43 protein-coding genes and 1 pseudogene (2 of these 44 running past the window's edge) are annotated in these 57,671 nt (G+C 40.9%); 32 read left to right on the top strand and 12 right to left on the bottom strand.

Translation table 11 applies throughout. The features are described 5' to 3' along the window. From H539_RS0100770 to H539_RS0100760, 3 genes are all read right to left on the bottom strand, one after another. Positions 1-404: the 5' portion of an amino acid ABC transporter ATP-binding protein gene (locus H539_RS0100770; RefSeq protein ID WP_051348384.1), read on the bottom strand. The gene continues 325 nt to the left of window position 1, outside the view; only the first 404 of its 729 coding nucleotides appear in the window; it begins with the start codon at positions 402-404; its stop codon lies off the left edge, out of view. Positions 405-490: 86 nt separating this feature from the next. Next, positions 491-1,147, bottom strand: a complete 657-nt coding sequence (locus H539_RS0100765) for an amino acid ABC transporter permease (protein WP_026691924.1) — start codon at positions 1,145-1,147, stop codon at positions 491-493. 27 nt (positions 1,148-1,174) lie between these two features. Further along, a complete protein-coding gene (locus tag H539_RS0100760) occupies positions 1,175-2,002 on the bottom strand; it encodes a transporter substrate-binding domain-containing protein (protein WP_026691923.1) in 828 nt (275 codons plus the stop codon). 580 nt (positions 2,003-2,582) lie between these two features. On the opposite strand from H539_RS0100760, the gene H539_RS0100755 reads away from it, so the two are divergent. Next, positions 2,583-2,822 (top strand): hypothetical protein, encoded by a 240-nt coding sequence (locus H539_RS0100755; protein WP_026691922.1) that lies wholly within the window; start codon positions 2,583-2,585, stop codon positions 2,820-2,822. A gap of 192 nt (positions 2,823-3,014) precedes the next feature. On the opposite strand, the gene H539_RS0100750 is transcribed toward H539_RS0100755, so the two are convergent. Next, complete coding sequence (locus H539_RS0100750; protein ID WP_026691921.1) at positions 3,015-3,578, bottom strand: GNAT family N-acetyltransferase; 564 nt, start codon at positions 3,576-3,578, stop codon at positions 3,015-3,017. A gap of 288 nt (positions 3,579-3,866) precedes the next feature. Here H539_RS0100750 and H539_RS0100745 point away from each other — a divergent pair, with 288 nt between their 5' ends. Both H539_RS0100745 and H539_RS27440 read left to right on the top strand, forming a co-directional pair. Continuing rightward, positions 3,867-4,304: a VOC family protein gene (locus tag H539_RS0100745; protein ID WP_026691920.1), complete on the top strand. Its 438-nt coding sequence runs from the start codon at positions 3,867-3,869 to the stop codon at positions 4,302-4,304. A 409-nt stretch (positions 4,305-4,713) separates the two neighbouring features. Beyond that, positions 4,714-7,671: an OmpL47-type beta-barrel domain-containing protein gene (locus tag H539_RS27440; RefSeq protein ID WP_051348383.1), complete on the top strand. Its 2,958-nt coding sequence runs from the start codon at positions 4,714-4,716 to the stop codon at positions 7,669-7,671. A 155-nt stretch (positions 7,672-7,826) separates the two neighbouring features. On the opposite strand, the gene H539_RS0100735 is transcribed toward H539_RS27440, so the two are convergent. Then, complete coding sequence (locus H539_RS0100735; RefSeq protein WP_051348382.1) at positions 7,827-9,431, bottom strand: bifunctional metallophosphatase/5'-nucleotidase; 1,605 nt, start codon at positions 9,429-9,431, stop codon at positions 7,827-7,829. 750 nt (positions 9,432-10,181) lie between these two features. Here H539_RS0100735 and H539_RS27435 point away from each other — a divergent pair. Then, positions 10,182-10,532, top strand: coding sequence for a VOC family protein (locus tag H539_RS27435; protein ID WP_051348381.1), 351 nt, complete (start codon positions 10,182-10,184; stop codon positions 10,530-10,532). A 457-nt stretch (positions 10,533-10,989) separates the two neighbouring features. On the opposite strand, the gene H539_RS0100720 is transcribed toward H539_RS27435, so the two are convergent. Continuing rightward, positions 10,990-11,256 (bottom strand): hypothetical protein, encoded by a 267-nt coding sequence (locus H539_RS0100720; protein ID WP_026691917.1) that lies wholly within the window; start codon positions 11,254-11,256, stop codon positions 10,990-10,992. Positions 11,257-11,484: 228 nt separating this feature from the next. Beyond that, a complete protein-coding gene (locus tag H539_RS0100715; protein ID WP_026691916.1) occupies positions 11,485-11,976 on the bottom strand; it encodes a DinB family protein in 492 nt (163 codons plus the stop codon). A 329-nt stretch (positions 11,977-12,305) separates the two neighbouring features. Between H539_RS0100715 and H539_RS0100710 the strand changes: the two genes are divergently transcribed. The 4 genes from H539_RS0100710 to H539_RS0100695 all read left to right on the top strand — a co-directional run bounded on the left by H539_RS0100710 (position 12,306) and on the right by H539_RS0100695 (position 16,426). Then, on the top strand, positions 12,306-12,851 hold the full coding sequence (locus H539_RS0100710; protein WP_026691915.1) for a GNAT family N-acetyltransferase: 546 nt from the start codon (positions 12,306-12,308) through the stop codon (positions 12,849-12,851). A 454-nt stretch (positions 12,852-13,305) separates the two neighbouring features. Continuing rightward, complete coding sequence (locus H539_RS31230) at positions 13,306-13,452, top strand: hypothetical protein (protein WP_155889907.1); 147 nt, start codon at positions 13,306-13,308, stop codon at positions 13,450-13,452. 139 nt (positions 13,453-13,591) lie between these two features. Next, a complete protein-coding gene (locus H539_RS0100700; protein ID WP_245602105.1) occupies positions 13,592-14,524 on the top strand; it encodes a phytanoyl-CoA dioxygenase family protein in 933 nt (310 codons plus the stop codon). A 942-nt stretch (positions 14,525-15,466) separates the two neighbouring features. Then, entirely contained in the window at positions 15,467-16,426 is a 960-nt protein-coding gene (locus H539_RS0100695) for a LacI family DNA-binding transcriptional regulator (RefSeq protein ID WP_026691913.1), read from the top strand. Between the two features lie 95 nt (positions 16,427-16,521). Here H539_RS0100695 and H539_RS0100690 read toward each other — a convergent pair whose 3' ends face one another. Beyond that, positions 16,522-17,655 carry a GntR family transcriptional regulator gene (locus tag H539_RS0100690; protein ID WP_026691912.1) on the bottom strand — a complete coding sequence of 378 codons (1,134 nt, stop codon included), beginning with the start codon at positions 17,653-17,655 and terminating at the stop codon, positions 16,522-16,524. A 302-nt stretch (positions 17,656-17,957) separates the two neighbouring features. Here H539_RS0100690 and H539_RS0100685 point away from each other — a divergent pair, with 302 nt between their 5' ends. The 8 genes from H539_RS0100685 (at position 17,958) to H539_RS0100650 (ending at position 28,692) form a co-directional block, all read left to right on the top strand. After that, entirely contained in the window at positions 17,958-19,331 is a 1,374-nt protein-coding gene (locus H539_RS0100685) for an extracellular solute-binding protein (protein ID WP_026691911.1), read from the top strand. A gap of 62 nt (positions 19,332-19,393) precedes the next feature. Beyond that, positions 19,394-20,314, top strand: coding sequence for a carbohydrate ABC transporter permease (locus H539_RS0100680; RefSeq protein WP_081415737.1), 921 nt, complete (start codon positions 19,394-19,396; stop codon positions 20,312-20,314). A gap of 12 nt (positions 20,315-20,326) precedes the next feature. Then, positions 20,327-21,151: a carbohydrate ABC transporter permease gene (locus H539_RS0100675; RefSeq protein WP_026691909.1), complete on the top strand. Its 825-nt coding sequence runs from the start codon at positions 20,327-20,329 to the stop codon at positions 21,149-21,151. 25 nt (positions 21,152-21,176) lie between these two features. Further along, entirely contained in the window at positions 21,177-24,287 is a 3,111-nt protein-coding gene (locus tag H539_RS0100670; protein WP_026691908.1) for an alpha-mannosidase, read from the top strand. A 21-nt stretch (positions 24,288-24,308) separates the two neighbouring features. After that, a complete protein-coding gene (locus H539_RS0100665) occupies positions 24,309-25,001 on the top strand; it encodes a hypothetical protein (protein WP_026691907.1) in 693 nt (230 codons plus the stop codon). A 106-nt stretch (positions 25,002-25,107) separates the two neighbouring features. After that, positions 25,108-26,244, top strand: coding sequence for a glycoside hydrolase family 76 protein (locus tag H539_RS27430; RefSeq protein WP_035321698.1), 1,137 nt, complete (start codon positions 25,108-25,110; stop codon positions 26,242-26,244). Between the two features lie 457 nt (positions 26,245-26,701). Continuing rightward, positions 26,702-27,469: an IclR family transcriptional regulator gene (locus H539_RS0100655; RefSeq protein WP_026691906.1), complete on the top strand. Its 768-nt coding sequence runs from the start codon at positions 26,702-26,704 to the stop codon at positions 27,467-27,469. Between the two features lie 320 nt (positions 27,470-27,789). Next, positions 27,790-28,692 carry a dihydrodipicolinate synthase family protein gene (locus H539_RS0100650; RefSeq protein WP_051348379.1) on the top strand — a complete coding sequence of 301 codons (903 nt, stop codon included), beginning with the start codon at positions 27,790-27,792 and terminating at the stop codon, positions 28,690-28,692. Positions 28,693-29,488: 796 nt separating this feature from the next. Here H539_RS0100650 and H539_RS0100640 read toward each other — a convergent pair. Beyond that, a complete protein-coding gene (locus H539_RS0100640; protein ID WP_026691903.1) occupies positions 29,489-31,333 on the bottom strand; it encodes a M6 family metalloprotease domain-containing protein in 1,845 nt (614 codons plus the stop codon). A gap of 342 nt (positions 31,334-31,675) precedes the next feature. Continuing rightward, positions 31,676-31,954, bottom strand: a complete 279-nt coding sequence (locus H539_RS0100635; protein ID WP_026691902.1) for a hypothetical protein — start codon at positions 31,952-31,954, stop codon at positions 31,676-31,678. 611 nt (positions 31,955-32,565) lie between these two features. On the opposite strand from H539_RS0100635, the pseudogene H539_RS32695 reads away from it, so the two are divergent. Continuing rightward, positions 32,566-32,955, top strand: a pseudogene (locus tag H539_RS32695) (electron transfer flavoprotein subunit beta/FixA family protein). A gap of 220 nt (positions 32,956-33,175) precedes the next feature. Beyond that, a complete protein-coding gene (locus H539_RS27425) occupies positions 33,176-34,498 on the top strand; it encodes an MFS transporter (protein ID WP_245602104.1) in 1,323 nt (440 codons plus the stop codon). Between the two features lie 84 nt (positions 34,499-34,582). On the opposite strand, the gene H539_RS0100625 is transcribed toward H539_RS27425, so the two are convergent. Further along, entirely contained in the window at positions 34,583-35,236 is a 654-nt protein-coding gene (locus tag H539_RS0100625; RefSeq protein ID WP_026691901.1) for a GntR family transcriptional regulator, read from the bottom strand. A gap of 253 nt (positions 35,237-35,489) precedes the next feature. Here H539_RS0100625 and H539_RS0100620 point away from each other — a divergent pair, with 253 nt between their 5' ends. The 12 genes from H539_RS0100620 to H539_RS0100565 all read left to right on the top strand — a co-directional run bounded on the left by H539_RS0100620 (position 35,490) and on the right by H539_RS0100565 (position 50,627). After that, positions 35,490-36,131: a GntR family transcriptional regulator gene (locus H539_RS0100620; protein ID WP_026691900.1), complete on the top strand. Its 642-nt coding sequence runs from the start codon at positions 35,490-35,492 to the stop codon at positions 36,129-36,131. Positions 36,132-36,265: 134 nt separating this feature from the next. Further along, positions 36,266-37,435, top strand: coding sequence for an iron-containing alcohol dehydrogenase (locus H539_RS0100615; protein ID WP_035321696.1), 1,170 nt, complete (start codon positions 36,266-36,268; stop codon positions 37,433-37,435). 21 nt (positions 37,436-37,456) lie between these two features. Then, entirely contained in the window at positions 37,457-38,914 is a 1,458-nt protein-coding gene (locus H539_RS0100610; protein ID WP_026691898.1) for an aldehyde dehydrogenase family protein, read from the top strand. An 18-nt stretch (positions 38,915-38,932) separates the two neighbouring features. Beyond that, entirely contained in the window at positions 38,933-40,072 is a 1,140-nt protein-coding gene (locus tag H539_RS0100605; RefSeq protein WP_026691897.1) for an acyl-CoA dehydrogenase family protein, read from the top strand. Between the two features lie 123 nt (positions 40,073-40,195). Further along, positions 40,196-41,749 (top strand): acyl CoA:acetate/3-ketoacid CoA transferase, encoded by a 1,554-nt coding sequence (locus H539_RS0100600; protein WP_026691896.1) that lies wholly within the window; start codon positions 40,196-40,198, stop codon positions 41,747-41,749. A gap of 24 nt (positions 41,750-41,773) precedes the next feature. Continuing rightward, entirely contained in the window at positions 41,774-43,519 is a 1,746-nt protein-coding gene (locus H539_RS0100595; protein ID WP_026691895.1) for an FAD-binding protein, read from the top strand. Between the two features lie 3 nt (positions 43,520-43,522). Further along, a complete protein-coding gene (locus H539_RS0100590; protein WP_026691894.1) occupies positions 43,523-44,290 on the top strand; it encodes an enoyl-CoA hydratase/isomerase family protein in 768 nt (255 codons plus the stop codon). Positions 44,291-44,358: 68 nt separating this feature from the next. Then, positions 44,359-45,072: an RraA family protein gene (locus tag H539_RS27420; protein ID WP_051348376.1), complete on the top strand. Its 714-nt coding sequence runs from the start codon at positions 44,359-44,361 to the stop codon at positions 45,070-45,072. Between the two features lie 82 nt (positions 45,073-45,154). Next, a complete protein-coding gene (locus tag H539_RS0100580; RefSeq protein ID WP_026691893.1) occupies positions 45,155-46,114 on the top strand; it encodes a D-2-hydroxyacid dehydrogenase in 960 nt (319 codons plus the stop codon). Between the two features lie 262 nt (positions 46,115-46,376). Continuing rightward, positions 46,377-46,703: a nucleoside triphosphate pyrophosphohydrolase gene (locus H539_RS0100575; protein ID WP_026691892.1), complete on the top strand. Its 327-nt coding sequence runs from the start codon at positions 46,377-46,379 to the stop codon at positions 46,701-46,703. Continuing rightward, the gene (locus H539_RS0100570) at positions 46,696-49,119 is read left to right on the top strand and encodes a DEAD/DEAH box helicase family protein (protein ID WP_026691891.1); all 2,424 of its coding nucleotides are present in this window, start codon (positions 46,696-46,698) and stop codon (positions 49,117-49,119) included. The genes H539_RS0100575 and H539_RS0100570 overlap by 8 nt, the downstream gene beginning before the upstream one ends. Positions 49,120-49,205: 86 nt before the next feature. After that, positions 49,206-50,627 carry a restriction endonuclease gene (locus H539_RS0100565; protein WP_026691890.1) on the top strand — a complete coding sequence of 474 codons (1,422 nt, stop codon included), beginning with the start codon at positions 49,206-49,208 and terminating at the stop codon, positions 50,625-50,627. Positions 50,628-51,036: 409 nt separating this feature from the next. On the opposite strand, the gene H539_RS0100560 is transcribed toward H539_RS0100565, so the two are convergent. Continuing rightward, entirely contained in the window at positions 51,037-51,990 is a 954-nt protein-coding gene (locus H539_RS0100560; RefSeq protein ID WP_026691889.1) for a DUF6236 family protein, read from the bottom strand. Between the two features lie 1,444 nt (positions 51,991-53,434). Here H539_RS0100560 and H539_RS0100555 point away from each other — a divergent pair. Next, complete coding sequence (locus H539_RS0100555; RefSeq protein WP_026691888.1) at positions 53,435-54,904, top strand: ATP-binding protein; 1,470 nt, start codon at positions 53,435-53,437, stop codon at positions 54,902-54,904. Next, positions 54,897-57,671, top strand: partial view of a Z1 domain-containing protein gene (locus H539_RS0100550; protein ID WP_026691887.1) — the 5' portion only. It continues 66 nt past the right edge of the window; only the first 2,775 of its 2,841 coding nucleotides appear in the window; the start codon lies at positions 54,897-54,899; the stop codon falls past the right edge of the window. Before H539_RS0100555 ends, H539_RS0100550 begins: the two co-directional genes overlap by 8 nt.

The raw sequence follows: 57,671 nt of genomic DNA, 5'->3' as shown, positions 1-57,671 counted from the left end.
GAGGGGTAGGAATCAAATTTATCTCCCAGTCCTAATGAGGCGAGTAATTCTTTCCCTCGTTCTATTGCTGTTGCTTTTTTGACTTTTTTGACCTGGATCGGTGCTATCGTTACATTTTCCAGTGCTGTTAGAAAAGGATATAAGTTAAAGGATTGAAAAACGAACCCAATATCTGTACGCACTTTGTTAATATCCGTTTTCTTACTATGGATTGACATACCGTCTACCATGATTTCACCACTATCAATCTCTTCCAGAGCATTGATAGTGCGAATCAGTGTGCTTTTTCCTGCCCCACTGGGGCCGATAACCGCGTAAACGCTGGATTTCGGCACTACTAAGTTAATATTTTGGAGGACCTTAGTCTCGCCAAAACTTTTATTCACATCTGTTATTCTTATCAATTTTTGTACACCTCTTTTAATTCACACAAATTAAGTATAATCGACATTATGTGCAAAAGATTTATAGCTTCATACTACGAGTCAAGTTATTCGCGAAGCTTATATTTACGTTCAAAAATACGAATAATTTGTGATAGAGTAAAAGTGATAATAAAGTATAGAATTGCAACAGCCGTCCATACTTCTAAAGAACGGAAGGAGGTTGCCACAATATTCTTGGCGACGAGAGTTAAATCAACAACCGATATAACAGATACTAGTGAAGAATCTTTAATTAAAATAATAAATTGAGAAGCGAGTGGGGGAAGCATTTTCCGGAACGCCTGAGGAAGGATGATTAACCGCATTGCTTGTGTGTAGGACATTCCTGACGAGCGTGCTGATTCCATTTGTCCTTTTGGAACTGATTCGATACCAGCTCTTACAATTTCAGCTACAAATGCACCTGAAAAAGCGGCTAAACCAAGTACAGCTGACCAATAAGACCCTAGCTGCATGAACCTGCCAAGAACAAAAAATATCCAGAATAACAGAACCAGCAAAGGCACACCACGTATAAATTCTATGTAAGCTGTAGACAGAAAAGAGACTAATTTATTCTTTGAAATCCTGCAAAGTCCAAGAAATATTCCAAATGGAATACTAATTATTAATGCAAGTGCTGAGATTTGAAGTGTCAGCAATACCCCATTAAGCAGAAGATGCATATTTTGAGGAATTACACTCCAGTCTGCTTGATACATTGATAGATTCCTCCAATTACATGTCTATTATTTTTTTGTCTCTACCTTATCAATCCAATCAGCTTTTTTGAACCAATTCTCACGGGATTTGAGTTCTGCCGGACTTTCAATATAAGATGCTAAAAATGAGTTAATCCATTGAATGGAGCGTAAATCATCTTTGCGTACAGCAATACCTAAATTTTCGGAGGAAATCAAATCATAAACTCCTCTTACACTATTAGGATTCATAAGTTCATATGTATGGACACCAGGCTCGTCATAAATGATTCCATCGGCCTGCCCCTGGATCATTGCCATTGAAGCAGAAGGGAAATCTTCAAAATCTTGGACTTTGGCATTTTTAAAAAGTTGTTTGGCCAACAGAGCACCTGTGGTTCCTAGAGAAACGGCAATTTTTTTGCCAGGTTTATCAAGGTCTTCCCACCTTTTTGTGGTACTATCCTTTTTAGGCAGCATTAATACTTGCCCCGTTTTAAAGTAAGAATTTGCAAAGCTTACAGATAATGCACGATCTCCTCTAATTGTCATCCCAGCAATAACCATATCGATGTCACCTGTTTGCAGAGCAGGAATTAAACCATCAAAACCGAACTGCTTAAATTCCACTTTCACATTTAGAGCTTTCCCGATAGCGTTAGCCGTATCAATATCATAACCAATAAATTGCCCCTTTTTGTCCTTCATTTCAAACGGAAAATATCCAGGGGCCGTGCCTATTACCAGCTTCTTTTTATCTTTAACACTGTCTATTGTTGAAGGGCTGCCGGCGGAGTCGTCACTCACATTTTTTGTACAGCCAGCTGCAATTAATGTAAAAAGCAATACCATTACAAATACAAGTCTTTTTTTCATCGTTCGAGCTCCTTTTCTATTATATTAATTTTATCCCTTGAAAGCTGACATGCAGCGCCTTGCACGTACCCCTACCGAACTCAAATAGCTTCATTAAATGAACTTCTGCAAACCGCGAAATAAGCCTTGTATATTGAAGCGGGGCGCTATGTGTTCTGACATGTAGATCCAATGCCTGATAGTCCTCTGAAGCTGGCCCTAAAAAACCAACGTGCTGCCGATCTTTATCATCTAGTTCATATTTTCACCTTCCTTATAAAATATTTGGAAATAACTATTTTCTGTGTGAGATGACAAAAGTGAGTTAAGATAATTATTATGGAATATTCAAATAAAAACAAGTTAATTTATCCAATTTTCCGACAATTAAAACTATTTTGAGAAAACCTTTTGAATAAATGCTCAATTTCTCAGTTTTGCAATTGCAAGTCAAAGGGCCGGAATAATAAAAATGGAAGAAATGCATGGTTTGAGACACGACATAACTTTTTTGGTGAAGGCATCCTTTAGGCCGTTTCCTTCTTCAGACATCCCTATATAAGGTCTACAGCGGCACGAAAATATTGAGATTATATTGGGGATGGAGGGGGAAGAACTTACCCTCATTAACTTGAAAAACGCTTCAGGAGGAGCCAATGTTTCTTTTGAAAATGGTAAGATTAAAGCAACCATGGACGGGGATTCGGACGGCAAATTTCCACTTGAAGATTTAGCAATAAACACATTTAGTCACTTGTCTGATGAATTATTATTCTATGAGGGATGGGTAGCACTAACTGTTACTTTCACGAACGTGGGTACCATGAGCCGTAATGAATAATATGTCGATGGGGAAAACCTTTAAAACCATCACCATCATTCAATCCATTGTAGGATTTGTAGGATTGGTGATGGCGCTCTTACTGAATTTGCTGTCTCATTTCTAAGCTGTAATGGAGAATTAAATATATACGTAAAAAAGGAATGAGGCTAACCGCTCATTCCTTTTTTGGTATTTTAGCCATTAAAGACTCTACTTAATGATCGAATAAACACAAGTATCAGTCAGCCTGCTGCCGTCCGCAGACAGATCTTCATTTCTTAAGATACCTTCCAATTCAAAACCAAGCTTCTCTGGGATGGAGCGGCTTTTCAGGTTTGTCGATTCACACCTTATTTCAATCCTTCTGAAATTGAAGTGATTGAATCCAAAGTGAACGAGCTCTTTTACCGCCTCTGACATATATCCCTTACCGCTGAACCTTGTATTGATCCAGTATCCGATTTCACATTTTGGAATGTCCCAGTCAATCCCTTGAAGACCGGTTGTCCCAATAAATTCTTTCGTATCTTTATGAAAAAGAAGAAAACGAAAGCTTTCCCGTTTTAAAAAGTTTACATGAGCATTTCTCAGGTTAATCTCTGTTTCTTCAACAGCAGGAATCTCCTGTGCAAAAGGCAGCCAAGGCTGCAGCTCCTGAAAGGAATCTCTGATGGCCTGGTTTACAAAAGTTCCGTCACCAGCTGGGAGGGGGGCGCGGAGAATGAGTCTCTCTGTTTCTAACTGTAAAGGAACATCAAATAATATAGGATCCATAATTATTACCTCGTTGTTTTTTAATGAATAATAGAACTCTCTAATGTTATTTCGGCATAAGAAGGAAAAACCCTTTAAATTCTTGAAGGAAAACTCGGAGAGGATAGTATTCTTTGGCTTATTAAGATAGCATATATAAACAATATTTTTCATTGTTGTTTTACAAATGGCATCTTTATTTCTCCCAAAAGGGTCAGTTGGTTGAATAAAGAGGAAATTGAAGCCACCGGGAAGAAATCTATAGCAGACATACGGAATAAAACCTAGGAACATAGGAGGAAGGACGATATGAAAATCCATAGAATCGATCATGTGGGTGTAATCGTAAATGATCTCTCAGCGGCTAAAAAGTTTTTTCTTGATCTTGGACTTACATTGCTAGGGGAAGCAGAAGTGAAAGGAGAGTGGGCAGAACGGATCCTTGGGCTTAATGACGTTAGAGAGACGGTTGTATGGTTAGGAACGCCGGACGGCCATGCAAAATTGGAGCTGGTCAAATTCCGTACTCCATCAGCTGAAAAAAGTATTCAGCAATCTTCTGCGAACACCTTGGGTATCCAGCATATTGCATTTGCTGTTGAAAATATTGAAGCTATTGCTGCTAAATTGAGAAAGGGAGGCGCAGAGCTTTTTGGTGAGATACAAAACTATGAAAACACTTATAAATTATGCTACGTCCGTGGTCCGGAAGGGATTATTTTAGAGTTGGCAGAGGAAATCAAATAAATCAATCTCATACTTGGTATTCAAACTGATTATTAAGGAAAAAACACCTTTTCTGCTTTAACAACAATCATATTGTCGGTATCCATTTAAAAGGTGCTGCAGAGCCAAGAAACGGGTGTGTTTAACAGGGAGAAATTACTCTTTGTGTAATCCAGTAGTCCAGTGGGTCAATTAGGTAAGTAAGAGAATCTTTTTGTGATCAACCGCAGCTTCCAAAGATTAATAGATGCAAAACATGCATCCACCAGTTTCAGGTGAGTCTCCTAAAGGGATCCAGTATTAAGTACATAGCCCTAATCCTCCACCAATTGATTGAATCTTTTGTATCATTCAAAAACATAAGTTCTATGGGATACTATAGTTAGTTTTTCCTTTATATGTATATTATTAACTATTAGGAGGTTAGGGATTGGAAAACCGGGTTATTTTAAAAGGTTTAAGGCTGATGCTGCTTACAGTATTAGTTCTGACAGGTGCTATTGCTGGTAATCTAGGGAATGTTTTTGCTGCATCCGCCACACCAGCCACTGTATTGCCTGATGGCACTGGAAAGAAGGTGCTGTTTGATAATACACACGGCCAGACTGCAGGCGCAGCAGACTGGGTGATAGATGGAGCGTTTTCCGATTTTGCGAATGGCTTAAAAAGCGCCGGATTCAGTGTGGAGGAACTATCACGGCAGATTCCTTATACATTCGGCGAGCAGGCCGTCTCGTATGAAAAGTTAAAAGGTTATGATGTGTTTATTATCGGGGAAGCAAACATTCCCTATAAAAAGTCTGAACAAGAAGCTATGGAACAATACGTCCGCGAAGGCGGGAGCATTTTCTTTATCGCCGACCATTATAATGCAGACCGCAACAAGAATCGATGGGATGCTTCGGAAGTGATGAACGGGTACCGCCGCGGTGCATTTGCGAACCCGGCAAAAGGAATGACAACAGAAGAAGCAGGTTCTCCTGCCATGCAGGGGGTTGAAAGCTCAGACTGGCTGGGCAGTAAATTCGGCATTCGTTTCCGCTATAATGCAATCGGAGATGTAACCGCTACGGATATTGCGGCACCTTCCCAATCCTTTGGAATCACTGAAGGTGTGAATTCAGTTGCCATGCATGCAGGATCAACACTTGCCATTGTGGATCCTTCGAAAGCAAAAGGAATAGTGTATCTGCCAAAAACGACTGCAAGATGGAGCAGCGCAGTAGATAAGGGTGTATACAACGGCGGGGGCCGTGAAGAAGGTCCTTATGCGGCGATTTCAAAATTAGGAAATGGTAAAGCTGCATTCATCGGCGACTCTTCTGCGGTAGAAGATGCCTCACCAAAATATCTCCGGGAAGAGAATGGTTCCAAAAAAACAACCTATGATGGCTATAAAGAGCAGGACGATGGCAAATTCCTCGTACAAACCGTTAAATGGCTGGCGGATAAAGAAAGCTATACCAGCTTTGACCAGGTTCCCGGGATGCAGCTTGATCAGCCGACAAAGCTGATATTGGATCCAGCTCAAAAGGAAAATGAAGACCCGGCAACATCAGTGGAACCACAAGCTGAACCTTGGGCAGCTCCTGCAGCAGGCTATAAATGGTATGATCCGAAAACCTTCAGACCTGGTTCTTACGGGGCCGTCGGCGGAACACAGCCTCCGCCTGCAGGACAACCCTCGTATAAATTGGTTCATCAAAATGTCCTGCCTAACAGCCAGCAATTCCAGGTACGTGTAGAGGTGGATGGAATCGCTGCCGGCAGTACAGTATCCAACTTAAATCTTGGTGTGTACCTGACTGGCGGAACACAGGTCGCCAAAGTCCAGAATGCGGATGGAACCTGGCCTTCAGTCTATGGCTATAGCAGCAATTTTTCCATGACTGCGGACGCAAAAGGCCATGCGTCTAAAACACTCACCGTTCAAATAAAGCCAGGTACATCTGGAACGGCGAACATGAGAATCAGACAGGGCAGTAGTACGAATATCCAAACCGAATCAGTTACGATTGGTGATGTTCCGGCAGAGCCGCTTCCGGATGAAAGTGCCGCGCCAGAAGTGATTTCCATTCAGGATGCCAGAAAGATGACAGACGGAACACTCGTAACGGTTGAAGGTACCATTACCTCAAATCCGGGTGTCTTTGGAGGGCAGGGATTTTATCTTCAGCAAGGGTCATCCGGCATATATGTATATCAAAATACGGATGGATTTGAAGCGGGCGATTTTATCCGTATAACTGCTGTAAAAAAGACATTTAACACAGAAGTGGAATTGACGGATGTGGTAAATGCAGAGAAAATCGGATCAGAAGAAATTCCTCCGCCTTTGGTTCAAAGTTCGGTTAACGAAGAAAACCAGGGTACTCTCATTAAGCTTGAAAATGTACAAATTAAGAACCTCTCTGAAGCGGGCACTGCTGGAACGTTTGAATTCGATGCTGTCAATGAGCAGGGTACGACAAGGGTCAGGGTCGACAGCCGCACAGGTATTTCTTTCGCTGAATGGAGTAAAACGTTCCAGGAAGGAAGCGTCGTGAATATCACGGGAATCGCTTCGGTTTTTAAAGGGGTATATCAGCTCAAGCCTCTGAGTATGGATCACTTTGAACAATCCGATCACACAGCACCGATTACCACTGCAGTCGCCGATGGAAATACTGGTGAAAAATATAATAAGGTAGACGTTACTGTCAGCTTTAGTTCAGATGATGGCAATGGAGCAGGGATCGACAAAACTGAATACCGCCTGAATGATGGGGAATGGGTGACAGTCACTGGACCTGTTGTCATAACAGAAGAAGGAAAAAATGTGATCGATTATCGCAGTATCGATAAGGCCGGTAATGCAGAAGAAGCTAAGTCTCTTCAGATATGGATCGATAAAACAGCTCCGGTCATCCGTATGAATGGAAATCTTACATTCTATCAAACCGATTCTAAAATAGATGCCAGCATTACGGCTGATGACAATCTGAGTGGTCTCGAAAGTGTGGAGTATATCCTTGATGGTAAAGCGATTTCTTCATTAGACGAAATCAAACCGCTGGCTTTATCTCTGGGCGAACACACTTTTACCGTCACAGCAAAAGATCAGGCAGGCAACATGGCCTCGAAAGATTTCAAACTCTCAAACTTAATGGATATAGACCATCTTGATGAACTCATTGCCTTAGGCGAAAAAAATCATGCCTTCACTAAGAAAGGAATCGTAAACAGCCTTGATGCTCATGTAAAAGCCGTACAAAAGAACAGAACAGCCAGAGAGCTATTTTCATTACTTGGTTATACCCAGGCACAAAAAGGGAAAGGAATCACCCAAGAGTTTGCTGAAGTGATGGAAGAGAGTATCAAGTATTTAATCGATCTTGAATTAAATTAATAGAGAGGAGTGACGGTTTCTTCCGTCACTCTTTTTTCATTCAGTAACTAGGTGCTGCGATTTCTGCTAGAGCTGCCAGATTGGAAGCGAAAGACCTTAGCTCCTATAAAAAATAACCTTAACTATTTTAAGAGTTAAGGTTAAAGGGAAGTTCTTTATTTTATTTTTTGAATTCGATTGCCTGTTGTCACATTTATCGGAGCTGTCTGCTTTTGTACATAGTCGACTAAGGCATCCAAATCTACCTGCCCTGTAACTGGATTTTGTCCGGAAGCAAACACGGTAAATCCATCTCCGCCACTGGCTAAGAATGAATTCATTGTAACGGAGTAGGTTTGGTTTGGTTCGATTGGTGTACCGTCTTCAAGCGTTAATGAAACGATTTTGTCTGTTCCTAACGTGCTGTCCCAAGTATATTTCATGCCGGACATTTGAAGCATACGGCCTGTAGCCCATTGCTGGTTCAATGCCTGACGAATTTGGTCTCCAGTCAAGTTCATGGTGATTAATTGATTGTTAAATGGCTGAACCGTGAATAATTCACCCCATGTAATCTCTCCGCTGTTAATATTTGCGCGGATACCGCCAGGATTCGTAATGGCAATTTGAGCATTTGTGGAAGCGCGCTGGGCATCTGTAATAAAATCACCAAGATTGGATTCACCGCTTGCATTCTGATCCTGTGTTAATGCTGTGGCTGCGCTGCCTACGACTTTATTAATTAAAGGGGCGACTTTTGCCTCATCCTCATCTATCATCTGTTTCACCTGAGGATCTGGCTGAATGGCATCCTGATAGGTATTAACAATTTTCGCCTCACTTTTTACTACATCCTTTGTTTTTGGATCAATCCAAAGATGAACCTCATCAAAGGCGGTACCAAAGGAGTAGGCTTGAACCACTAATTTTCCGTTTACCTTTGTGTTCATGTAGGCATGGTTATGGCCGCCAAAAATTACATCCACTTCAGGGTCTGTATGCTGAGCAATATCATAGACACGGCCGTTTGCGTTTGAACCGTCCGCTGCAGAAGTTCCCGGGTCATGTGCCAGTACAACAATCGTTTGAACGCCCTGTTTCTTTAACTCCTTCGCATATTTATTAATAGCTTCTGTTTCATCTGTAAATTCGATGTTTTTTACATTCGAAGGCATCGTAATAGTAGGAGTTTCAGTTGTTACCACTCCGATAAAACCAATTTTCGCCCCGTGGACTTTTTTAATCAAATAAGGAGGCAGAATAGGCTTTTTAGTCTTGGTGGTAACAACATTTGCGCAGATGTAGGGATAATTGGCACCCTTGAAAAATTCACCGGTATTTGGGTTTCTTCCACCATAAATTTGACGAATCATTTCATTTACACCGTGGTCAAATTCGTGGTTCCCAATTGTACTAACATCGAAATGAAGGGTATTGAAAATGTTGATCGTCGGTTCATCCTGCATAAGAGCAGATACAGGGGCAGAAGCACCCACATTGTCGCCTACAGCAAGCAATAACGTATCTTTAACTTTAGCCTTTTGCTGTTTTAAATAAGCCGCAAGATAATCAGCCCGTCCAACTGAACGGCCATTTACCTTACGAGTGACGTCCAATTGGCCGTGAAAATCATTTACGCCTAACAGCTGAACCTCAAAAGGATGCGGAGTCGCTTTGGTCGTCGCAGCATGATTCGTTTCTGCATGGGTAGTACTAGTGAATGGAAAAGTTAATAATACAGCTAAGCCTGCTGATAAAACCACGTTTCTTCTCTTACGCAAATGAATCCTCTCCCGATAACATAATAGTTTACGAGACTAATTATATTATACGAACGATGATAATATCAATAGTATAATAGTTCGCGTTTTTGGTAATTTTGGGGTCTGCACACTCGAAATTCCTTTGATTAAATGTAAATCGCACGTTTTTGTTTTCGAACCATGCTCTTTAAATCATTTGTTTTTGATAAATAAGGTCAATATAAAGTAAAAATAGATCCTGAAATTACGGAAACAGAAGAAAAGGAGGAAGGTCTTTCGATAATGAGAGTCCCGGTGCGTTCCCACAGGCGAGATTTTTGCTCTAAATGGATTCAAGAGGCAGGTTTTTATCCTTCCTAGGAAGCGGACTTGCCCTAAGTCCAACTATCTTTTATTAGGAAACAGATTGAAAAAGGCAAGCCACTCTTGGCTTTTCTTATTTTCTTTAAAGCTTCATCGTACCTCGTATTTTTTTAATTGATATCGATTATTTCTCATAAGAAGGAGAATCCTTTCAAGTTCTTGAATAAAGACCCATAGAGATAGCATTGATCCATACCAAACTAAAGAAAAAAGGCTGGAAGACGAACTAAAAAAAGCAAAAGAAGGGAATAGGTTCATTTTTTAAAGTCTTTTTACAACGTTTTTTTCTACACTGTTCTTTCTATTTATCCTTATTTTATTGATGGGAAAATAATCCTAACATTTGATCACTATGAAACTATGCAGTCCCATAAAATGTACTTAAGCGAGTTAGGAGAGAAAAGAATGAAAAATCATACAGGCGTGACATTCCAGGTTCGCGTGGAGAATTTTGATGAGGGATTGAGATGGTACAAGAATCTCTTTAACCGCCATCCTGATTTCATCCCACATGAAGATTTCGCTGAGTGGGAGATTGTAAAGGGAGCGTGGCTGCAGGTGGCAAAAGGAGAGCCCGCAGTAGGAAATGGCCCGCTGCGGATAGGCGTCCTGGATATCCATTCAGAGCGCGGGCGTTTGATGCAGGCACTTCATATGGAGATAGAGGAAGTCCAAACTCGAGAAGGCGTGCCTGCAGCTTGGTGTTCCTTTCAGGACCCTGATGGCAATCGGATTGGGCTGTTTCAGGAGTTATAGCTAAAATTAAGGGAACCAGCTTTAGCAGGATCCCCCATTAATCCTACCTTGAATTATTAAGGGAAATCAGGGACCAAATATCAAAGTTCCGAACATTATATAAGTGAATAGAAATAAGGCTAAGTTTACAGAGAAAGCATAACTGGTTCCTGCGCTTTTTTGAATTTTGTGTGCTTTTAAAGCAAAAAACAAACCGATCGGACAGAATACTATAGGGAAAAATATAGGCAGTCCTTGTATTTTTTCTAAGGGAATAATAGTAAACAGGAAATTCACTATGAATATCAGTGGAACAAGACATAAAGTACAGGATCCGATTAACCAGTTTCTTAGCATAAAGTTTTACTCCTGTCTCTGTGATTAATCAGATTTTACATATCAACTACGCTCAAGATTTTTCAGCTGCCTGGTTATGATTTTTGTTGTGTAATCTCTATCACTCTCTTTCAAACCTTTTTCATCCCATCATATGCGCGAGAAAGTAGCTGAATCCCATGGTTCCAAGAGTCCAAATGCTTAAGGACAGAACAGCTATAGATAAATTTACATTATAACTGGTTTCTTTTCTCATCCTGATCAAGGTAAGGAGGGAAATTCCTATACCTAAAGCTATAGGGAAAAGCCAGATCGCATGCCACAAAAATGCGGATACTCCTTTGATAAGAAACAAGGCAAGATAGCTAAGGTTCAAGAGAATGAGAATCATCAATAAGGGTTTTTTCATTCCAGTCTCCTGTAAAAATTTTCTAAAACCATGTTAACATATTCTCTAATAGAAGTGAACGATTGAAAATCGATTTAGGTCGCAAAGGCAGGCCTGAAGCTTGGTGTTTCTTACTTTCACCATCTTGCTGGCCCTAGGATTGGCCAGTTTAATAAATAAAAGGGGACTTTCTATTTAAGAAAGTCCCCCTTTATCATTCAATTCGGAACAGAAGAAGCTAATGGGCTTTTAAAATCTGCGTTTCTCTGCCCAAGCTCCCTGCATTTTACTTAGGAATACGATTTGCCCAATATGATAAGCATCGTGCATGGCAAGACTCTTCAGTTCATGCACTAATGAATGATCTTCTCGTGGGATCACTCTATACAAATCTTCTTGATCTGAATGTGCCAGTGTTTTTTCAAGTTCCCGATGAACATAAAAGTATTCTTGAATTGTTTCCATCCAATTTTCTGACGTCAATGTTGGTAATCGAAATGTAGATTCATTATTCTCAGCCTGTGGTTCATTCGCTGTTTCACCAAGAAATCGCATCAGAATTCTCTTTTCATAAAAAAGTAAATGACAAACTAACTCCCAAATGGAATGTGCACCCTCCATGGGTTTCCAAATTGCCTGTTCAAATGTAATATCCTCGAGCACGTTTTCAAGCGGCGGAAACCAGTCTTCTTTATCTAAGCAGCTTGTCCATTGTTGTAATAAAAGCGTCCTTACTTCCATTTTCTATTACCTCCAATTCATTAACGGCGTGTTGTCGATCGTTATTAAACTAAGTTTAGCTGAATATGCTTTTAGTTCCGAATATTCTAATAATTTTAGTTTATCATATTTTGTCTTAACTGCCTCGTAATATCCTAATCCCAACAGATACTTGTTTTTTATGTAACTAAACCATCTTTATTCCTGTATTTATTTAAAGTAACGAATACTATAGACTGAATAGTATTGGAACTTGCAGTTACTTACTTCCTTAATGGAATAGGTATTGCACCGTACGGAGGGCAGTAGTTAGGCTGCTTGGATAAAATGTGAAAGGTAGGTGTGGAAAAATGAATATGGAAGGTAAATTCATTATTTCTCCTTTAAAAGATGAATTAATTAAAGATATCAACCAAACAAATGATTATTTTAAAGTGTTTGGCAGAGTTGTCCCTAGTTTACAATCCGGAAAATGGTCATATGAAGAAATTCTATTTGATGAAACCAGGGAAATTCGATTTCCAGATGATCATCTTGATTGGAGCCAATATATAAACCTCGAAGATAAAATGTTGTTTTTAGCGTTTATTGATCATACTTGCATAGGACAAATAAGAATAGTTAAGGAGTGGAATCGCTTCTGTTATATCGAAAATATTGCTATAAAAAAAGAATATAGAAGATATGGAATTGGAAAGCTGCTCTTATCGGAAGCAGAAGAGTGGGCAAAACAAAGTAGACTTATAGGAATGTCCCTGGAAGCCCAGGATGATAATCTTGGCGCATGCAGATTTTATGTGAAACAAGGTTTTGTTCTAGGCGGAGTTGACACATTAAAGCAGTCATATAATTCGAATATTGGAACTACCTTATATTGGTATAAGGTTTTCGAGTAACAAGAAACTGCTAATCTTATTAAAGATTTGGATGTCTTTGTTTTAGGTAGCTGTTTACGACAGGTTTTATTCAGGCTGGTCAATATCCCAGTCTGCTATCATAAAAGGAATAGTCACAGAGATCAGGAGAAACAAATTGAAAAATAAGTTTAAGCAAGTGAAATGATATGAATATCTAATCATCGCCTACATTGTATTTTATTCGATCCCACACATCATTTATCTTATCCTAAATGGAAATCAGGTTGATAGATATCCGGGATATTTAATCCAAATGATTGTGATTGTTATTTGCCTTTGGTTCATTATTTGAACTAGAAAATCAAAACTATGCATGTAAAAAGGAATTAGCCCATGCGCTCATTCCTTTTTCATGCTTCTTTAGACCGTAATCTCCTCCACAAGCTTGAACTCTATCATTTCTTAACAGGCTCGGATTCCCCGTTGATTTGTTTTGAAAGACCGCAATTCCGGCTTCACCCTGCTTGATATGTATGAAGATCATATCGTTACAAAACCAGCGGGGATGGTCGAAGCAGGGGATGAAGGCGGTCACATGAGAAATTACCTCGATGAACTTAAACATTTGGAGCCGGACTGATGGCAATCTTACTCTAGTAAATTTTTAAAAAAATAAAAAATTCGATTGACCTGAAACTGGTTTCATAAATTATGGTTATTCCACAAAGGTTGTAAGCCTTTTCAAAAGCAAAAATATGAGTGAGAAAGGAAGTAGAAATATGAGTATGGAAGTTAAAAACAAGGGGAATCATGATTCATTAAAAATTAGTCAGCCGCTAAACACGCGGCCGAACAATGAGCCATTACGCGTTTTAAGCGAAGAGGACTGGAAATTCTGGAGGGAGAATGGATACGTCATTATCCGGAACGCCATTCCTAAGGAAAACATTGAAAGGTTAAAGAGCCTGATATGGGAGTTTGAGGAAAAGGATCCGAGTGATCCATCCACCTGGTATACCTCTCCACGGACAGAAATGAAAATGAAAGAACTTGAGGGAACAGGAATGGTAGAGCTGTATAATCATCAATATTTATGGGATAACCGAATGTATGCGCGAGTGTATGATGCGTTTGTGGACATCTGGGGAATTGAAGAGTTATGGACCAGTATTGATCGCTGTAACTTAAATATGCCCAAAAAAGATAAACATTCACATGGAGGATTTATTCATTGGGATGTTGATACCAGCCAGACTCCACTTCCACAAAATGTCCAGGGAGTTTTATCGCTAGTGGATACCTCCGAAGAAATGGGAGGGTTCCAATGTATTCCTGAATTGTACCGTGATTTTCCGGAATGGGTGAAATCGCAGCCTGAGGATCGAGATCCGTATCACCCAGACACGACTGGGTATGAGCCAACTAGAATCGTACAAAAAGCTGGGGATTTGTTAATCTTTAATTCCATGCAGCCCCATGGAATACGTCCGAATTATTCTGAAAGCCCACGAATCGCACAATATATTTCCATGTTTCCCGCTCAGGAGGATAATGAAGACCTTCGTGAAGAACGAATAGCTTCATGGAGGGAGCGTATACCACCAAAAGGCGATGCTTTCCCAGGAGATCCACGGAACTTGGAACAATTGAAATATACAAGAGCCGAGCTGACCGAATTAGGTGAGAAGCTGCTTGGACTGAAGAAATGGTAATATGAGTATTCTGTAAGACAGGCAGCCCGGGTCTCTTACCGAGAATTACTCCCTATCGGTAGGAGACCGTAACCAAAACAGAAAATAGTCCTTTCGATGTGAGGGGGATTTTTATTGATCGTCGTCTGTAAGAACCATATAAAGCAAGGTGTAAGCCTGCTAAACGTTCCTCATATTCAAAAGCTGCCACAAAAATAGTGGGAGCATACCTGTGCATTTTGTCAGGTACCTGCTCACTATAAATGATTTTATAGTATCCCCATTATCGAAAAGAGCCTGTTGAAAAATGGTTAATTATTCTTTAATCTCCTCTAATTTCTCTACAAATGAAGGCTGCAGCAGCATTCTTTTATTGTTTCCATTAAACCGCCATAGTGTTAACGAGTCCGCCATATTATTGTCGGGCTGGCATCGCCCTGCGCTACATCACATTCTTAGTATCACTGCGTGATGAAATCAGTTTCAACAGTAAGCTGCATTACACAACCAATCGATTTTGTGTTTGACATGAAACGCGTTTCATAAATTACACTCAGAAAAAATAATGAAGAGAGAGTGATTGGTATGTTTGAATTGTTATTTCTTTGCCTTGTTATTTATTTTGCCGCTTACGTTTGTTTAAACGCATCTGAGCAAAAAATAGAAGTTCATTCAATCGATTTCTTTGATGATTTTTTTTCTACTAAATCCGACTGCCGGAAAACTATTCAACCAAAATAAATAGGATGAAAGAAACCGGTTGACAGGATTCTTATCATTTGGCACTGTGGATGTATAGGAATTAAGATTTTAGCGGAAGGATTCAAATAGTGAACTTATAGTAGATTACTAAATAGCAGGGTGATTGTGCCTCTACTATAGGATATGGATAAAGAGCAGTATGGGCTGTTTCTTAATTGTTAAGATCAACTTTCGTTTGTGAGTTATTATAAAGGTGAGAACATGACAAATATTAAAGACTTGGCAAAGATGGCTGGGGTCTCTGTAACGACTGTTTCAAGAGTTTTAAATCATCACCCCTATGTCAGTGAGGAAAAAAAGAATGCGGTTTTAGAGGCTGTCAGAGCCACTAATTATAATAAAAATCTAAATGCCGTTCACTTAAGTACAGGGAAAACCCAGTTGATGGGTGTGGCCATTCCGTTTTCAGATCATCCGTATTTTGCTTTATTATTAAAGGGAATTGCCAGTCAAGCTCTGCAATATAACTATAAATTGGTATTGATACAGACTGATTATAGCGAAAGCAGGGAAATGGAAGCATTGCAAATGCTCAAGCAAAAGCAGATTGATTCGTTAATTATTTGTTCTAGAACCAGTGACTTATCCACCATTCAAGGGCATTTGCACTACGGCTCTATCGTATTATGCGAAAGCGCTGAAGGAATGAAGATATCTAAAACTTTTGTCAACCATTATAAGATCTTTTTTGAAGCCCTCGAGTATTTATATCAAAAGGGGCATAGGAAAATTGGATATTGTATTGGCAGAAGATCGGGGACAAACAGTGAGAATCGAAGCCTGGCCTATAAGGATTTCCATAAGAAATACAGGCTTCCCTATCATCCTGAATATATTATCGATAATTGTTTGTATTTTGAGGATGGTGAGAAGGTTGTCAATGAAATAAAAGAAATGGATTCACCGCCATCAGCCCTATTGGTTACGAGTGACCAAGTGGCTGCAGGGATTGTGATCCGTTGTGAACAGATGGAGATTTCTATTCCGGACGAAATGGCCATCATCGGCTTTGATAATGAACCCATCGCCAAAATGATGAATATTACAACCATAGAGATTCCTCTTGTAGAGATGGGGAGGAATCTCTTTTTACAAGCAATGACTGATAACATATCGACTATGGAGTTACCAGTAAACCTGATTGAAAGAGGAACGGTCTAAGATTCTGCACTGCAAGCTTGAGGAACCATATCCTCAAGCTATTTTGCATGGGCTAATTAGATCTTCTCCATTTATTTTAAAGAACCAAGGTCTGATTATACCGTATTCCCCTCCACAAGCTTGAACTCTACCATATTCTTAACAGGTACAGTCTCCCCGTTGATTTGTTTTAAAAGCAAGTCTACGGATTTGACCGCAATTCCCGCTTCATCCTGCTTGATATGTGTGAAGATCATATCATTATAAAACCAGCCGGGATGGTCGAAGCAGGCGATGGCATAATCGGCTGGAATCGAGTTCCCGAGGGATTTGAGGACATGTGCGAGGACGCAGGCGATTTCATATTCGCAGGCGATGAAGGCGGTCACATGGGCATTTTCCTCGATGAACTTCCTCAGTTTGATCAGGTCTTCCTGAAACTCATCAGATTTTTCAAAGGTGGGGAGGGTGCTGAACATCTCTGTCACAAGCAGATCCGGACTGACGGCAATCCCTCTCTGGAGATAGGCAGCTTGAAACCCCTGGATTCTTTCTTCGATGGAGGAAGTGTCTTCTTCGGGCGGCGAGACAAACGCAATATGGTCATGACCCTGTGTCAGCAGGAATTCAGTCAGATTTTGGGCTGCCTTTTTGTTGTCCGTATAAACCGAGCAGACGGGAATACCCTTTAAATATCGGTCGATTAAAACAAGAGGAAAGCCCTCGAGGACCAGTCTCAGAATGCTGGCGGTATAATGCTGGCCGTTGACCGGGTAAATCATTATTCCTTTTACCCCTAGCTGGACCATCGTATTGATCGCCTCGTCTTCCTCCTCCTGGCTGCCATACGTCAGCTTCACCACTAAGCTGTAATTTTTTTCAGCGCAGCGCTTTTCAATGTTCTTCATGATTTTTCTGCCAAAGCTGTCCTTGAAGAAGTCGGGGATGATCAGGGCGATTAAGCCATTAGGTTCATCTTCCGGGAATTCACTCGGAGCAGAGCTGCTTTTTTTACGAAAAGCACTCACGTCCGGAAGTCTGTCTGATACATAGGATCCTTTCCCGCGGATCCTTTCGATGGCCCCGATTTGGACCAGTTTTTCTACCGCCTTTTTTGAGGTAATCCGGCTGACCCCATACTGGCTCGCCAATTCCTTCTCCGTGGGGAGCTGGTCTCCGGGCTTTAGCTGCTCGGTCTCAATCTGATTTAATAAGTCCAGATAAATTTTTTCGTATAATGGAAGTTCCACTTATCCTCACATCCTAATAATCTCCTAAATGATATATCAAATATATCATTTCATAAATATTCCGACAATATACTTTGAACAATCCTTCAACAAAGTTTCGGTTTGGGACAGCCATAGCATCCTTTAAACACATATTACTCAAATATTTAAAATTTTCTATTAATATATTGACATATACCAAATATACCATTTATGCTAAGAACATATCATCACAGCTAATGCAGTGGATCGGTCTTATTTTTTTATATCAGCTTGTAACCGCTTACAGTATTTAAAAAATATGAAGTATAGGGGAGAGAGTTATGAAAAAAAGGATGTTCACGAAAATCGCGGCTGTATCCGTCATTGGCGGCAGTATGCTGCTGAGTGCAGCGTGTTCGAATGAGAGCTCGTCCAGCGAAAGCAGCGGGAAGCAGGTCGTCAAGATTACATACCGATCAGGTGGAGGGACGAATAAAGGTCTGACCGACTGGCTCAATAAGGAGATCATTCCAGCCTACGAGAAGGACCATCCCAAGGTGGATGTGAAACTGGCACCGCTCAATGTTTCGGAAGGAGATTATTTTGCCAAGGTCGCTTTGATGTTAAAATCCAAAAACACCGCACCCGACATCGTGACCGAGGACACCTTCATGGTCAACTCCGATGCGAGCGCCGGCTATCTGGAGCCTCTGGATGATAAAATCAAGGACTGGAGTGACTGGAGCAATTATAATGACAGCGTGAAAAAGGGCGTCATTGCCCAGGACGGAAAAACATACGGAGTGCCTTATAACACTGATTCCCGAGGACTTTGGTACAACAAGGATCTTTTTGAAAAAGCAGGACTTCCCGTTCCATGGGAGCCGAAGTCCTGGGATGATATCTTAAAAGCCGCACAAGCCATCAAAGATAAGCTTCCCGGCGTGACCCCGATCTGGATGAACTCCGGAAAGGCGACAGGGGAAGCAACCTCCATGCAGACATTTGAAATGCTCTTATCCGGCACAGACACTCCTCTATATGATAATGACTCCAAGAAATGGGTCGTGAAAGGCCAGGGCCTTACCGATTCCTTCAAATTCATTGATACGATTTATAAGAAAAAGCTGGGGCCAAGTCTTTCCCAGGTGTTGAATGGGTCGGGAGGCGCTGTCGCTTACCAGCAGATGTTCCCTAAAGGGAAGCTTGCCATCGGGCTAGACGGATTCTGGCAGACAGGAAACTGGGGCGAGAGTGGTTCCGCACCGTGGCCGGATGCCTTCAAAACCTTAGGTTTTGCCGCCATGCCGACCCAGAACGGCCAGGCACCGGGAACCACCTCCATGTCAGGGGGATGGGCACTTTCCATCCCAAAAAACTCTCATAATAAAGACGCTGCCTGGGACTTCATTAAATTAGCTTCCAGCAAGGAAAACAACCTGTCACTTCTTAAGAAAGAACGAAACCTGACTCCTCGTGATGATGTCGCAAAAGATCCATCTTATCAGGAAATTCCGATGTTTAAAGAAGCCACGGAGTTTTTGAGCTTCACCCATTTCCGTCCGGCAGTCGATAAATATCCTACTGTATCCACACAGATTCAATCCCTTGTCGAGGGAGTCGTCACCGATAAAATCACCCCAGAAGATGCAGCTAAGGAATATCAAAGCAATGTAACCAAAATTGTCGGAGCTGACAATGTGATCGAAAAATAAAGGTTGGGGAGGCTGCGCTGAAAAGGCAGCCTCCAGCTAAAAATTATAGGACGGGGTGTGAAATGAGTACAAATACAGCTGTATCACCAGTCGTCACAATCAAGCAGAAAACCAGGAGAGATCATACTCTTCTGAAATCAGTCCTGTTCCTGCTGCCAGCCTGGATTCTCTTGCTAATTTTCTTTGTAGGACCGATCTTACTGACCTTTTACTTTGCTTTTACCAATCTAACGCTGACCGGTACGGAGGCAAAAAGTACAGAGTTTATCGGATTTCAGAACTTCGTCACCATGTTCCAGGATCCTGATTTCCGGATCTCTGTAGTTAAAACCATTGTGTTCCTTCTGTTTTCTGCCGTCATCGGCCAGCAGGTGCTGGGCTTCATCCTCGCTGTTCTAATGAAGGAGAAAAACAAAACCTTCCGCCGGATCATCGGCATCATCGTCCTGGCCGGCTGGGTGACACCGGAAATCGTGGTCGCGTTTTGCTGGGTGGCCTTCTTAAGTGATAATGGCACCCTCAATATGGTTCTGCAGCATATCGGAATGAAGCCGGTCACCTGGATGTATACCTTCCCGATGGTAAGTGTGGTCATTGCGAATATCTGGCATGGAACAGCCTTTTCGATGCTCGTGTTCCAGGCAGCCCTCGACGATGTACCGAAAAGTGTCGAGGAGGCAGCTGTCATGGATGGGGCGAATAAGTTCCAGGTTTTGTTCCGCATCGTCCTGCCGATGGTAAAGGGATCGATCGTGACCAATATGATTCTCGTAACTCTGCAGACACTGGGCGTCTTTACCTTGATTTTCGCCATGACCGGCGGAGGACCGGGTACGTCTACCCAGACGCTGCCGATCTTCATGTACAATCAGGCGTTCGTCAATTACCAGCTGGGCTATGGGACCGCGATTTCCCTGATCCTGCTTGTGATCGGAATCGGAGCCAGTTTGATTTATATGCGATCCATGAAGGCAGAAATCTAAGGAGGGATATTCATGAACCGTTATAAAACCGAAAAAGTCGTTCCATATGTCATTCTGACGATCCTGGGGATCATGTTTATCCTGCCACTTTTATGGGTATTATTCGCATCATTTGATCCCAACGCCCAGCAATCCCTGAAAATGCCAAGCTCCTTTACGCTCACGAACTTCACATCGATTTTCACGGATCCTGCTAATCTCCGTTCGTTTGGAATCGGGCTGTTTATCTCGGTTGGCCAGGCTGTGCTTGTGGTAATGGTCGCTATCATGGCCGCTTATCCCCTGTCGCGATATGCCCTGAAATTCAAGAAGCCGTTTATGTATACCATCCTGTTCATGACGGCCCTGCCAATCACGGCGGTGATGGTGCCGGTCTACCAGCTCTTCATTTATCTGAATATGCAGGATTCCCTCATCGGAACCATCCTGTTTTTAACGGCATCGGGCCTGCCTTATGCAATCTGGATGATGAAAAACTTCATGGACAGTGTTCCGCTGGAATTGGAGGAATCCGCCTGGATTGACGGTGCGTCTGTGTGGGCAGGACTGCGGAGGGTGGTCGCGCCGCTTATGATTCCCGGCATTTGCACGGTCGCCATCTTTACTTTTTCCGGAAGCTGGGGGAACTTTTTCGTTCCATATATCCTCATTCAGACACCGGACAAATTTCCCGCCTCGGTCACCATTTTCCAGTTCTTCGGGACCTTCGGGATGATCGAATACGGAAAGCTCGCTGCGTTTTCCATGGTGTATACGATGCCTTCCGTCATCTTATATATATTTTCACAGAAGTTCATGAGTACCGGCTTCAGCCTCGGCGGAGCATCTAAAGGCTAATCTCAAAATAAAAGGAGTGCTTGATATGTTTTGGACACTTGATAAATTAGAACGACGTATACAGGAGCTGGATTCCTACCGCTATCGAAATGCCCAGCCGATTCAGTCCTTTCAGGCCCTGGAGGATGCAGAAGGAAACGTTTCGGAACGGCCGCCTGAAGGCGGGGAATGGGGAACCATGAATGTCCGCGACCGCTGGGAAGGCCGCGACCAATATATCTGGTTGAAAACTCAGGTCTCCATCCCAGAGCAGTGGGCCCAGCAGAAGATTGTCGGTGTGTTTGACTTTGGAAAAACAGGCGGAGGGAATAACTCGGGATTCGAATCCCTGTTGTATGTTAACGGAACGCCGTATCAGGGAGTGGACATGAACCACCAGGAGGTGTTCCTCGATGGAAGCCTCGCCGGCACAAGCATCGAGCTCTGCTTCAGGCTCTGGTCAGGTCTTGAAGGCGGAGGCCAGCCGACGCTTCAGGAGCATCAATTGAAGAAGGCGTTTTTCGCCTGTCTCGATGAAAAGGCCGATGATCTGTATTACACGGCAAAAGCAGGTTTGGAAACGGTCAAGTATCTCGAGGAAAACCAGCCGGAGAGACAGACGCTCCTAAACGCATTGGACCGCGCCTTCCTATTAGTGGATTGGTCGAATGCTGGCTCTGAACGTTTCTATGATTCTCTTTACGAAGCTCAGTCTCTATTAAATGCAGAAATTGAGCAAATGCCCCAAAGTTTCCCGGTAACCGTGACCGCCATCGGGCACACCCATATCGATGTAGCCTGGCTGTGGCGGCTGAAGCATACAAGGGAAAAAGCGGCACGCTCCTTTTCCACTGTCCTGCGCCTCATGGAGCAGTACCCGGATTATGTGTTCCTGCAGACGCAGCCCCAATTATATGATTATATCAAAACGGATTATCCGGAAATTTACGAGCAAATCCAAAAGCGGGTGAAGGAAGGACGCTGGGAAACAGAAGGCGGAATGTGGCTCGAAGCCGACTGCAACCTGACATCCGGGGAGTCGCTCGTGCGCCAGCTGCTTTTAGGTACCAAATTCTTCCGCGAGAACTTCGGGAAGGAATGCGAATACCTGTGGCTTCCGGATGTGTTCGGCTACAGCTGGGCCCTTCCGCAGATTCTGGTCAAGTCCGGCATCAAAACCTTCATGACCACCAAAATCAGCTGGAGCCAGTACAACCGCATGCCGCATGACACCTTCAAATGGAGAGGCATCGACGGCACGGAGATTCTGACCCATTTCATCACCACCCCTGAGGATGACCGCTGGTTTTATACATACAATGGCCAGATCACTCCTCGTTCTGTGAAAGGAATCTGGGAGGCGTACCGTGATAAGGGCGTGAACCAGGAGCTCCTGCTTTCCTATGGCTATGGCGACGGCGGGGGAGGTGTGAACCGCGAAATGCTGGAGATGAGACGAAAGCTCGATAAAATGCCTGGCCTGCCTGCTGTGAAGACAGGACGTGCGGACGAATTCTTCCAGCGCCTGCATGAAACGGTCGAAAACACGGATCAATATGTCCACCTCTGGGATGGGGAGCTATATCTCGAGTACCACCGCGGAACGTATACTTCACAGGCCTACAACAAACGGATGAACCGCAAAATGGAGCTTTTGCTGCGGGAAACCGAGTGGCTGAATGCCTTGAACAGCATTGTGAAGGGTTCCTGGTCTGCTTATCCGGCCCGAGATCTCGAGGAAAGCTGGAAAATTGTCCTGCGGAACCAGTTCCATGACATCATCCCAGGATCCTCGATCACTGAGGTCTATGAGGACAGCAGGCTCGAGTATGCCGAAGCGCATGAGCTTGCGGCGGGTGCATGGAGTGCCGCTTCCCAGTCCATCGCTGAGAATGATGGAGGCAGCGCGATTACAGTTTATAACTCATCTTCGTGGAAGCGCAACGATCTTGTGAAAGTCGACACAAAAGCGACTGGTGAATTGATTTGGAAGAATGAGAGGGGAGACGTACTCGAAGCCCAGAAGACGGCTGCCGGCGAATGGCTGGTCAAGGTTTCGGATGTACCTTCATTAGGAAAGAGCACCATCCGCTATGAACAGGGTACGAATGGAACTGCCTCATCATTCCATACAGCTGAAAAAAGTGTGTCCACCAATTATTATGAGATCTCATGGAATGACAACGGCCAGCTGACCCGGGTCTTTGATAAGAAGAATGAACGGAATGTCTTGGCGCCTAAAGCACGCGGCAATGTGTTCCAGGTGTTCGAGGATAAGCCAATGCGCTTTGATGCCTGGGATATCGATCTGTACTATCAGGAAAAGATGAAGGAAATCTCCAAGCTGCAGGATGTCCAGGTGATCGAAAATGGGCCTGTGCGCTGTGTGGTGGAATTCAAATGGGCGTATTCAAACTCGAATATTTCCCAGAAAATGGCCTTGTATGCTGACAATCCGAGGATCGATTTTGAAACGAAGGTCGACTGGCATGAGCAGGACCAGCTCCTTAAAGTGGCGTTCCCGGTGGAAATCCGGGCAACAGAAGCCACGTACGATATCCAATATGGTAACGTAAAACGCCCGACCCACTGGAACACAAGCTGGGATTATGCCCGGTTTGAAACGGTCGGCCATCAGTGGGCAGATCTCTCTGAGCGGGATTACGGGGTGAGCTTGCTGAATGACTGCAAATACGGCCATGACATCAAGGACAATGTGATGCGATTGACTCTGTTGAAATCCGCTACCTATCCGGATATTAAAGCAGATCAGGGCGAGCATCTGTTCACCTATTCGCTCCTTCCTCATGCAGGCAGCTGGTATGAAGGAAATACCGTGCGCCATGCCTGGGAGCTCAATAATCCTTTGACTTATGCGGAGGGACAGACAGAGAGTGTTTCCTTGTTCAGTGTCTCAGCTTCGAACGTAATAGTGGATGCTGTGAAGAAAGCGGAGAATGAGGATGCCCTTATAATCCGTCTGCATGAATTTGCCGGAGCCCGTGGGAAAGTGGAGCTCAGAAGTGATAGGAGTATTGAATCCTGGCAGGAATGCGATCTGATGGAGAGAAGCATTTCTGAGATTCAGGAAGAGAAGGGCTTTGCGTTTGATATTAAGCCTTATGAGATTAAGACGTTTATGGTGAAGTTGAAATAGGAGGGTATCTAGACCCGGAAGATGGTTGGGTCACTGAGAAATGGTTTAGAGAATACGTCTCAGGACCAAAATGAGGGCTGCTTCACTGGAAAATGGTTCAGAGAAGGCGTCTTAAAACCAAAACTGAGGCTGATGCACTGGGGAATGGTACAGAGAGGGCGTTTCAAGACCAAAATGGAGGCTGCTCCACTGGGAAATGGTACAGAGAGGGCGTTTCAAGACCAAAATGGAGGCTGCTCCACTGGGAAATGGTACAGAGAGGGCGTCTCAAGACCCAAACTTTTGCCACTACACTGGGAATCGGTTCAGAGAAGGCGTCTCAGGACCAAAACGGAGGCTGCTCCGCTGGAAAATGGTTCAGAGAAGGAATCTCAAGACCAAAACAGTGGGCGCTCCGTTGGAAAATGGTTCAGAGAAGGCATCTCAAGACCAAAACTGCGGGCGCTCCGCTGGAAAATGGTTCAGAGAGGGCATCTCAAGACCAAAACAGTGGGCGCTCCGTTGGAAAATGGTTCAGAGAAGGCGTCTCAAGACCATAACGGAGGCTGCTCCGCCTGCAAGTGGTTCAGAGAGAACGTCTCAAGACCAAAACTGCGGGTGCTTAGGCCGGAAACGGTTCAGAGTAAGCGTCTCAAGACCATAACGAAAGTGCAGACACCGTGTAATGGTTCAGAGAAAGACACAATGGGGGAGGTGACTCCCTTCTTTTTGTGAGTGAAGAAATGACCTGTACCTTTTGTTATGACCATAAAGGGGGTGATGTCCATTCAAATTGAACACACCACAGAACATCATAACCATAAAAGGAGGAGGAAGAAGTATGACGAAATTTCTTAAAACCTGGTTAGCCCTTACTCTGGCTGTCATGGCAGCACTATGGATAGCGCCTGGCACATCAGCATTTGCAGCGTCCCACCAAAAGAAAAACACAATGAGAGCCATAGCATCCTATGAATCTCTGCAAAAGTATTTCTATCAGCCCAGTGCAAAGCTTTATACAGAAGAATATCCAAGAGGAGGAGGGAATCCGTATTCCTATGTATGGCCGTTCTCCCGGGCTATGGCTGCCACGATCGATATAACAAGGCTTCCGAAAATAGGAAAAGCGTACCTATTGGATAGAAACCAACGTCTCGATGGCCTCAAGCTATACTGGAATAATGAAACCAATCCTGCCGGTTATGACTCGTATATACGTCCTCCTGTAGGCCAGGGCGGAGATAAATTTTATGATGACAATGACTGGCTCGCCCTAAATTTCTTAGAGCTGTATCACCTTACAGGTGACCAGTCCGCATTAAAACGGGCCAAGGATATCTTTAAGCTGGAGGTATTCGGGTGGGACAATGATTCATCGCATCCATATCCAGGCGGAATATTCTGGACACAGGCACCATGGAGCCAGGACCGGAATACCATCTCCAATGCGCCGGTGGCACAGATCGGTTTGTACCTTTATCAAACTACAGGTGACAAATATTACTTTGACTGGGCAAAGAAAGCCTATGACTGGGTCAACGGCTCCATGCTTGCGCCAAACGGCCTGTATTGGGACCATGTTGACCTGAAAGGCAATATCGAGAAAACTCAATGGACCTACAACCAGGGAATGATGATCGGAGCAAACACTCTGTTCTATCAAACAACCGGGGATAAAAAGTATCTGGAACGTGCAGTGAATCTGGCAGAGAAGTCCATCCAGTATTACGGCGACACCCAGCTCTACAAGAATCCTCCAGAATTCAACGCCATCTTCTTCGAAAACCTGCAGCTATTGGATTCAGTCAAGCCTAACCATGAATATAGAAAATATGCCCAGGCCTATGCGGATAAGATGTGGGATACGGTACGAAACCCGGAAACCGGTCTATACCAGCGGGTTCTACAAAAGCCGGTGCCGCTTATCGAGCAGGCTGCGATGGTTGAGATTTATGCGAATTTAGCTTATAAAAAATAATAGAATGATACTTGGCTTTAAAGCCGAATCATAGAAACAGGATAAATGATATACGAGAGCCCTCATTGCATCTTTGCATTGAGGGCCTTCTTGTTGGCGATATATGGTTCCGAGCAATTCGAACCCTATTCGGAGCCCATTGTAAATACCTCCGAGCAGTTCGGAATACAACTCGAAACCCTTGTATGTACCCTCCGAGCAGTTCGGAAGCCGATTCAAAACCCATTGTGAATATGTTCCGAGTAATTCGGAAACCAGTTTGAAACTCATTGTATATCGTTCTGAGTATTTCGTAATCGATAACAGTTCCATTCGCCAGCTTGATGGATTAATTCGACTCTATTATTTTCAAATTTTTTAAAAAATTCAATATACAGATTAATGTAATAATGATAAAATTAGTTTAGTTAAATAAACGTGGTTTAGTATAATAAACCAAAATGAAAGGGTTATCAAATTGGATAAAAAGTATTGGGTTCCAGCCATAGAAAGAGCTGACAACATTTTAACCATAATTGCAAACCACCCCAATGAATACCGGTTAATTGATCTTTCAAAAAAACTAGGTATCAATAAAAGCTCTCTGTACTCCATGTTAAATACCTTAGAATCTTTAGGCTGGATCCAAAAGGAAAGGGATGATACATATTCTCTTGGAATGAGGATGGGAATTTTAAGCGCATTATATTTTGGTCGATTTGATCTTATTGGTACGTTTTCAATCGAAGCGGATTCAGCAGTAAAAAGATTAAATGAAACCTTGCAGCTCTCGTTATTAGATGGGACTGATATTCTGTATTTAGCCAAGAAAGACAGCACCTCTCCTGTCAGACTTGCCACTGATCCGGGAATGAAGTTACCTGCTCATGCTACGGCTATGGGGAAAGTCCACTTATCTCAATATAGTTTTGAACAGCTGCAAGAACTATATTTGGGAAAAAAACTTGAACCTAAAACCCCCTATACCGTCAAAACATTGAGGGAGCTTTGGGAGCAAATTACTTCTTTAAATGACAGTGGATTCATAAAGGAATACCAAGAAGCGGTAGAGGGATTTATTTGTCTTGCTGCGCCGATAAGAAATCATGAAAATGATATCATCGCTGCAGTCAGTGTAACCATGCTTTCAAATAACTTTGAAAAGAAACAAGAGCAAGCTGAGCGAGAAATTGTCGACTTAGCAAGAAGAATTTCACTAAAAGCTGGTTTTGTTTCTCCTGCTTGAGTATTAAGATGAGTTGATTTTCCTCCAGAGTAAATCTGGCGGAAAACAAACTGTAAAATGAAAAGGTTTACATTGGAGATAAACTCGAATTTGCTAATAAGGTGAAAAGGCGAGGAGGTTATTAAATGAAAATCATGAAGACAGTTGAAAAAATTCCTTGAGGCTTGATGGTTGTACCACTCTTTATGGGAGCAGTAGTAAATACTTTTTCCCTAACCTGGCAAAGTATCCGGGTTCATTTACTTCAAAGGTGGCCACTCTTCTACATTACTAATTTTCTTATATTACACACTAATAAAAAATAAAAGGATGAGATGAACATGTTTAAAGGTATTTTTACACCAAGTATAACTATATTAAAAGAAGACGGAAAGTTTGATTTTCCAAAAATGGAAGCTCATATTAACCACTTAATTGATAATGGAATCAATGGTATTCTGTTCTTTGGCAGTATTGGTGAGTTTTATGCATTTACAATAGAAGAAAAAAAGCGGCTCGTTGATTTTGCTGTAGAAAAAGTCAATAAGAGAGTACCAGTGCTTGTTGGTGTCGGTGGAACGAACCAAGAAGAAGTTATAAGCTTCGGGAATTACTGTAGGGATGCAAACGCAGATGGCCTTGTTGTCATTTCGCCTTATTATTTTGGACCAACTGAAGAAACTGCGGAAATATTTTTTGGGAAAATTGCTGAATCAGTAGATATGCCAATTATGTTATACAACTTTCCTGCTAGAACAGGAACTGATTTAAGTCCGGAATTAGTATATAAATTAGCGATAAAATATAAAAATATTGTCTCCATTAAAGATACAGTCGATAATATTAGCCATACAAGAAAAATCCTCCAAAAAGTCAAATCGGAAAGACCGGATTTTACCGTTCTATCTGGATTTGATGAATATTATATCGTAAACCGTATTTCTGGTGGAGACGGGATCCTAAGTGGATTGACTAATGTAGAGCCAAAGTTATTCTCCACTTTGCATGAGGCATACGAAAATAAAGATTTTGATATGGTGGAAAAGTGCGGTAAACAAGTATCAACTTTAATGAAATTATATGATACTACTGATTTATTCGTGACCGGGATAAAAGCTTCAGTAAAAGCTAAAGGACTCGATATTTCTCCATACACAAAGGATCCGGCAGTACAATTAACGGAAGAACAATATCAAGATATTAAAAATATCATAGAAGAGGCAATTGATTTAACCCTTGTTTAAAAAGGTAAATGGCCGCGTAAAATCCTACGCAGGCCATTTTTTAGTAAAGAAGAAACTATTGTTCGTATGAATCTTTTTGTCTCTTTACTGGATAAACCAACTCTTTACCTTTGATTGGGCGCCTTAAACCAAGCCAGCGATATAGGACCTTCATATTTCTCACAATATGTAAAGGATTGCTTCTGACCGTCTTGGCTCTTTAAAAGATTAATGGAAACGTGCTTAAAACGAAAAGTAATTAGGAAACCACTATAGGTATGGTCCCTTTTTTATTTTGTCTCTCAACAATAATAGTTAGCAGAGCTTGCTATGCAAACCAAATAAGAGAGCGTAAATCACCTTAGATGGAATTTCCCGAAAAAATGAGGCTCCGAGCAGTTAGGAATACAGCCCGGAACTCATTGTCAATAGTTCCGAAGGTTACAGAGACTCTCCACAATGGGATCTGGTAAAATTACCGTATGAAAAGAGGGGTCCTCCTGAGGGAAAGCTTTAGCATTCTTTCTGTTAAGTTTTTTATTCTGGCTTTGTTATTTGGGTTCTTCGGGGGAAGAGTATGGCCGCTTACTGGCCAGCAGGAGACGAATATCCTCCTCATGATAACCGGAATATCCCTCATCTTTGCTTTTGCAGGGAAGGGAAGATGGCGGTTCATTTCTTTAGCCGGAGTGCCTTTGATCGTTATCTTTATATTCGTTTATGGTTTTCTGGTTTATATGTAACCTTGTAGAATCAGAGATTCCGGTACGGACTGAAAAAAAGAGAACCAGCCTGGTCGGCGGTTCTCTCCTTGTATTTATTTTGCTGCCTCAGTAGCTTTGTAGAAGAAGTTAGCTGTAACGGATCCATCACTGTTTTCTTTGATGTTGGTTACATGAATACCGGAATCCCCAGGTGTGGCACTGTAGCCTTTCCAGAAGTAGTAAGAGCCACTGTGAACATTGCCTGAGACCGGAGTGATGCTGCTGCCGGTTTTGAAGAAGTCGCCTGCATCGCCGCGGTTGACGTTGTGTTCCAGGTCGTACTTGCCGTCAGCCTGAAGCACGGATAAGCCATAGTGATTGACGACTGTTCCATTTTTAAGAGTGATGGATTGGTTAGATTGGAAGCGTTTGTTCATCCAGTTTTCCACATTGTTCGGAGTGCCGTACTGCTTCATGACATTTTCATCCACATGCCATGCCACTAGGCCGTGAGCATCCTTGCCTTCGCGGATCAGACCTTTATTGAAGCCTGCCTGCTGAACATTTTCAAATAAGAAATACTCTGTTCCATTAGATCCCGGTACTTCCATTTTTACAATTCCATCATTGGAACTTGCTTTGTTTACCGGCTTAAGAGTAATTGTTTTTACTCCATCAGCAGGCGTAACATTAATTGGCGATGCCCATCCAAGGAACATTTTAGAATATGGATCAAAGTTCACTGGGGAGTTGCCGGAATATTGGTTGGCATCCGGATAGCGCATCCAGGAACCGCCCGCCATCATGGAATAGTTGCCAACTCCTTCAGACGTATAAGCCGTATCATATAAATCCGGCAGTCCGAGTGCATGGCCGAATTCGTGAGAGAATACACCAGCCTGGCCTGGGTAAGGGCCTGTCTTCGCAGCATCGCTGTAGCTGTCTGTTGCAAGGTCATAACCGGCTACGTTTCCGCCGATTTCCGGCTGGACATTATAGTTGTTTACTAATACACCATCAAGTGTATGTTCTTGAATAAATTTGGCCTGCCATGTATTCATTTCAGCATCGGATACTGTACCATCTCTGTTCACATCCGGAGTAGCAAAGCCTGTCTCATAATACTTCGCATAATAAGCAGCGCTTAAAGCATTCCACTTATGGGACCAGATCTGAGCCGGATCCTGGCTCCATTCGGCCCCTGATCCTTCATGGACGATAAATACGTTCTGAAGCTGTCCTTTTACCGCATATTTCGAATAATCGACCACACTGTCAGCCGCTTTAAAGGCATCTGTGACAAGCTCACCCATATGGGCGTCTCCATTCACATTGCCATTCACATATTTGCCGTTCTCCGCATATTTTCCATCCTGATCCAGGTAATACGAAGCGCCCTTCGGCAGTTCTACCCAAACAAGGTCTGTATTTTCTTTTTTCACTAGCTTGGCTTTGCCATAGCTTGATTCCTTGTAGATATTCTGCATAGTATTGTCAGTCGGTGCTTTTTCACCGTTATATTCTGCATATTTCTTAAACTCATCAAGATCATATGGATTATAATGATCACCAAAAATCAGATCATCAAAATATTTTGCAGGGACCTGTCCCGCAGGATCACCCTTAGGCTCATCGCCATCTTTATATTTAACCAGAATAACAAGCATAGGAATATCGCCGACAGCCGGCTTAGGTGTTACATGGTTGTTTCCTGCCTGTTCAAATTTTGTCCCTTGCTGTTCAGCAAACTTTTCAGCCGGATCCGCCTTTGTCAGGCTCTTTCCAAGCTGCTTTGCTTTAGCCGCCATTTCAGGTGATGCACCTACGTAATCGGCAAGGCTTATTCCCTTAAGATCAGCAGGTTTAACCGCTGATGCTCCACTAGTATGAATTCCGGAAAACCCAATACTTCCAGCCAGCGCAACCGCGAGAGCAGATTTTGATAGAACTTTTAGCACATTCGACACTCCCTCTATTTATCTAGTATATTTCTTGCTACTTGAATATATCAGAATATTTAGTGAACTGGTATAAAGATTAGTCGTCGAGAAAAGACAGTAATTTACAAAATACAACATCATAAGGAATAAATTACTGCACGATTCTCAAACTTAGTAGTCCAATAGATTTACAAAAAACCTAGAATTTACCAATTGAGAGACTCGTTTATGTCGAATTAAGCAGAAAATTTCTTTCGTGATAGGAAACATTTGGGTATCGAATAATGATGAGCAGCGCAGAAAGAGTCAAGAAACAAAAGAAGAGGGAAGGTTCTATTGATCAAGAACCTTCCCTCTGTTTTAAAGCTGTTGTTTTTTGTCCCCATTATTAATGAGAAAGGTAAAGTAAGCCAAACCATTCATAAAAAGACCGAAGGCGAACAGAATCCCTCCACAAACGATAAAGGAATTGATATAGCTTTTCATCACAATATTATATTCCTCAGGGCTTGATCCACCTTGTTCTGTCAGCCAATTGACTGCCATCGAATTACCAAAAGAAACGCTGGAAAAAAGCAGAATAAGACCGATGATGGCACTGATCGAACCCATCCATAGCAAAATCTTTGTATGTATCACGCTGCACCTCACTAGATATTTTATATAGATATTCGTTAGAACATCGTAATTTTCCTTTTATTGGTTATTAAAATAAATTACTTCATTTTTACTATCGAAAAATAACCAAAAAAGAGGCAGGAAGAGGATTAACCTCGCCTACATGCGCTGGCAGAGGTGCTAGGTTCTTCTTTTGAAAAGATAGCAAAAGGCACAAACAACGGGGCGGTTTGAAAATTTTAATGCAAGTGATAGACTAGTTACAAAATTGAGCAGTTTATGTTCCAGAACAACACTTACATTTAAAAGGAAAGAAAGATAAAGAAAATAACGTTGAGAAATGAGCCTGTTCCATAAGATGGATAGGCTCTTTTTTTCATTTCAATCATCTATTGTTCAGCAAATTTAGACATTTATGTTAGAGGGTACCTAATCTTGGAAAACCCAATCGATTTATTAAAAGTAAAGATGGAGAAATAATATTTATCAGAAAAAAAATAATATTTTGACATTATAAAAACTTGATGATATCATTTATATAATCGATAATCAATAACATAAAATAGAAAAAGGATGTGATTACATGAACCTTTTAGTCTGTATTAAACAAACTTTTGATACAGAAGTAAAAAATTGAACTTAAAGAAGGAGAGATAATTGAAGAAACAAGTCAATGGATAGTTAATCCTTATGATGAATATGCCATTGAAGAGGCACTTCGATTAAAAGAGGAGCACGGGGGACAAGTTACTGTTTTAACAATTGGCAAGGAAAAATCGGAAAGCGCATTACGCCATGAGCTTACAATGGGGGCCGATCATGCGGTTTTAATTGAAGAGATTGAAGGTAATGAGTTTGTCATCTCCAAACTCATCGCTGCATACGCAAAAGATTAAAGTTTCGATCTCATCTTAACTGGGAACCAATCCATCGATAATGGAGCAGGACAAGTTGGTGTCCGGCTGGCTGAAGAACTTTCGATTCCTCATATCACTTCCATAGTTAGCATTATGGCTAGTTAAACCTATAAATAACTTAATATTACATACCCCAAAGAGTATTGCGAATTTTCACTCTCCATGATATCTTTTAATTTATATTATCGATTATATATTTATCAATTTGGATAAGTTAGTTAGTTCTTAACTTAAAATGAAAGCGCTTCAAATAGTGCTTCCTGTTTCAATGTAAAGCTTTTATATTCATGTTTGTGAAAATAAATAATAGGGGATGGTGTCGTATATGCAAAAAAGAACGAAGGCACGTGGAGTGGTAGCATTATTGCTATGGTCTGCAACTGTCATAAATTATTTGGATCGTACGAATTTATCAGTTGCAGCCCCTGTCCTGGCAAAACAGTTTCATATAACCCCAGGTGAAATGGGAATTATCTTATCAGCATTCTTTTGGTCGTATGCTTTATTTCAAATACCATCAGGGTGGTTTGCCGACAAGTTTGGCCAGCGAATAACATTTGCATTGGCGGTTACATGGTGGTCTTTGGCAACGGCTTTTATGGCAGCTGGAAGAGGCGTTGGGTCTTTTATCGGAATACGCGTATTCATGGGAATTGGAGAGGCATCCGTTTATCCTTGCAGCGTTGGTGTAACGTCCAAATGGTTTCGTGATAACGAACGAGTAAAAGTTACTGCGTTCTTTGATAGTGGAGCAAGAGTAGGGACTGCTGTAACTATGCCGTTTGTCGTATGGTTAATGACTAAATTTAGCTGGGAGCTGCCATTTATTATTTCGGGCGCTATTGGAATAGTTTGGGCTGTGATTTGGTTTTGGTATTATCGTGACCCTGAAAAACACAAATATATCAACAAGGAAGAACTCAATTACATCCGCGAAGGTCAAGTAAAACATGATGGATTAGATAATGTCAGACCCCTCAAATGGTATCAGCTCCTTTATTATCGCAATATTTGGATGATGACAATCGGGTTTTTTATGCTGAGCTATTCGATCTATTTCTTTATAACATGGATGCCAACCTATCTTGTACAGGCTAGAGGTATGAAATTGATGACCATGGGATTTGTGGCTATGATTCCACCACTTGCGGCAATCGTAGCAGAGCTTTTTGGCGGGTGGTTATCAGACTATCTATACAGTAAAGGTTTATCATTGACTGCAGCCCGCAAGGTAAATCTGGTAGGTGGGATGTTACTGGCTACTACAATAGGATTTTCAGCCATAGTTCATTCTGCAGTAATATGTGTTGTTCTTTTGACAATTTCCTACTGCGGTTTGGTTATCGCGGCGGCAGCTATATTAGCTTTACCAGGGGACATTGCACCTAAAAATATGGCATCGGTCGTGACGGGTATTGAAAACTTTGGCTCAAATATGGGGGGAGTTCTGGGCCCAATTATTACAGGATTTGTAGTGGCCACTACCCATTCATTTGTCCCTGCACTTGTTTTGTCCTCTATCATCGCCTTCGGCGGTGCATTGGTATTCCTGTTTGGACTTGGGAAAATTGAACCATTAAATCCTGATAAAGTTTTGCTTCGGAAACAGAAACCGGAGACGGATGTAAGCCTAATGGATGCAAGATAGTAAAGCCCAAAAATAGCTGCCTCAAGTTCATCGGAGGCAGCTTTTTTCTTGTACTTTGTATGAATTAGTGATAATTGAGATTTTTTATGATGGACTTTTTCCTCTTTGGCTGCGCTCATAGTTAACATGTTCATGAAAAGCCTTAATGCATCCTTTCAAATCCCTGTTTTCAAAAGCAGTTAATATGGGGGCGTGAATGCTGGCTAATTGAGATAGATCAGTAAAATACACTTGACTGTTAAGGTACCATATTCGGCTTAGTTTGGAGGACAACGTTTCCCAAACACTACCCAGGAATTTATGGTCGGCCATTTTATATATTTTAGTATGAAAGTCTTCATCCGAGGTCCGAATTTTTTCTAAATCATTGTTTTCCCCGGCATGAACCATTTGATTATAATAATTTTTCAATTCTTTTATATCTTCGTCATTCAATTTTTCAAAAGATCGTTTAATAGCGAATTCCTCCAGCATTAAGCGAAAATCATATAATTGATCTATTTCATCTGCTGAAAAATTTGAAACAAAAGTACCTTTGTTTCGCTGCGTTACCACTAAATCCTCTTCAGCCAGTTTTAAAAACGCTTCACGTACAGGTGCTTGACTGACACCATAGGTCTTAGCTACCTCTAATTCAACGATTCGATCCCCGGGTTGAAGTTCACCCTTAATAATTTTTTCCCGTAACGCTTCATAAATCTGTTCTGAGAGCGTTTTGTTTACAATGGAATTCTTCATTATATCCATCCTTTGCACTCAATTATAACCGATAATCGTTAATCGACATTCTTGAATAATAACACATAGTGCGTTGATTATTCAATTAATTTGTGGAAAAGGAAGTATGTTAGGGAGAGGAACAAAGAATCGCCATAAATTACGAATATCTTTTGACTATTTTCATACTTCTGAGTTATTATAGATTATATGTTATCGATAATATATAATATATTTTTTAAATTCTGAAATAATGAATAAATTGGGGGAGTAAATGAAGAATCCTATTGTTAATAAATCCCTTTCAGATCAGATTCACGAAGTTTTGCGGGATTCGATCATTATAGGTGCGCTCCGGCCGGGAGATAGGATCCTTGAATTGGAAGTGGCAAAGAACTTTGGCGTGAGCCAAGCCCCTGTTCGTGAAGCATTATTAAAGCTCGCTGAAGAAGAACTGGTTGTAAGTATCCGATATAAAGGAACTTTTGTATCCAATATCTCTGCGGTTGAAATGGAAGATTTATATAGTTTCCGTATTATGATGGAAGAACTGGCCATTAAAAGAATTTTTGAAAGAATAAAAGACGGAGAATTGAGGACCCTTGAACATTATTACCATGAGATGGTTCGAGCTGGTGAAACCAATGATTTGGGTTCTTTAAGATCGGCGGACATCCATTTCCATACTAAAATTTTTGAGATGGCACACCATAAATTCATGTTTAGTGTGTGGGAGACTTTGGTCTCAAAACTAAATCGAATTTGGTATCTTACAAGCCAGGCGTACTTTATTAATCTTTCTGAAGTTGCAGCGATTCATGAGCCAATTTTAACAGCTATTAAAATGTATGATGTAAATGGCTGTTTACATGCGTTTAAGGAACACGTTGACTATGAAAAAAACAGAAATTTTTAATGGCTGTTATAAGTTTATTATCGATAATTGATAATTTTGTTTTGACAAACAAAAAAGTAAGTGATAAGTTAAAAATGTATTATCGATAAACGATAATAAGATAATTAAAATCCTAAACTGGAGGAATGGAACTTATGAACGTGCTTATCGATTCATTTGAGTTCGGCGTGCTTACTCAAATTCATTACGGAGTTGGAAAGCTTAATGAACTCCCAGAAATTTTAAAGGCCCAAAACTATCAGCACGTCCTGATTGTTACAGATCCAGGCATTGCTAACTCCGGATTGCTGGAGCGACTGGAAAACATTTTAACAAGCAGCGAAATTCGCTACACCGTTTTTAAAGAGGTCCAACCTGATCCGACACTTGAAGTAGTGGATACCGTCAGACAAATATTTTTAGACAATAAATGTGATTCCATAATCGGCATTGGCGGGGGAAGTTCTATTGATACCGCAAAAGGAGTGTCAGCGGCTGCCGCTAATCCTGGAGACCTTAGCCGATATGAAGGAAAAAATAAACTTCCTAATCGCGGACCTGACATCATTGCCATCCCGACAACTGCAGGAACAGGTTCCGAGGTTACCCATGCAATGGTGCTGAAAGATTCCAAACGTAAATATAAAATGGGGATCCTCAGCCAGAACCTGCATCCAAAAGCAGCCATCCTGGACCCGCAGCTGCTCACCACGCTTCCGAGGGGCCTTGCCGCCATTACGGGAATGGACGCACTAAGTCACGCGATTGAATCCTATACGTCGAACCAAGCACAGCCAATCACTGAAGCCCTCGGATTACACGCTATCCGGCTTATTGGTAAATACCTCAGACCTTTCGTTGCACGGCGCACGGATTTGGAAGCGGCTTCACAGATGATGCTGGCCAGTACAATGGCCGGAGCCGCATTTATATGGGGGAGGGTAGCCGCCGTCCATGCTTTGTCCCATCCATTAGGAGGCCGGTATAATATCCCGCACGGGTTAGCAAATTCCATCCTCCTTCCAGTCGTAATGGAATTCAATGCCAGCACCAATCATGAGAAATTTAAAGAGATTGCTATTCTGCTAGGGGAGAACGTAGAGGGATTAAGCTCGAGAGAAGCAGCCTTACGCTCTGTTGATGCGGTAAAAGCACTTATAGCGGACCTGGATATTCCACCAACACTTGGAGCCAACAATGTCAGCTTATCTCCAGAAGAAATCCAAATCGTTGCACAGGAAGCGCTTGATAGTGGAGTGGCAGCAGCTAATCCTAAGGTAACCTCCGTAGAAGATTTGAAAAGTTTCCTAAAGAAAGCACTTTAAAAAAGCGAAGGGGAGATTTCAGTGGAAAACTTATTTCCTATTAAAATTGAAAACTATATCGATGGTAAATGGGTTCCTTCAACCAATTTGAAGACCTATCAAAGAGAAAACCCAGCTAATCCGGAAGAAATTGTGATTATCGCTCCAAATTCCACGGAACAAGATACGAATAATGCTGTGGAAGCGGCACAAGCAGCCTTTACTGAATGGTCCCGTACCCCTGCTCCCAAGCGTGCCGATGTACTGTATCGGTTCGCTGAACAATTACATGCCGAACGTGAATTGATTGCCCAAATCATTACAAAAGAGCAAGGGAAACCGTTAAATGAGGCATTAGGGGAAATCAATAAGACGATTAGTGAAATACGGTTTACCGCTGGGGAAGCTACACGACTGGACGGCCAAACTCTTCCAAGTGAAAGACAGGGTATCGAAATCAAGACAAAAAGAGTACCAAAAGGGGTCATTGCTGCGATTTCTCCATGGAACTTTCCAATAGTAACGCCCCTTAGGAAAATAGCCCCGGCATTGGCAGCCGGAAATACGGTTGTATTTAAGCCTGCCAGCATTACTGCAGGAACTGGGGCCAAAATTGTCGAGTTATTTGAAAGAGCTGGTTTACCTAAAGGGGTTTTAAATCTAGTAATCGGATCAGGAAGAGAAGTTGGAACACCGCTATCTGTACACCCACTAGTTAAGGGAGTAACCTTTACAGGCTCCACTGGTGTTGGTTCTACGATCTATCGAAGAGCTGCGGAAAAATTAATTCCCGTCCAATTGGAAATGGGAGGGAAAAATGCAGGTGTTATCTATGATTATAACGATATAAAAGGGGCCGTTGATCAAATTACCTCTGCAGCTTTTGCCGCAACAGGCCAAAGATGTACATCGATCAGCCGCATCGTGGTGCAGCGTTCGGCAGTGGATGATGTAGTAAGCTACTTAAAGGACAAGTGTGCAGCCTACGTCATCGGTGACGGTATGGACCCGGAAACGACATTGGGACCGGTGGTTTCAAAAGACCATTTGGAAACAATCGACGAGTACGTTCAAATTGGGGTGAAGGAAGGAGCCAGACTTGTTCAAGGCGGTAAAAGGATAGAGAGCCAGACAAATGGGTACTTCTTTGAACCTACTGTTTTCACAGATGTTTCACCGGATATGCGAATCGCGAAAGAAGAGATTTTTGGCCCCGTTTTAACCATAACTCCTGTAGATAGTTTTGAAGAAGCCATTCAAATAGCCAACGATGTTGAATACGGGCTTGCATCTTCCTGCTTTACCAACAGCATGGAGTATGCCGAACAATTCGTTAACCAAGTACAAACCGGGATGATACATATCAACAACGGAACAATCAGTGAATCCCATGTTCCATTTGGAGGCCTGAAAAATTCAGCGGTGGGTGCTTACTCCATTGGGGTGACCGCAAAGGATTTCTTTACAGATCTAAAAGTAGTTTATTCCGCTTCAAAATAATCATAGGGGGATGTAAACATGAATTTGACGGAAACCAATCAATCATGGAAAAATGTTGCCCGTGACTTTGCCTCCCGTAAATTAAATCTTGGGACACATTGGCTCGAAGGCGAGGAATATTGGACAAATGCCCGAATGCTTGCTGAACAGGGATTTTTGGGATTAACACTTCCAGAAGAATATGGAGGCATGAATTTATCGTTATTTGATGCACTCTTAATCATTGAAGAATTGTGCAGGGTCTGCCCAAGCAGTGGCAGGCAGGCCTATCACACCAGTATTGGAATCGCTTCCTTTATCAATCATCTTGGTACAGAGGAGCAAAAGAAATTATACCTTCCACAAATCACTGCCGGGAAATTGTTAGTAGGTCTTGGAATGAGTGAGCCTGACGCGGGGAGTGCGGCCACAGACATGAAAACAACGGCAATCGATGAAGGAGACCATTATCGTTTAAATGGATCCAAAATTTGGGTTAGTGAAGCTAATTTGGCTGATTTGTTTGTTGTGTATGCCCGTTTCGGAAACACAGGGAGGACATCGGATATTGGAGCTATTTTAGTAGATCGCGGCACGCCCGGCTTTACTGTAGGTGTTCCGGAAGAAAATATGAGCGGTGAGTTTCAAAGCGCTCTTTATTTCGATGATGCAATCGTGCCAAAAGAAAATGTTTTGACGGACCGCAATGCTTTTAAAGCCCTAATGGGAGTTTATAATGGTGTGCGCTTAGGCTTCGCTGCCCAAACATTGGGGATTACCCAGGCTGCATTTGATAGAACCTGTCAGTATATTCAGGAGCGCAAGCAGTTTGGAAAAGAAATATGCGAATTCCAAGGTATTCAGTGGATGGTTGCCGATATGTTTATGCAATTGGAGGCTGCACGGACCCTGCTTTACCGTGCCGGTATGGCAGCTGCCAATAATAAGCCGGATAAGCATGCAGCCAGTGTTGCGAAAGTGTATGTCGCAGAAGCAGCTAAGAAGATTACCGATGATTGTTTACAGCTTCACGGTGGGTACGGATTCTCCAGGCAGTATCCATTGGAATGGTATTACCGTTGTGTCCGCGCAGCATCAATTGCGGGAGGTACGGTTCAAGTTCATCGAACTATGCTGGCTGCTGAAGTATTAGGAAGAAAATTTGATCAAAGGAAGTAGTTTAAGAGAATGATAGTATCCATGACATCTCCCGGCTGTGTCAAAAGCACAATCGGGGGAACCAGGTTCCTTCATTAGGAATCACATAGTTTAATTAAAACATTTAGAAAGGGGAGAAGCAGAATGCTTTCCACTATCACTTCGAAGTCAAAGCTGATCTCTTTCGAAGAAGCCATCAGCAAAGTACCGAATCATGCAAACATAACGATCGGCGGGCTTATATCTGTCCTTTGTCCGGAAAAAGTAATGGCAGAGCTGGAAAAGCGTTACTTGTCCACTGGGGAACCCAGGGATTTAACTGTCATTACACCAGTGCGGATCGGCTGGAGCAAAACCCAAAGCACCGGATTGGAGCATGTGGCAAATCGCGGGATGCTCAAACGATTGATAAGCGGCAGTTTTAATGTAAAAGAAGGTCCACGGCTCACTCAGATGATCCGCGACAATGAGATTGAGGCTTATGGTTTTTCAATGGGTACCATCTTTCATTGGATCCGGGCAATGGCTGCAGGGGAATCAGGACTTGTGACGAAAGTAGGACTGCATACGTATGTCGATCCCCGCTACGACGGCGGACGCTTGAATAAGAGAACCAAAGAAAACCTTTCAAAAGTCGTTGAGATTAACGGCGAGGAGAATCTATTTTATCCTTCTCTTCCTATTGATGTAGCAATTATTCGTGGTTCAACAGCAGATGAAAGCGGAAACATCACACTAGAAAATGAACCTGTTACGTTAAGCGGATTGGAAATGGCAATGGCAGCCAAAGCAAGTGGGGGATATGTCATTGCGCAGGTGAAACAGGTGGTGCCAAACCATACACTGAATCCTCATGACGTTGCCATTCCCGGCATTCTCGTCGATGCAGTAGTGATTGATCCAGATCAAAAACAAAGCCTACTGGATGAGGACGAACCAAGCTGGACCGGTGAAGTTAAAGTTCCTCTAGAGCAAGTACATAAGCCGCTGCCTCTGAATGCTAAAAAAGTGATACTAAGGACGGCCGCGAAAGAACTGAAGCAAGGGGATATCATTAACCTTGGAGTAGGGATTCCTGTAGGTTTACCACAGTTAGCTATAGAAGAAGGCTTTTTCCATGATGTCACTTTCTCATTGGAACACGGGGCAATCGGTGGTGTCCCAATGGGTGAAGAGGTTTTCGGCGCACATATTAATCCAACGGCTATCGTAAGTTCACCTCAGGTGTTTGACTTTTACCATTGTGGAGGGCTATCAGCAACTTTACTAGGCTTTGCCCAGATCGATCGATCAGGAAATGTAAATGTCAGTATGTTTAATGGTATTTTTCGGGGATCCGGCGGTTTCATCGATATCGTCCATAAAACGAAAAAAATTATGTTCTGCGGAACGTTAACGAGCGGCGGGCTGGATGTTGCGATAAAAGAAGGAAAAGTCACTATTTTGAATGAAGGAAAACATAAAAAATTCATTCCTGAGGTTGAGCAAATAACCTTTAATGCCAAGATGGCTCTGAAAAACAAGCAGGAAGTCCTCTATTTAACTGAACGAGCAGTATTTAAATTGGAAGAACAAGGAATCACATTGATTGAATATGCACCAGGAGTTGACATTGAGCGTGATATCCTTTCACACATAGATTTTAACGTAAAAATTTCACAAAACTTAAAAGAGATGGATGCAGATATTTTCAAATAAACCAAATGAAAGAGGGTTGGGTCATTGGGAAAATGGGAAATAACAAGGACGATTACAACGGATGTTTTGGTAGTTGGCGGTGGCGGTGCAGCTGCAAGAGCTGCTTTAACTGCTTATCAGACTGGTGCCCAGGTTCGGATAGCTGTTAAATCACCGTGGCTTAAAGGTGGATCCACAGCAACAGCATTTTCGGAACTTCTTGCGATTGCTGCCGCCATTGGCCATGGAGACGAAAGAGACGAACCGGAAATTCATTATCAGGACACAATGGATGCAGGAAGAGGTTTTATTCACCCTGAATTAGTACGAACGCTGGCTGAAGACGCCCCAAAAAGGATAAATGATCTAATCGAGTTAGGGCTCAAATTTGATAAACAAAAAAATGGCAAACTTGTTCAAGGTATGAGCGATTTCGCTACGTATCCCCGGACTTGCAGGGTGAATGGTGTGACGGCAAGGCATATCCTTAACATTATTGCGAAGGAATTAAAAAAGAGTCAAGTTCCGGTTGATGAACACATGATGGTTTTTCAATTAGTAACGGATAGCGAAAAGAGAATCGTTGGAGCCATCGCATTAGATATGGAAAAAAATGAATTTGTATTCTATCAGACACCGTCTGTCATCTTAGCTACGGGAGGAGCACACCATCTTTACACTTATGGTGTGGGTACGCCGGATATGACAGGCGATGGCTATGCAATGGCGTATCAGCAGGGCATTCCCCTTGTCAATATGGAATTCGTTCAAATCGGGCCTGGGGTGATCAATCCGCCGGTGACATTACTTTCCGGACCTGTTTGGAAAACGCAGCCTATTTTATCAAATCAGAAGGGCGTTAGGTTCCTGGAGCAAAATCTCCCGCCCGGTGTACATGTAAAGGACGTTAATAACCATAAAGCCTTTCCATTCACCATATCCAATAAATCCTTCTATTTGGATACATTGATCCAAAGAGAATCCGAGGAGAATCCATCACCGAACGGTGGTGTATGGTGTGAAATGGCTCCCGGATCGGAGGCAATTGTTGAGGAGAAAATGCCGAAGACAAAACGAGTGTTAAAATCCAAAGGAATTGATGTGCATTCAGATAAATTTGAAGTCGGTCTTGTGGCACAATGTATGAACGGCGGGGCACAAATAACCACTCAAGATGGTGAAACAGACCTATTGGGTTTATTCATCGCCGGAGAAACGGCTGGAGGTTTACGTGGCCCGGATCGCCCCGGTGGCAATTCTCTCGCGGAAGGGCAAGTATTCGGCTACCGAACAGGAAAAGCAGCTGCTCTCTACTCTTTAAAGCAAGACAGTCAACTTCCTTCTCAGGAATTCTGCAGCAAGGAATTCCAATCCATCGTACAATGGGTTGAAAATAGCCAAAATGGAGCAAAGGATGTACTTGAAAGCATTGGAGAACTTCGCCGGATCATGTATCGGAATTGCCTGGTCATACGCAGTGAAGCACGCTTGAAGGAAGCATGGGATTATTTACTGCAAACCGAAAAGGATCTTGAGCATGGTAAATATGCTTTAACATTAGATACTATCAAATCGGCACTTGAGCTGCGCAATATGATTATAACGGCTAAATCCATCGTACTGGCTGCTCTCACTCGAACTGAAAGCCGCAGCTGTCATTTTCGCGAAGATTTCCCGCAAAAAGATGATGCCAATTGGAAAAGAAGTATTCGAATCAGGAAAACGGATGGAACCATGGCTGCGGAAATGTATGAGTGGCCGGAAGAACACAGCAAAATAGGAGCTAAATAGGCAATGACTGTGAATGTTTCTATTGAAAATGGGATTGCCAGGGTCATACTTGATCACCCACCGTTAAACATACTTTCCGAAAGCGTGAAAGAAGAGTTGACTGATACGTTCCGCAGCATTACACAGTCTTCTGAGGTTCGAGTTATCCTTTTCGCCGCCAAAGGGGATCATTTTTGTTGTGGCGCTAACTTGAAAGAGTTCCCGGATCGCATAGCAAACAAGTCGGCTGGTGAGGTATGGATTCGTGGACACGAGATGCTGGCAGCCATTATGAACGTGCCTCAGCCTACTATTGCCTACATCCAGGGCAATGCTTTAGGAGGAGGAGCCGAACTTGCCAGTGCATTTGATATTCGTATCTTTTCATCCACTACTCAATTCGGATATCCTGAAGTGTTACGCGGGGTTTTCCCTGGAAATGGGGGATTGGAGCGGTTAGTGTCCATGGTGGGACAAGCAAAAGCGATGGAAATGGTGCTGACCGGTAAACCCATATCCACTGATAAAGCCCTTCAGCTAGGTATTGCGTCTGAAATCGTTGAAAGTTCGAATGGGCTGGCAAAAGCTGAAGAATTTGCTCAATATTTAGCGGATTTGCCTGGTGTAGCCTTGAAAGCTATTAAAAAAGCGATCAAAATATATGCTGCTGATTCTTCTGCATTTATGGAAAAAGGCAAACAGCTTTTTTACATGCTCCACGAAACTCAGGATGTGAAGGAAGCTGTAAATGCGTTTCTTGATAAGAGAAAAGCTTCTTTTGTACACAAATAACCGTAATCTCTATAAAAAAGCATAGAAGGCTGCTGGTACCCCATTTAAAATGATCAGGAGGAAAAACTATGAATTTAGGTTTTTGTATACATCCTATTAAAAATCACCCGAGCAAAGCATTAATACAGCAGTTTGAAAACGTCGTCACTCCACATATCAGCGATAATTTAAACCGTATACACGCCATCGCTTCCGGACTCAGACCTTATCATAAAAAAGGAAAACTGACAGGGGCAGCTCTTACGGTTAAAACGAGGCCTGGAGACAATTTAATGGTACATAAGGCCATTGATTTGGCAGAACCCGGAGATGTAATTGTGGTCGATGCGGGAGGAGATCTCACTAATGCAATTATAGGAGAGATCATGCAAAAGCTAGCGATTAAAAAAGGAATTGCAGGTTTTGTTATTGATGGTGCTATTCGGGACACAGCTGCCATTGGCTCGGAAAGTTTTCCGGTATATGCGAAAGGAGTAACTCACCGAGGTCCATATAAAGATGGACCTGGGGAAATTAATGTACCGATATCCGTTGGCGGGATGGTTGTACATCCCGGCGATATCATAGTTGGTGACGAAGATGGCCTTGCAGTTGTTCCTCTTGAACATGCGGAAGAACTGTTAAAATTAATAAAGGAGCAGCAAATCCGGGAGGAGGATATCCTCCTGTCAATCGAAAACGGTACAGTTAACCGTTCATGGGTAGATCAAACACTTAAACAAAAGGGCTGTGAGCTGCTTGAGGAAAGCGAGACTTACTGGCGGATAGCCAGGTTAGAGTAAAAACAATCATCTAAAGAATAACTGGTGTTCCCTTTTAGAATGCTTAATTATAGCTTAACTCATAGGAGCGGGGGTGGTTTTTATGAATATTTGTATTTTGGATGGGTATACCTTAAATCCCGGTGACTTAAGCTGGGAACAATTAATGCAAATAGGTGAGACAGAAGTCTATGATCGGACTCCAGAGGATCTGATAATTGAAAGGGCATCAAACGCAGAGATTATTTTGACAAATAAAACACCATTAACAAGGCCCACTCTTGAGCAGCTGCCTAATCTCAAGTATATTGGGGTCCTGGCAACCGGCTTTGATGTAGTGGATACGAAGGCAGCAGCTGAACGGGGGATTGTAGTCAGCAACATTCCGGCTTATGGGACGGAATCAGTCGCACAAATGGTTTTTGCTCTGCTGCTTGAACTTTGCCATCATGTCCAACGTCATAGTGATGCCGTTATGGAAGGCCAATGGGCAAGGAATCCGGATTGGTGTTTCTGGAACTACCCGCTGGTTGAATTAGCTGGTAAAACGATGGGTATCGTCGGTTTAGGACGAATCGGGCTTCAGACCGCACGGATTGCTTCGGCTTTTGGTATGCGCATTCTGGCCTATAACACCCATCATCGCGATATTGACCTGCCCCATTTTAAATGGGCGGAGCTGCCTGATTTAATGAGGCTATCGGATGTTGTCAGCTTACATTGCCCTCTGACTGCAGAAACAGAAGGATTGATTAATACTGAAAATTTATCAATGATGAAGCCTTCTGCTTTCATTATTAATACTTCTCGCGGAAAACTAATTAACAACAAGGATTTAGCGGACGCTCTCAATGCAGGAATGATTTCTGGCGCCGGATTGGATGTTCTGGCGGTGGAGCCACCAGAAGATACCAACCCTTTGCTGCAAGCAAAAAATTGTATGATCACTCCTCATATCGCCTGGGCTACCAAAGAAGCACGGATCCGCCTATTGAATTTGGCAGTGGACAATATAAAAGCGTTTAGGACCGGAAAATCAAAGTACGTGGTAAATTCCTTGTAGACTATGGTATTTTTTATAATGATTTTTTAATTAAGTTTACTAAGCCTCTTCCATAATTAAGGAAGAGGTTTTTATTTTTCTAATGGCTTATCTTAATGTGAAAACTAAATAACAGAATCCCTCCAGAAACTATAAAGCTATTCATGTCAAAAGGATCTGATTATTAACTAAGTCTTACATAAAGAAAAGAATTTTCCATTACTTGTTGTATAATGAAGAATATAGAAGAAAATTGGAAAAATTACATCTTAGGAGGTAGAACATGCCTAAATACAATAAATTAGTCCGCGATCTTATTCCTAATATTATAGAAAAGAGCGGAAAGAACCATAAGACAAGGATCCTTTCCGATGATGAATACATAAAAGAACTTAAGAAAAAGAGCTTTGAAGAGTTAGAGGAATATATGAATGCTGCAAATAATGAAGAGGCAATAGAGGAATTAGCGGATGTATTAGAGCTGATTCATGCGCTGGCAGAGGTTCATTGTGTTCCATTTGAAAAAGTAGAGGAAGTCCGGAAGCAAAAGGCAGCCAAGCGGGGCGGTTTTAGAGAGAAGATTTTCTTAATTGAGGTTGAAGATGAGTAATATTCAGTTAATCACAAAACAGCTTGGCACCCACATCATCAGGGAGATTGAAACGGCTTCAACAATTTGCATAATGACTTCATTCACGATGAAGTCTGGAGTTAAGTTCATTAAAAATGCTCTGGAACGGGCAGTCAGCAGGAATGCTGAGATTAAAATATGTACCGGAGACTATCTTTATATTACTCAGCCGGAAGCTTTAGAAGAGCTGCTTCATATTGATGAGAGGATACAGATCCGCTTTTGGAGGAGCAATGGGATTTCCTTTCATCCTAAGGCTTATTTATTTGAGAGAGAAGATAGTGAGAGTCTTTATGTTTGTTCCTCCAACCTATCAAGATCTGCTTTGGATCATGGGGTTGAATGGAATCTATCGGTAAGTGATGAAAAGGAAATCTTCAATACAGCACTGGACCAATTTCTAAAGACCTTCCTTGCAGATGAAACGGTGCCTTTGAATGAAGAGACTCTAAAGGACTATAAACAGCGTTATGAAATATTTCATAAAGAGAACCAGCATCTCGCAAAAAAATGGTCTGATCTTGATGAATACGAATTGATGCTTCAGAGAGAAGATAAAGAAGAGCTCGAACAACCTGGGGAAATTGGTGAGACGAGGGAAGATTACGGAGAGATACAGCCCCGCTTTGCCCAGCTAGAAGCTTTGGAACAGCTGAACAGCACATTAGAGGAAGACTATAAGAAGGCGCTTGTCATTATGGCTACAGGGCTGGGGAAAACCTATCTGGCAGGGTTTTTTGCAAAGAAGTTCAAGCGAGTGCTGTTTATCGCTCACCGAGAGGAGATTCTCTATCAGGCGAGGAAATCATTCAGAAGGATCATGCCTGAAAAGAAATATGGCATCTATAACGGAAGCCTAAAGGAAGCAGATGCCGATATTATTTTTGCGTCTATTTATACACTTGGAATGCAAAGGCATATCAATCGGTTCGCTCCTGATCATTTCGACCTGATTATAGTGGACGAATTCCATCATGCCGCTGCTGACACGTATAGGCGGGCTCTCAATTATTTCAAACCGAAATTCCTATTGGGGATAACAGCCACACCGGATCGCAATGATAACAAAGATGTGTACGCCATCTGCGACGGAAATGTAGCCTACCGGCTGGACTTCCTGGAAGCAATCGAACGAAAATGGCTGTCTCCTTTTAAATATTTCGGAGTATATGATGATACTGACTACAGCCAGATTACCTGGCTCGGAAATCGCTATGATGAGCAGGAGCTCCTGCAGGTTCAGCTAAGGGATGAAATGGCGGATAAAATCCTAAATGCATGGAACGAAAACAGACAGACCCGGACAATAGGCTTTTGTTCCTCAATCAGGCAGGCCAACTTTTTATCAAGCTACTTTAATAAGCAGGGATATAAAACAGTCAGCCTTCACTCGAAACAGCTGGGTGTTGGACGTAAAGAGGCCATTGATAAGCTGTCTAAGGGAGAAATAGACTTAATCTTTACCGTGGACCTGTTTAATGAAGGAGTCGATATTCCTACTGTCGATACCCTTTTATTCGTCCGGCCGACCGAATCATTGACCGTTTTCACACAGCAGATAGGCCGCGGCCTGCGTCTTGCTGAAGGCAAGGAGTATTGTATCATTATTGACCTGATTGGGAACTATCGCAATGCGGATATTAAGCTCAGCCTATTTAACAAGGATCCTGAACCAAAGGGAAAGGCTAAAAAGATCCAGCCGGTTGTACCTGAAATGTGTGAAATAGACTTGGATGTAAAGGTTATTAATCTTTTAGAAGAAATGAACAGGAAGAGGCAGCCAAGGAAGGACAAGCTGTATTCCGATTACATGAAGGTGAAGCAGGAGCTTGGTAGAAGGCCGAGTTATGTGGAGCTTCATTTATTTGGTGCTTCCGACTCCAGGCAGTACTCAATTGAATTTAACTCCTACTTTGGGTTCCTAGAATGGGCAGGGGAACTGTCAGCTACAGAATCGGGCCTATTTTTCCGATATATAGACTGGCTGAAGGATGTAGAGAAAACAGATATGAAAAAAAGTTACAAAATGGTTTTACTTCTAGCCATGCTGGAGAGGGGTGTTGATAACTGGTTTAAGCCCTTTACTCCAGAAGAGGCTGCCCCTTTCTTCCACAGATACTTAACAGAGGCAGAATATAGAAAGCAGAAGGACTTCTCGGATAAAGGTACCTTTAAGCTATGGGAGTATGATCAAAAGGGAGTCAGCAGCTTGATTGCTAGAATGCCGATGAGTAAATGGAGTGGAAATGCGACTAGTCAAACAGCCTTAAATGATCATGGATTTAGTCTGAAGTTTGACGTAATGCCTGAAGATCAGGACACACTGTATGGAATGACTAAGGAGATATGTGAGTATAGACTACACTATTATTTTGCACGACAAGCTAATAATTAGAACATTACAGTTTAGTTAAATTAATATTTTATGTGTTATATATATATAACTCCTTTATATGGAAATTAAAGAAAAGGGGATTTTTTGTGAAATTTAACCTGTCTCATTTTGAAAATCAAACTGTTGAGGAAATACATAATGGGCTTAATAAAGCTGGAAAAATAATAAATATTGAACTAAATATGAGTTCTATTGGTACTGCAAATTCTTATTTAGATATAGTAGATGATTATCTAACCGCCTCCTTTATTGGGGAGTTATTGTGTAAAGTAAGCAAGGAAATAGATTATCAAGAAAATTACTTTGAATACGGACTTCCTTATAAGTCAATGATTTTTCAAATAAGACCAAGAAATTTATTATCTTTAGCAGAAGAAATATATTTTATAACCCAAGCATCTGATCTTTTCTACGACCAACGTTATAAACACGAACTTGAAATTTTAGAGGGGAAAGAAACTATTAAGTTCCCCAAGATTGCTGATAGTTTCTTAGCGAATTATATTGGTGGTTGCTATTTTGAGTTAGAAAATGAGGATGTTATAGCGGAGATTAGTCGTTTTCCTGAAAGAAAGTATGGATACTGGCGATCACTGTTTAGCAATAGCATCGGCTTCGATATTTATATTTCAGTGAATAACGGTTGGATAGTCCCCAACGAGGTTAATTTGAAGGATGTATTGGAATTTTACCTCGATATAAAAGAACTTGAACTGCAAAATGCAGCTCTTTTAATGTTCAGAACACAAAAGGTATTAATTAGTTCGGGTTACCTTGTTGGAATGCCAGAAGGTTTATTAAATGCTCAAAAATGTGCATCGATAATTAATAAAAATGAAAAAAATAATTTACTTGATTTTAATTACTTGCACGATACTACTATTATAGAGTCCTTTATATCTAGTTCAGGAAATATAGTTGTTTTTCAAGATGAAAAATATAGTTATATATTTTTTTACCCTGAAAAATTACTATCTAGTGATATATCGCATCTTAGGCAAAATATTTCCATTACAATTAATTCAATTGACTTGGTAGAGGGGATAAATAGTGATATAAGTTGTGATTGGTCAAAACTTGATGATGATACCTTTGAAACACTTTGTTATGACGTTTTATATTATAATGAAAGATTCGATTCAAAAACTATTAGAAAAATGGGTAAATCACGCTCTAGAGATGGAGGCAGGGATATTGTGGTTTGGACTAAAGCCTTACCAGGAGAAAGGCCAAAGAAATATATTTTTCAATGTAAATTGTATAAACCTGGTTCATCTTTAACAGCTTCAAAAGTAATAGGTATATCAGATATAATTCACCAGTATAATGCGGATGGATATGGAGTTATGACATCGGTAGTCATTGACTCTACGCTTTATGATACGCTCGATGGTATTTCGGAGACAATGACAAAGCGAGGATTAAAATTAGAAACTGACAATTGGTCGTTTTTAGAATTAGAAAGGTTCTTAGCAATGCATCCCATGATAAAGGTAAGATATTTTTAATAGGGTTAAATAAAGGATGGAGCTGCATTAAGGGTATGAAGTCCAAGAAATTGAGCTGGAAACACAGTTCAGGTGTGCTGGGGCAGTTGGATATATATTGTATGGAGAATGTATTGCCGAAATACAGGGGCTTAATAAGTATGGTTTATTTGTCTGTCATGTTCTTGTACTCAATAATAAATAGTAAGATCATAGTAAAATAGAAATACATTTGTATACCTACCATCTAGTAGGTATACATCAAAAACGGCACTCTTTATAGAGTGCCCAAAATTATTCCCTAAATAGTTCGACTACTTTATTAACATAAGTAAAATAAAATTTAAACCTATTAGATAATTTATCTGTTATAGTTATAAATTTTATTGATATGTTAATAATCCAAGTCATTTCTTAATTTTAGTACGACTCATTTTAAAAATACATTCTTTCTTCGTAATGACCTTTTCATAAACTTTTTCGAGTAAAAGGCATAAGAATAGGGAGATGATGCTATAATATTGTTTCTTTTTAGATGATAATCTTTAGCTATTTTACTAATGTCGAAAACTACTCCTCCTAAACCAATAGCAGCTCCTATTATTAAATTTCCAGAAAGGGCTGAAACTATTGTACCTCCCCCAATCCCAGATATTAGTTTTTTACTTGGTTGTATTAAAGCTGTCAGTGAATAATCTTCCTGATTATCAATTGTACTTAATATTTCTATATTTTCTCTTAGTACACATCTAAATTTAAGTAGTTCCTGCTCTCTTTTTGTTTTAAATCTAATTATATCAAGGATTGGAACATCAACAGATGGTGAAGGTAGACTATCTATCATCTTTAATTCTCCAATTTCTTCCATTGATAATCTGTTATTCTTAAAAGTCTTATTTTGATGATAAACACTGTTTGTTGTTGGGATGTAAGAATAATGTTCTCCCATGTGTTTAGCTAGCAACCCCATGTATACATCACCCACAATTTTGGGTGTCTGATTCCAGCTATCAAGTTCTAGGTCGAAAAACTCTTTTTTTTGGAACAGTTTCTTTAATTCATATGTAAACTTAGAATCATGAACTAGGAATTTTTCTGTATTTTTCTTTTGAGTTAGCAAATTACTAAAAAATTCAGAATTAAAATATTCTGTTACTTCATTCTCGAAATTAGTTAGACAATCTTCATTATTACTCAAAAACTCTTCTGGAGAAAATGGGATATATTCATTACAACCTTTTAAAATATCAATATCGCCATTTAAGTTGCCCTGTAATTTTTCAGGGACAATGGATGCTATCTTATTTGAATATAAAAGTACCCTTCTTAACCAAGCATCATTAGGTAATGATATAGACGGATAATACAAATAATTAAAATTCATATATTTACCTCCTCCTTTTTAATAGTATAAATCAATTATATGAAAATAGTTGGAATCTTTTTCTTGCAAATGTATATCCATAGAGCCTGCCAATACTGTAGTAAAATATCTCTTGTACAACCAAATTTATCATTCCTCAAAGGTGTTTTTTATTTAATAGCACCTAGTAATTCTCTACCTATGATTAGTTTGAAGCGAGAAGATTTCCGAGAGGGAAGACCACGAAAGCATACGGAGCAAATATGCTTTCTACAAAGTTTCTTAAGCGCAGTAAGCTGCAACATCCTAAACACATAGGGGTCGTATCGGTATGTTCCTAGTGATGGACACAGAATGACGAGGATTTCGAATGCATGGAAGTGAACATATAGGATATACCACACTCCCGTCTAAACTTAATAAAACGGATAACTATAAGTTAAATAAGGTGTAGGAGGAGTAACAGCAACAGGCGAACTGATGATGGTTCGCTATTTCGCTTTCCAGTAATAATTTAATATTGGTCTAACCCTATCACGAACAAAGCCCCACCTGTAAAAATAAGGAAAGTAGGGGGGGACAATAATCGTTGTTATGGATTTAATTGAGGGTCTGAACACAAATGCAATTCATATGCTTTTGATAAGGAGCAGATGCATTTGCTGTAGTCATTAGTAAAAAACAAATGGTATTAAATATACTCAAGAGACAAGTTTAAGAATTGGGTAAATTGAAATACACAATTGGTGCGACGATTGCGTAAGCCAATCTGGATGGCGGTGTTTATAGCTTGTAACAGAACTAACTTTCCGAAAGAAGAACTAGGGAAGACGCAAAAATAGACGGCGCCAGTAGATCAGTTTTGTAAATCTCTTCTAAACTTATTGAAAAGACGACTTCTAGCGTACTTTGATAGGCCAAATGCAAGTGAAAGTTAGTTGAATACGCTTCTATAGTCCTTTAGGGTGGAAAAAGCATTATTTCTATTCATGTTTGGAATATAGAAATTTAATTAAGAGCTGTACCTACCAGGTATTTGATGTCCTGCTTTCGGATTAAAAACCATTTTTGGTTTATTATTCAAAGGGACATAATGTTACTTTAGTATGATAAAAAGCTGAATAATAGGAAGCAGCAGCTCTTCAATTTGTTAAGCGGTACTTCTATATATGTTTAAATTATTAGCGGGGGAGCGAAAAAAGCCGAAAATTTCTCGTGAATTAGAATTTCTTAGTATAATTTTTCTTTTAGTTTTCTTAATTTTTTTTTGACGATGATTATATGTGTTTCCCATGTATTCCGTTTCTATTAGGAAGAGTCGCACAGAATTCACTAGTACAACAGTTTACTTGTTCATAGTATACTTGAAGTTAAGACTTACAAGTGTTAGCTTATTTTTCATTTTGGAAAATTTGATTTTATAAGAATAGATTAAAAGTGGATATATAAAAGGGATGGCAATGTTATGGAAGATTTAATTTTAACTCCTTATGCACCAAATTTAGTAGAGTCGACACGATCAATTGGCTACTCTTTTGAAACGGCAATGGCAGATATTATTGACAATTCAATCAGTAATTTTGCAAAGCGCGTCGACGTGAAATTTTCAAATTCTAAAGTTCCATATGTCGTTGTAATTGATAACGGAATAGGAATGGGAAATATTGAACTTGAAAAAGCAATGCGATATGGAAGTAGCAGTTCTTTAGATGAACGTGGAGAAAACGATTTGGGACGATTCGGTTTAGGTTTAAAAATGGCATCTATGTCGCAATGTAGGAAACTGACCGTAATTTCAAAACAACGAGGAAAACTTTCAGCTGCGTGTTGGGATTTAGACCATATTCACAAAACAAAAAATTGGTCTCTGATAAGATATACAGAAGAACAAATAGCTAATCTTAGATTTTCATCTGAATTAGAAAACTATAAGTCAGGAACAGTGATTGTATGGGAAAAAATAGATAGAATTTCGGAATCTCCTAAGGAATTTGATAGAGAGTTCAATGAAAAGTTAAATTTCGCAGATAAACACATGGCGCTAGTTTTTCATAGATTCTTAGAGAATAAAATATCCAAACAATATTTTGAACTTTTTTTCAATAATAGAAAAGTTGAACCAATTGATCCATATATGTTGTCTAATCGAGCTACACAGCGACTTGAAGAAGAAACTTTATTTATAGATAAGATACCGATAAAAATTACTCCATATATTACTCCTTTCGTCAGTAAGTTATCAACAGAAGAAAGACAATTACTAAACGAATATAGAGAGTTGAATTTAAAACAGGGGCTATATATTTATCGGAATAATCGACTAATTGTTTGGGGAAAATGGTTCCGCTTATTAAGTGACGGGGAACTTAAACGTCTTGCGAAAGTACGTATTGATCTTCCGAACAATATTGATACGCATTGGACAATAGACGTAAAAAAATCATCTGCTCAAATCCCCAGTATGATTAAAGAACAACTTAAGCAAATCGTTCTTCGTGTCGTTGGTAAGAGTGAACGAGTTTATAGATATCGAGGTAGAAAAGTTGTCCATGATAGTTACCAACACATCTGGAACAAGATTGAGAATCGGGAAAAAATGCAATACTTGGTGAATCGTGACATACCAATTTTTAAAGTTTTGCAAGAATCTTTAAATGATGAGCAGTTCAAACTTTTAGACGGTTTTGTTAAGAGTATTGAAGATAGCTTTCCGTATTCAGCTGTCTATTATGACTTAGCCCAGGACGAACAGTTTGAGGATAAGATACTTGAAGTCGAACAAGTTTACCAAGTAGCCAAAAATACGATTGACGGATTAGCTAGAAATAAGGATGAGCAAATTAAGCATTTAAAAAGTTTGTCTTCAATTGATATGTTCCAGAAGTACCCGGAAGTTATTCGAATGCTGGAAAAGGAGTTTCAAAATAATGGGTAAAGAAATCATTGCAATAATAGAAGATCTTGCAAGTATTATGTTGCCGAAAGAGAATCTAGAAGATATTACAGAAAAACAAATTAAGCAAACTGTAAAGGCAATTATTCCAATGGCTCAAATGAAATTTGGTGGAATCAACATAAATCAAGACGATATTGATACTGCTATTGTAAATCTAGAGGAAAGATACGCTATTACTATGGATACTGGGACACTCCTTAAAGAGGACAATTATAAGAAATGGTATTATAATTCCAAAGCCGATCGAGGAACTGAATATTGGGATAGATATAGTCGATATCTTCTAAATGATGTGAACTTGCCACAAATTGTTATTAACAAAATTGATGAAGCTTCGGAAGATACTATGGATGTTCTTGGTGATCCGTTGTCAGAAACAGGATTTCAACGTAAGGGGCTCATTATTGGCTCTGTTCAGTCTGGGAAAACTTCGAATTATACAGCCTTAATAAATAAGGCAGCTGATAGTGGATACAAAGTAATTATTTTGTTGACTGGTACGATCGAGAAGCTGCGAAAACAAACACAAGGACGTATTGATGAAGGTTTTGTTGGAAGGGACAGTCGAAATTTAGTCAAATTCTTGAATAAGAGAAACTCTTTTCTTGGTGCTGGAAAATACAACACGAAAATCAATGTGGCATCCTTCACTACCACCGAGAAAGATTTTGACCTAAAAGGTCTAAATATGAGACTGTCATCTGTAGCTGATCCGGTAATTTTTGTAATTAAGAAGAACAAGTCAATTTTAGAAAAGCTTCATTCTTGGCTGAAAGAAAAAAATACAGACCAATCAACAGGTATTATCGATTTTCCACTTTTGTTAATAGATGATGAGGCAGACAACGCTTCAGTAAATACTAACAATCCTGATAAAGATCCGACAGCAATTAACAATGGAATTCGTAATTTGTTGAAATTGTTTAGAAAATATAGTTATGTGGGCTTTACAGCAACGCCTTTTGCAAATATTTTTATTGATCCTCAATTAGAGGTCGAAACAAAAAATGATCTATTTCCAAAAGATTTTATTTACTTACTAGAGCAACCTTCAAATTATGTTGGTCCAATGGAAATGTATAGTGAGAATGGGCAATACCATTACATGATTCGCCATAACGATGATATGGAAAATATCTTGGATTTAAAACACAAAAATGGTACTAAAATTTCAACACTTCCTGAATCTCTTAAGACATCTATACTGTTGTTTTTACTCGCCAATGCTGTTCGGGATTTACGTGGTCAACAAAAGAAACATCGATCTATGCTAATTCATGTATCAAGATTTATTAGCGTTCAAAAAGTTGTTCAAGAACAGGTGAAAAATTACTTTAAATTCGCAAAAGAACAGATTAAAAACTATGCGCTTTCTGAATCTGAGGAGCCTTTCATAAAAGAATTACACGACCTTTTTGATAAGGAGTTTGGTAAAGAGAAATATGCTATTTACGGAGAAGAGTCTTTTAATAAAAAAGAAATTGAAGAGCATTGGGATGATGTAAAACAAGTACTTTATAAGGCTATTAGTCCAATTCAAGTTCATACAGTAAATAGTGGGTCAGCATCTCAAAGATTGAATTATGATGAGTATGAAGACGGTTTACGCTTAATTGCAATTGGAGGCCTGAGCCTTGCACGTGGACTTACACTTGAAGGGTTAACAATAAGTTATTTCTATAGAAATACAAAAATGTATGATACGCTAATGCAAATGGGACGATGGTTTGGATATCGTGACGGATATTCCGATTTGTGCAGACTTTGGACATCAAGTGAGTCTGCTGGATGGTATGAACATATCGCCGTAGCTACTGAAGAATTACGAAATGAAATTAAACGGATGTCTAGAGAAAATAAACGTCCAATAGATTTTGGGCTACGTGTACGTTCTGCTGAAGATACTCCATTAATTGTAACTGCAAGAAATAAAATGAGGCATTCCGAACAAATCAAACTTGTACGACAATTGAATGGCCGAATGATCGAGACAGCGATTCTTCCCTCGAAGAAAGACGAAATAGAAGCTAATAACAATGTGATTGAGCGTTGGTTAGTGAATAACAAAAAATATTTTGTAAAAGATGTTTACAAACTGGGTCGTCAGAAACCAACATTTAAAGATGTTCCGAAAGAAGCAATAATTGAGCTGCTGACATTTGTAGAATATCCATACATGAATGAATTTTCTAAAGATAGTATTTTTGTTGGTGAGGTTAAGAAGAGTGCATCAAAAATATTTAATAAATGGGACGTTGTTGTTGCAACTAATAACGCTAAAAATGATGAAGAACCTGTAGTTTTTGGAGAAATTCCAATTTATCCAATTTCACGTGGGTTTGATTTCTTCGGTACGGGGCACTATGTCAGAATTTCTAAATCTAAGAAAAGGTTAGGTTCCAGAGATTACGCTTTGACAGGACTCGAAAAAGAGCAAATGGAATTAATCGAAAATAGTGTAGATGATCTTTTGAAAGGCCAAAAAAACAGGAAAGGCGGTCAAAAAGCTCCAACTCAAAATATGTACTTTAATACAGGAATTCCACGCAACCCACTTATAGTTATTTACCCTGTAAAGTTAATAAAGAACTCAAAAGGCGTTGATACTGAAGTTGAAGGATATGTTGATTCGTTGAAACAACTAATTACGGGTATAAGTATAGGTATCCCCGATATTGAAGGCGTACAATCCGTAACCTATGAGTATGTGGTAAACAAGGTCTATCAAATGGAACTTATAGAAGGT

Source organism: Peribacillus kribbensis DSM 17871 (genome assembly GCF_000430765.1).
GTDB lineage: Bacteria > Bacillota > Bacilli > Bacillales > DSM-1321 > Paraperibacillus > Paraperibacillus kribbensis.
This window is presented reverse-complemented; position numbering and strand designations above follow the sequence as displayed.

Excerpts from the sequence above, each read along its gene's own strand:
- H539_RS0100710 (WP_026691915.1), top strand. The coding sequence starts at position 12,306 with ATGAATATGGAAGGTAAATTCATTATTTCTCCTTTAAAAGATGAATTA.
- H539_RS0100590 (WP_026691894.1), top strand. The coding sequence starts at position 43,523 with ATGACTGTGAATGTTTCTATTGAAAATGGGATTGCCAGGGTCATACTT.
- H539_RS0100765 (WP_026691924.1), bottom strand. The coding sequence starts at position 1,147 with ATGTATCAAGCAGACTGGAGTGTAATTCCTCAAAATATGCATCTTCTG.
- H539_RS0100620 (WP_026691900.1), top strand. The coding sequence starts at position 35,490 with ATGAAGAATCCTATTGTTAATAAATCCCTTTCAGATCAGATTCACGAA.
- H539_RS27430 (WP_035321698.1), top strand. The coding sequence starts at position 25,108 with ATGACGAAATTTCTTAAAACCTGGTTAGCCCTTACTCTGGCTGTCATG.
- H539_RS0100575 (WP_026691892.1), top strand. The coding sequence starts at position 46,377 with ATGCCTAAATACAATAAATTAGTCCGCGATCTTATTCCTAATATTATA.
- H539_RS0100580 (WP_026691893.1), top strand. The coding sequence starts at position 45,155 with ATGAATATTTGTATTTTGGATGGGTATACCTTAAATCCCGGTGACTTA.
- H539_RS0100715 (WP_026691916.1), bottom strand. The coding sequence starts at position 11,976 with ATGGAAGTAAGGACGCTTTTATTACAACAATGGACAAGCTGCTTAGAT.
- H539_RS0100615 (WP_035321696.1), top strand. The coding sequence starts at position 36,266 with ATGAACGTGCTTATCGATTCATTTGAGTTCGGCGTGCTTACTCAAATT.
- H539_RS0100555 (WP_026691888.1), top strand. The coding sequence starts at position 53,435 with ATGGAAGATTTAATTTTAACTCCTTATGCACCAAATTTAGTAGAGTCG.
- H539_RS0100600 (WP_026691896.1), top strand. The coding sequence starts at position 40,196 with ATGCTTTCCACTATCACTTCGAAGTCAAAGCTGATCTCTTTCGAAGAA.
- H539_RS0100665 (WP_026691907.1), top strand. The coding sequence starts at position 24,309 with ATGGTTGGGTCACTGAGAAATGGTTTAGAGAATACGTCTCAGGACCAA.
- H539_RS0100700 (WP_245602105.1), top strand. The coding sequence starts at position 13,592 with ATGAGTATGGAAGTTAAAAACAAGGGGAATCATGATTCATTAAAAATT.
- H539_RS0100745 (WP_026691920.1), top strand. The coding sequence starts at position 3,867 with ATGAAAATCCATAGAATCGATCATGTGGGTGTAATCGTAAATGATCTC.
- H539_RS0100695 (WP_026691913.1), top strand. The coding sequence starts at position 15,467 with ATGACAAATATTAAAGACTTGGCAAAGATGGCTGGGGTCTCTGTAACG.
- H539_RS0100680 (WP_081415737.1), top strand. The coding sequence starts at position 19,394 with ATGAGTACAAATACAGCTGTATCACCAGTCGTCACAATCAAGCAGAAA.
- H539_RS27425 (WP_245602104.1), top strand. The coding sequence starts at position 33,176 with ATGCAAAAAAGAACGAAGGCACGTGGAGTGGTAGCATTATTGCTATGG.
- H539_RS0100760 (WP_026691923.1), bottom strand. The coding sequence starts at position 2,002 with ATGAAAAAAAGACTTGTATTTGTAATGGTATTGCTTTTTACATTAATT.
- H539_RS0100720 (WP_026691917.1), bottom strand. The coding sequence starts at position 11,256 with ATGAAAAAACCCTTATTGATGATTCTCATTCTCTTGAACCTTAGCTAT.
- H539_RS0100670 (WP_026691908.1), top strand. The coding sequence starts at position 21,177 with ATGTTTTGGACACTTGATAAATTAGAACGACGTATACAGGAGCTGGAT.
- H539_RS0100570 (WP_026691891.1), top strand. The coding sequence starts at position 46,696 with ATGAGTAATATTCAGTTAATCACAAAACAGCTTGGCACCCACATCATC.
- H539_RS0100685 (WP_026691911.1), top strand. The coding sequence starts at position 17,958 with ATGAAAAAAAGGATGTTCACGAAAATCGCGGCTGTATCCGTCATTGGC.
- H539_RS0100650 (WP_051348379.1), top strand. The coding sequence starts at position 27,790 with ATGTTTAAAGGTATTTTTACACCAAGTATAACTATATTAAAAGAAGAC.
- H539_RS27420 (WP_051348376.1), top strand. The coding sequence starts at position 44,359 with ATGAATTTAGGTTTTTGTATACATCCTATTAAAAATCACCCGAGCAAA.
- H539_RS27435 (WP_051348381.1), top strand. The coding sequence starts at position 10,182 with ATGAAAAATCATACAGGCGTGACATTCCAGGTTCGCGTGGAGAATTTT.
- H539_RS0100675 (WP_026691909.1), top strand. The coding sequence starts at position 20,327 with ATGAACCGTTATAAAACCGAAAAAGTCGTTCCATATGTCATTCTGACG.
- H539_RS0100755 (WP_026691922.1), top strand. The coding sequence starts at position 2,583 with ATGGAGGGGGAAGAACTTACCCTCATTAACTTGAAAAACGCTTCAGGA.
- H539_RS0100750 (WP_026691921.1), bottom strand. The coding sequence starts at position 3,578 with ATGGATCCTATATTATTTGATGTTCCTTTACAGTTAGAAACAGAGAGA.
- H539_RS0100625 (WP_026691901.1), bottom strand. The coding sequence starts at position 35,236 with ATGAAGAATTCCATTGTAAACAAAACGCTCTCAGAACAGATTTATGAA.
- H539_RS0100560 (WP_026691889.1), bottom strand. The coding sequence starts at position 51,990 with ATGAATTTTAATTATTTGTATTATCCGTCTATATCATTACCTAATGAT.
- H539_RS0100605 (WP_026691897.1), top strand. The coding sequence starts at position 38,933 with ATGAATTTGACGGAAACCAATCAATCATGGAAAAATGTTGCCCGTGAC.